This window comes from Flavobacterium sp. TC780 (genome assembly GCF_056783245.1).
Genome location: NZ_JBXBAV010000095.1, coordinates 1 through 40,571, shown reverse-complemented (window position 1 = coordinate 40,571; position 40,571 = coordinate 1). Strand labels below are relative to the sequence as shown.

Genomic DNA, 40,571 nt, shown 5'->3' with positions numbered 1-40,571 from the left:
AAGGTTAATACATGCTCCTGTTGTTAGGGAGGCAGCACCTAGAAAAAAATCGGCTTAATCTGCGAGAAACTAAAAAAAACACACTTTAATATTTTTATCCCAATAGCTATAGGGAGTGGCATAAAAAAGTCCGATTAGAATTTCTAATCGGACTTTATATTTTTTTGTAATTAACAATTCGATAATTAATAATTAAAGCTTTGTCATATTATTGGCAAGAGTTTCAATAAATTTGCCAATAGGCCCTTTTATCATCATTGCCATCATTGGATTGAATTCTCCTTCAAAGTCCAATTTCACAGCACTAGAAGTATCTGAGACTGTTTCGATGTTAGATACCAATGTAAATGGTAATTTGTCGCTTGCAGCACCCAAAACGATTTTGCTTGGAGCTGTTTTTTCTTTCATTTTTAATTTTATTTCTGGCATTCCTTTTAAACCAAAAATAAAAGCGTCTTCGCCAATTACTTCAAATTTAGCAATGTTATCAGGCATTAATTTTTCAAAATTTTTCACATCACTCAATAAATCAAATAATTCTTGAGCCGATTTCTGAACAGTAACTTTTGGACTTTCTAAGTTCATATTTATTTGTGTTTTTATTCTGAAAAATCAGAAAATTTTATTTTAAAAATTTAAAAAATTATTCTTGTTTCCAAGCAGCTGGGTTTATGTTCCATTCCTGTAAAGGTAATTAATTCTTCTGGGAATGTATTTTTTAGCAACAGCAAGGTTTAATAAATTCGAATAGTTACTCAATGTGTATAAGTCGATATTTGCATCTTTAAAGTTTTTTTCAGCAACATCAAAGCCATAAGTAAATATCGCAGCCATTCCTTTAATATTGGCTCCAGCATTACGCAAAGCCTCAACTGCAAGTAAGCTACTATTTCCTGTGCTTATTAAATCTTCAACTACAACAACATTTTGTCCCTTTTGTAAAAAACCTTCAACTTGATTTTGTCTTCCGTGTTTTTTAGGTTCTGGTCTAACATATACAAACGGTAATCCTAAGCTTTCTGCAACAAGGATACCAATTCCTATGGCTCCTGTAGCAACTCCAGCGATTACATCTGGCTTACCAAATTGTTTTTCAATGTTCTTAGCAAACTCATCTCTAACATAATTTCTGATGCTTGGAAATGAGAGGATTAGCCTGTTATCACAATAAATAGGTGATTTCCATCCCGAAGCCCATGTAAAAGGATTTCCTGGATTCAATTTAATTGCATTTATTTGCAAAAGCAATTCGGCTGTTTTTTGGCAGTATCTTTATTAAAAATCATAGTACAAATGTATAAAGTTTTTGTGAACGACAAACCACTTTTTTTGACAAATGAAATCTCAAAAGAGACTAATTTTCAATTGTTCTTGTTGGAAAGTATTGACATAGAGCAAATTATTGTCAAAATGTTCCAAAATAAAATTCAAGCAGCTTATTTATATCATCCTGATGAGAAGGAGATTATGAAAACGTTAAAGTCAAAAATTCCTGTCAATAAAGCAGGAGGAGGACTAGTTTATAATAAAAAAGGTGAGGTGTTATTCATCTTCAGAAATGGAAAATGGGACTTGCCAAAAGGTGGAATTGAAAAAGGAGAATCCATAGAAGAGACTGCCATGCGTGAGGTAGAAGAGGAAACGGGAGTTGGAAAACTAACAATTACCAATAAATTACAGAAGACCTATCACGTTTTTAAGCGTAATGGTAAATACAAATTAAAAATTACGCATTGGTTCGAAATGCATTCTGATTTTAAAGGAACTCCGCAAGGACAATTAGAAGAAGGAATCGAAAAAGTAGCCTGGTTGAATCCGGTTCAAATAAAAGAAGCTCTAAAAAACTCGTACGAAAACATCAAATTATTATTCGAAGAAGAGAATAAGGTTATTGTAAAAGAGTAAAAAAATGTGAGATGCGATATTTTTTTTTGAGAAATTAGAGAATAAATCTTAGCGTCTTAGAACCTTAGTTACTTAGTGCCTTAATGATGGCGTGTCACCATATAAAAAAAGCCCCAATGAGCATTACGTTCATTGGGGCTTTTTTTATGATCAGGAATAAACTAAGAGTGATTTCCTCCGTCGATACGAATTACTTCTCCATTAATAAAATTTCCGTCTGTAGAAGCTAGCATTGCAATTACGCTTGCAATATTTTCTGGCTCTCCAAATTTTCCATCAGGACGTGCTAAATGTGTAAATAGGCTCATATCTACATCTGCAGCTATTTTTCCAAAAGGATTTTTGATCATAGGAGTACTTATTCCTCCAGGGGCTACGGCATTTACTCTTACTCCTTGTTTCAAGTATTCCCATGCTAATGAATGGGTCATTGATACAACTCCTCCTTTGCTTGCTGCATATGGAATCATATAGGGATGCCCAAAAAAAGCAGAAGTAGAAGCAAGATTTACAATATTTCCCTGTGTTTTAATTAAATGAGGTAAAGCTTCACGACAGAACATAAAGACACTTAATAAATTGGTATTAATTATAGTTTGGAATTCTTCAACTGAAGTTTCTGTAGTGTGAGAAGAACGTAAAATACCTGCATTATTAACCAGAACATCTAATTTTCCGTACTTGGCTACGACATCAGAAACAATCTTTATAACTGTTTTTTCATCACTTACTGAACCTACCATATAGCTAACTGATCCGCCATTTCCAGCAGTTTTTAGTGCCAACTGAACAGTTTCTTCAAGCCCTGATTCATTTAAATCAATACCTATGACTGTTCCTCCTTCTGCTACCATTCTAATTACAGTTGCGCGTCCCATTCCTGAAGCTGCTCCAGTAATAATTATTACTTTGTTTGAAAAACGTGATAATTGCGACATTTTTTTTAAGATTTAAGTTACTTTAATTGCTTTGTACAACTAATATTACGAAATTACTAAATATAACTTCCGCATAATTGTCATTTAACTTTCTTTTGACTTTTCTCTGTAAATTCATTTTGTCTATTTTTATATACTCTTGGGGTATTCTGACAACCTTGGTCGTTTCAAGTTTTATTTTTTGTTACTTTCACTAGTGAATAGGTATAATTTTTCATTTTTAACTATTTGATGTCTCAAAAATCGTACTTTTGTTTAACACACAATGAGCAATGCGTTTTTACTAAGCAAATCATTTTGACTGTATCATACATGATAAAATATGTTTTTTATATATTGCTTGTTATTACCCTTAAATATTATCTTTGAATTATGAGCACACTAACGAAACCAAGTCATATAGGACGAAAAATTAGCCGAATTCGTGAACTTCGTGACATGAAACAAGAAGCATTAGCACAAGCTTTAGGAACAAATCAGCAAGCAATTTCCGCTCTTGAAAATAGCGAAACTATAAGTGATGAAAAGCTTATTGATGTAGCAAAAGCTTTGGGAGTAAGTGTTGAAGCACTTAAAAATTTTTCAGAGGAAGTTGCAATTAATTTCTTTAACAATTTCTATGATAATAGTGCAAAAGGACAGATTCTAAACAATTCTTGTAGTAATCTTACATTTAATCCTCTAGATAAGTTAATCGAGGCTTACGATGAAAATAAAAAATTGTACGAGCGTTTGGTTCAAGCTGAAAAAGATAAAGTTGAATTTTTAGAAAAAATATTGAAGGATAAATAATCTTTATTCTTGTCACAATTTAAAAAAAAAGCCTAATAAAATTTATTTTTATTAGGCTTTTATATTTTACAGGGGAATGACTATATTGGAAAGACATAAAAAAAGTCTAGTAAGTTATTAATAAGTTTTTCAGTTTTTTTAATCAGCTTATTATTAGTTCTACATTCTTATATTCTTATAAATTGTATCTCCATTATTATCTTTTATGTATATAATTTTGTAAGTACTATCTGCTTCAAAAATATATTCTGCAAGAATTTTTGCTCCAAATTTATTATTCCCCCTAAATGAGAAGTTCCCTTTAAATTTATATTTGTCTAGAGATGAATAAAAATGAATTTTTCTTTTAAGAAAACTGATTTGTTCTTGAGATATTTTATTATTTTCTTTTTGTAAATTGCGAATGTCTTTTAAAATCGTTTGTATTTCTAGTTTACTTGTAAGGTATTCTACAGAATCTAAATGCATAGAATTGAATTCATAGCTGCTAGGATCATTCAGATTTGGTTTAATGATACTTTCTATTTCATTTTGTAGATTTTCAATTTTGCTTTTTTGACATGAGATTGAAATAATTAAAATTAATAGTAAAAGAATTATTTTATTCATTATAGTTAGGTTTTAAGTTTGTTTTCAAAAATAAAAATTTAAAACATAGTAATATTACGGAAAATCATAATTGGTTGAATGCAAAAAAGGATTCGTCTTTAGTCTAAGTTTGCAATCAAGGGAGTAAGCAACTTTGATAGAAGCTCAAGTTTAAAGTTGGTCTGCGCATTTTGTCATTTCGAGGAACGAGAAGTCTTAGCGAAGCTCGACAATTTAAGAAAAACTGTGAGTTAGTTTCTTGCGGAGATTTCTCGTTCCTCGAAATGACAAGTTTGGGGTTATTTTGTGTAAAACTAAAGTTCTTTTAATCCGTGCTATCGGGTTTATGTTCTTCCCAAGATAGTATATAAAATTTTTGGTTTTCTAAGACTTTAATATCAAACTTATATTTCCCCTCCGTAACGGATTCAATTCCAGTTCCGCAAAGAAGAAATTGAGTAGTGTCAATTTGTTTATTTCTTATGATTCCGTTAGGGACTCCAAAGGGTAATCCATCTTGAATTAAAATTTTTTTACAATCCTTAATCACCAGAGTTTTTCCTTTTTCAATATTATAATATTTATTATCAATTTCAAGAGAGTCTATATTATGATTCGTTTTGTTATAAACTTCTATTTGCAAGTCTTTCAAAAAAGTAAGTAATAAATACAAAAAAATGTAAACAAAACAATTGTGATTAAAAGTATTGAGTTTAGTTTTTTGTTTTTAGTTATTTCTATCATTATAATATTTAGACTTAGTGATTCTTTAAGTGTTTAATGTAATTATCAAGCAAACTTTGAATTTGTTGTGATGCTACAGGATTGGCAGAGTAAACATTAAATTTTAAATTTAGTAAATCAAGCCCAGATTCATAAACTAACCATTTTGCAGCAGCATAACCATCTTCGGCAACATTATTGTTCTCATCTAATCCTAAATCATTATCAAAACTAATTAATTCTGGAAGTCCGTTTTCGATTATTACTTTTTGAAATCATGAAAATTTCTAACTATTAGAAAATCAGCATCAGTTAAGATTTTTGTAAACCATTTTTACATCTCTAATTGGTCAAGAAAAAGTTTGTATGGCATTTATTTAGGGTTTTGTTTGTGAATTAATGTGCTATTTATCTTTGTCAAAGTTGAAAAACTTTGACAAAGATTTGCAAAACAGCTTTGTGACCTTTGAGTTTTCAAGATAATTTGATGCAAAAATCTTTGCTCCCGATAGCTATCAGAATTCAGTAGAAAATCTAATCCCAGTCCGCATTTTTTCTAACAAAAAACATCTCACAGTAATCTGTAAACGGGATACTGCATATGCGCCTTTTCATAATACGCAGAATGTTTGTAAACCCAATCCCAGTTTGCTTGGGATTTTTAGCGAGTTTAGGTCATTGAGTTTTGCATGTTCTAAATCAGCTTTTAATTTTGGATTATCTTTCAGAAGTTTAGCTGCAGTATCTTCAAAAACATTTCCGAATAGCCTTCTTTTTGTTGTAGCATCGTATCGAAGAAATTCCAGTTAAAGACGAGTTCAACACCTTCGGGTTCTAATGTTTCTAATAGGTATTTAATTGCTTTTTGTTGAGTCGAAAATACGTAATCACCTTTGTCAAAGGAACTTTTATTATTTGAGAAGTCACTTTGGTATTTCGATGTAAATAATGTCCTTCGTAAGCAGAATTTGTCGTTTTGAAATCAGCAATTCGGTAGCTCTCAACTTCTATTCTTGTGTCTTTTTTTTAGTTGCGTATAAGTTACACCATTGCTTTTTAGTAAATCGATAACATTCCAAAAACCTTTAGAAATAATATAGGCGGTAGGAACTGTAACATCCTTAACCGATTTGAATTCTTTTATATACGGAATGTCTTTTTTGTATGGTTTTGTTCTGTCTAGAATAATCGGTCTCCAGTTGTGGCTTCACTCTTTTTATGACTTGCTTCATATCCTAAGAATGAAAAGGTTGTCATTTTTGTGCTATCGATTTCCCATTTAATAGTATATGGTTTTTTAGGCGCGTATTGCACTTCGTTTTTCAAACGCATTTCCTTTATTTTCTTGTAATTTGCATCTGTAAAATCAATTGTAGATGTCATGTATTAGTAAGTTGCTTTTACACGATCGGCATAATTTTTAAGCATATGTGTTTCGACCACAAAACCGATGGTATTAAAAAGGGAAGTATAACCGGTTGTGTAACGCGGACTATCCGAAAATTGTATAAATCCATTATCAGGAGTTTCTTCAAATGCATTGACATAAGGAGTTGTTTCCAGATTTTTTTTCTGTAAATCTTTTACCAATGCAGGCATCATTTCGTTATTAAGATAATCGCCTAAAACGGTTCCTAATTTGTTATGTTGCGTCATGATATAGGTTAACTTGTATTGATAATCAGAACCATTACTTACATGATTATCGATAAAAACATCAGGGTTTGTTTTATGGAATATTTCGACAAAACTTTTAGTGTTGCGTGTATCTGATTTAATTAAATCACGGTTTAAGTCATAGTTTCTGGCGTTTCCTCGAAAACCATATTCTTCTGGACCATCCTGATTGGCTCTGGTTGTTGAGTTTCGGTTTAAAGCTCCACCAATATTATAAACAGGAATTGTTACTATTACCGTATTTTTTCGAGCCTTCTATCTTTCCTAAAGCCAGATCTCTAAACAGTTGCATTGTCGCGTCAATTCCGTCAGGTTCGCCAGCGTGAATGCCAGTATTCTGCAGAATTACAGCTTTGCTTTTTTTGATTACATTAAAATCAAATTGCTTATCAGGATTAAAAGTGATCATGTGCAGTGGATAACCACTATCTGTCAGTCCCATTTCCTGCATTTTGATAGTCGGAAAATCATGCGCAAGTAGCGTGTAGTATTTTATGGTTTCTTGATAATTAGCCGATTGGTTTCCGTTTCCTTTTCGAAATAAGTGTCGTATTTATTGCTTTTTTGAGCAAAAAGGGTAAGCGTGAAAAGTGAAATGATAATAGTAAAAAGTCTCATGGTTTGGTTTTTAATAGAAAAACCAAATATAAAGTTTTATTTGTTTCAGGTTTAAAGTTTTAAGTTGAAATGAGAGTAGCGTTACTTTGATATATTTACAGTAAAACATAGTAATTTATTTCTCTGTAATTCGTAAAGTTTAATTTTAGCGCAGTTTTGTGAGATCAAATACAAAAAACGTTGTGGTAGAATAACTTGAGTTAAAATAAAATCAGCATTTTGAAGCTTGTAATGGTATAGCTACTAATAAATTATATAACTTTTTTTATTTTATAATTAAGACTTTTGATATGTTCTAACTATCTAAACCCCAAAAGAAGAATCATGAGAAGTATTAACCAAATTGCTATTGTTTCGAAGTATGCTAATAAGTTTATTAAGCTGCTCTAAAGATATAAGATGTCGAATGTAAATTTAGGTACAACAACAAATCCTGTAGAAGGAAATGCTGCCAATACAACTTACAAACCGGCATTTGAAGGACAAACCCGAATAAGCGGTGCCCAAACCAATACAGCTTATGAGGGGTTGTTATTGCTACAACATTAACAAGCCCGTGGGGGATTACAAGTTATTTTTCCTGATGGTAGATTATTAATCACCCAAAAAACAGGAACAATGCGTGTCGCTACAACTACTGGAGTTGTAAGTAGTCCAATTACAGGTATTCCTGCCGTTAATTCTGCTGGACAGGGTGGTTTATTGGGTTATGTATTTGATCCTGATTTTATGACTAATCGTATGATTTACTCTTGGGTTTTTGCAGAAGCTACAACTGGCGGAAACAATACAGCGGTAGCTAAAGGGAAATTGGCAGCTGATGAAAAAACAATCGAAGGCGCAACCGTTATTTACAAGCTAAACCGGCCAAATGCAAGCACACTTAGTTATGGTGGACGCATTCTTTTTGATAAAACAGGTTTTCTTGTTGTAACTACTGGAGAAAGGTCTGTGCTTGAAACCAGACCATTAGCGCAATCGTTACAACAGGTTTGGGTAAAGTAGTCAGAATTACAAAAGAGGGGCAACCCGCAACTGGAAATCCTATTTTTACACAAGCTGAGACTTTCCGGAATTATATATATTGGTCATAGAAATCCACAGGGTTTACACTTAATCCAGTTACTAATGAATTTGGCTTGCCGAGCACGGCCACGTGGAGGAGATGAAATCAATCGTATAAAAGCAGGTGCAAATTATGGATGGCCAACCATTACATACGGAATAGAATACGCGGCGAAAAAATTGAGACGGGAATTCAGCAGCAAGATGGTTTAAACAGCCAGTTTACTATTGGGATCCTGTGGTTTCACCAAGCGGAATGACTTTTTATACAGGAAATCGTGTTCCAGAATGGCAAAATAATCTTTTCATAGGGGCTTTAAGCGGAATGCATATCGTACGTCTTGCTATAAAAGATAATAAAGTTGTTGGCGAAGAAAGACTTTTTGGCTTCAGAAAACCAACGTTTTAGAGATGTTATTCAAGGAAAAGACGGTGCTTTATATGCTGTTACTGATGGAGGAAGACTTTATAAGATTGATAAGAAATAATAATCAATTTCTATAAATCTTTTACTTTCACAGACCTTTTTAATCACTAAAATATTTATAAAGATTTAACCGCAATTCAACTTGAAACTTGAAACCTGAAACAAACAAAAGCTGAAACAAACAAAAACTTGAAACCTGAAACAAAGATAAAACAAATTCTCAATCACAAATGTTTGGCGAGCTCGATAATCCCTTCTTCGATTTGTTGTTGGGTTAGGGAAGCGTTAGCCAAGTCTGAAACCTGATATGGGTTTATTGAAGCTAAACTTTCGGGTGTCATATGGTTCTGCCTTTTTAAAAGGAGTTTATCTGCAATTTCGAAGATGTTTACGGGTGAATTGGGTACAATCCAAAAAGCTAAACCACCTTCAGGTTATACGAATGTTGTTTTGTCTTTTAGATATTTATTGCAAATGGTTTCAAAATAATCTCTTTTGGCTTTATAAATTATGGTTGTTCTTTTGAGGTGTCTTTTTATTTCACCCTCATTTATTAGTTGTAAAACAGCTTCTTCCATTATATTGTCGCCTTGTACATCGATTATCTTTGAATGCTTGGCCACTTGTTCTACAGTTTCTGGATTGTACCAAATAACCAATTCTCAATGCTGGCGCAACAATTTATAATGTTCCTTATATAAACCGTGTTTTTGGCATTGTTGTAACTCGAAATAGGTAAGATTCGTCTTTGCCCGAAATGGAATTCGTTGTCATAATCATCTTCTATAATTGTAAAACCGTATGTATTGGATAATTCTACGAGCTTTAATCTTCTTTTTAAGCTCAATGTTACAGTCGTAGGAAATTGATGGTGCGGTGTAACGTAAATAGCTCTAATATTTGTTGTATTTCGTTAGGTATTCTTCGGCTTCATCAATTATAACCCATCTTTGTCAACATTTATAGGAAGCAATTGGGCTCCGGCATTTTCAAATGTTTCCCCAAGCAGGTTTGTTTCAAGGGTTTTCGACCATTATATAATCTCCTTTGGTAAACAAACAATGGGAAGCGAGGTACATAGCCATTTGGCTTCCTTGGGTAATACATTATCTAGTCAGGAGTAATATTCATTCCTCTTTTAAAATTTAGCATTTGAACGATGGCTTTTCAAATTCTAATTCCCCAGTTCGTTTGTATGCCCCATTATCTGCCAGCGAGATTTTCGATTAAAAATCTGTCTGTAAGCCCTTGCCAGTTCATTCATTGGTGCAATTCGACTATCGGGAATACCATCGTCAAAAACTAAAAGTGGTTTTACTTCTTTAGTTATAGATTCAGTTTTTCTTTTATGATTTGTAGTTTCGGTAACGATAGGTAAAATATCGGCAACAAAAGTGCCTTTCCTTTCCATTGTAATAAGCCAACCTTACGGCTATGAGAAACATCTATGGCTTCAATAACTGTATTTCTATTCACTTTAAGTAGTCCAGCAAGTTGCCTGCTTCCTGGTAAAGCATTTCCGTTATTGAGAACTCCTGTTTTTATAGCTTCGATAATAGCATCAGCGATTTGTAGATAAATTGCTTTATCTGAATTATTGTTTATCTGAATTTCTAATTGCCAAGGTCTTAACATCTGGACTAGGTATTTGTATTTAAACTGTGTTATATGGGTAGTCCAAAGTTACGGTAATTTTGTAACGCAATAATGCAAAAAACAAATAAATTATATAATTATGGAAACTAAGAAACAATTTTCATCAAAAGACTTTCATGAAACATTTGCACGACCAACTTTTGTGATGCCAGAAAAATTAATACACAAAAATGTTGAGCAGAGGAGAGTCATAACCAATTTTCTACCGAAAGGAAACATCCTGTTTTCTTTATTGATCTTCCTAGTAAAAATGTAAGTATGACAATTGGTGGTTTATTGCCAGACCAAATGACAAACAGACACAGACATACTTATGAAACGGTATTGTATGTAATCGAGGGCACGGTTATACCGAAGTTGAAGATGTAAAAGTAGAGTGGAAGGCAGGTGATGCTGTTTATATTCCGAGTTGGGCTTGGCACAGACATAAGAATTTGAGCAGTGAAGTATCTGCTAAATATATTGCTTGTGAAAACGCACCTCAGCTTCAGAATTTAGGAGTTGCATTACGTGAAGAAGAAGGAAGAGATCTTTAACTAAAAAGAAAAGTAAATGAAAAACACATTGTTTAAAGGTATTATTGCCTATCCGATTACTCCGTTTGGCAAAGACGAAAAAGTAGATATTGTATTGTACAAAAAGCTATTAGAAAGATTGATTGTTTCTGGATCTCATGGTGTTGCTCCGCTAGGAAGTACAGGTGTTATGCCGTATTTGACAGATGAAGAAAAAGAAGCAATTACTGAAGCTACTATAGCACAAGTTAATGGTAGGGTTCCTGTTTTGGTGGGTGTGTCAAACCTAACTACTGAAAAAACAATTTATCATGCTAAGTTTGCTGAAAAAGCAGGTGCAGATGCAGTTATGATCATTCCGATGAGTTATTGGAAACTTACAGATGATGAAATAGTACAGCATTATGATGCTGTTGCCAAGCAAATTTCGATTCCTATAATGGCGTACAATAACCCTGCAACGGGTGGAGTAGATATGTCTCCTGCATTATTAAAAAGACTATTGGAGATTCCGAATGTTACTATGATTAAGGAGAGTAGTGGAGATGTGCAAAGAATGCATTATTTAAAAAGGGAACTTGGCGATGATGTTGCCTTTTTTAATGGATCAAATCCGTTGGCATTAGCAGCGTTTTCTGCTGGGGCAACAGGCTGGTGTACAGCAGCACCAAATTTAATTCCAGAACTGAATGCTGATTTGTACAATGCTATCCAAAAAAATGATTTACAGGAAGCTCAAAAGGTATTTTATAAACAATTAAATCTTTTAAAATTTATTGTAAACAAAGGTTTACCAAGAGCGATTAAAGCTGGTTTGAAAATAAAAGGGATTGATGGAGGTTTTTTAAGAAGCCCGTTGAAACCATTGACTGAAGATGAAATAGCTGAATTGGCGTTAATCTTTAAAGAATTAGAACAGTAGGGTATTGGGATTTTTAAGTTTTTAACCGCAAGGGGCGCAAAGATTTCGCAAAGTCCGCAAGGTTTATAAAACATGCAGCTTTGCGAACTTTGCGGTTAAATTTTCTATTCTCATTTCAAACTTGAAACCTTAAACAAATAAAACTTGAAACAAATTTGTCTACTTTTGCAAAATGAATAAGAAACACCATTCGAATAATATACTTTTGAATTTAGGTATCGAAAGCCTAAACGAAATGCAAGAAGTTGCTCAGGACGCTATCCTGAATGATAATAATGTTTTACTACTTTCTCCAACTGGATCAGGAAAAACACTAGCTTTTTTACTGCCAGTTTTGGAATTATTACAACCCGAAATCCTTTCTGTGCAATGCTTAATCCTTGTTCCTTCAAGAGAATTAGGACTGCAAATAGAACAGGTTTGGAAAAAAATGGGAACCGATTACAAAGTTAATATTTGTTACGGAGGCCATTCAATTGATACAGAAATTAAAAATCTAAGCAATCCGCCAGCAGTTTTAATAGGAACTCCGGGAAGAATTGCCGATCATATCGATAGAGGAACTTTCCGTTTGGATAAAGTTCAGACTTTAATTTTGGATGAATTTGATAAATCATTGCAATTAGGGTTTCATGAGCAAATGTCTTTTATCATTGGCAAATTGCCAAAATTGAATAAACGTGTGTTAGTTTCGGCTACATCTGATATTGAAATTCCAAAATACACAAGAGTAATCAATCCAACGATTTTGGATTTTATCCCTGAGGAAGAGGAGAAATCGAATCTTACGATGAAAATGGTTGTTTCTCCATCTAAAGATAAAATAGGAAGTTTATTTAACCTGATTTGCTCTTTAAAATCTCAATCGGCTATTATTTTTTGTAACCATCGTGATGCTGCTGAACGTATTAGTGATACACTGAACGAAAAAGGAATTTACGCTACCTATTATCATGGCGGAATGGATCAGGATGAGCGGGAACGTGCTTTGATTCAGTTTAGAAACGGTAGTGTGAGTTATTTAATTACAACCGATTTAGCTGCTCGTGGTCTTGATATTCCAGAAATGAATCATGTTATTCATTATCATTTGCCATTAAAGGAAGATGAGTTTACACACCGTAACGGTCGTACTGCTCGTATGCTTGCATCAGGAACAGCTTATATTATCGTTCACGAAAGTGAGAAAAAATTAGACTATATTAATTATGATATGGATGTTTTAAAGGTTGACAATGCTACGACTTTACCTAAACCTCCAGAATTTCAGACAATATATATTAGCGGTGGAAAGAAAACCAAATTAAACAAAATAGATATTGTTGGTTTCTTTTCTCAAAAAGGACAACTTGAAAAAGGTGATTTGGGATTAATTGAGGTAAAGGATTTTATTTCGTTTGCTGCTGTTAAATTCAATAAAGTAAAAGATTTGCTTAAAAACATCAAAGATGAGAAGATGAAAGGCAAAAAATTTAAAATTGAAGTAGCAAGAAAAGTAATTAAGAAGGAAGAGGAGTAATTTATTTAATAACAAATAGTTACTTGTTTATTTTTTGTGGTAAAGGGATAATTTTAAAGATCAATTTGGATTTAATGCCAATAAATTAACTGTGTAAGAAAGGAGTTAAAATTTTTTATTATTATGTTTGCGCCATCAAATAAATAAACCCCAAGAATATTATGAGAAAAATTATTACAATTAGTGTTTTATTTTTAAGTTTTGCATCTTTTGCTCAAATTAAAGTTATTGAAACTGTACCGGTTGAAAAATTAGGTAAAGTAAACAATAATTATATCCAAAAAATAGGAGATGAATACACGGTGTTTTATAACTGTATTCAAAGTGATGATGAAAACAATACTTTAAGAAAGTTTACTTTTTAAAAATATTAGTAATGATTACCTTAATCTTTACAATATCATCGTAAACGGATTTACAGCAACTCCTTTGTATGATATCAAATTAGAATTACCTAACAATTACGTTTGGTTGCATTATACAGCAAGTGTTGATAAACCTACAGTTCAATTTATGGTTTAGAAAATAAGGGAACGCAAACAATGTTTCTGAGGCTTTAGCAAAAGACCAAGTAAGTAAATTGTTTCAAAAATAATTAGATTTTTTTAAATTATATACTAAAAAAGGCTATTCATTTGAATAGCCTTTTTTTAGTTTTAGGGTTGTAAGTTTTTGAGAGGAGGTTACAAGCCTTTGTCCCTTTGCTTCTTTGTCCCTTTGTAACCTTTTAAAAAAATTATATTTTCTTCACGTATTGTGTAATAATTACAATTTGCTGACCATCTACCTTTCCTTCAATATACTCGGCATTTTCATGGTCTAAACGGATGTTACGTACAGCAGTTCCTTGCTTAGCTACCATACTAGATCCTTTTACTTTTAAGTCTTTAATTAAAACTACAGAATCTCCATGTTCTAAAATTACGCCATTGCTATCACGGTGTATTATTTTATTCTCATCATCTTCACCTTCTCCTGTTGCTTGTGCCCACGCCAAAGTGTCTTCGTCTAGGTACATCATGTCTAATAATTCTTGTGGCCATCCAGCTGCACGCATTCTGCTTAACATTCTCCAAGCTACAACTTGTACAGCAACATTCTCGTTCCACATACTGTCATTTAAACATCTCCAATGATTTAAATCTACGTTATCTGGATTCTCTATTTGATCTATACAAGTACTGCAAGCCATTACACTTTCATCAATTCCGCCTTTTTGAGTAGGTAGTACTTGATATACTTTTAGGTTTTCGGTTGACCACAAAGTTCACATTTTGATCCGCTACGTTTGTTTAATTCTCTTTCTATGCTCATTTTTTAATAGTTTATTTGAAAATGCGAATTTACTTATAATTTAGGAGGGAGGCAAATTTATATTTTTTGGTAGTTTTAAACTGTATTATTTCTGAACCCTAACCGCATCAGGAACCAACATTTCGTATTCTCCACCATTTCTAAGTACATCACGAACTATGCTTGAGCTGATATATGATGTGCTGGCAGCGGTAAGCAGAAATACGGTTTTGATTTTAGAAAGTTTTCTGTTAGTATGTGCAATGGCTTTTTCAAACTCGAAATCGGCAGGATTGCGAAGACCTCTTAAAATAAAATGGGCTTTTTGTTTTTTAGCCAAATCAATTGTAAGTCCTTCATAGGTAATTACGGTTACTTTGGGTTCATCTTTGAATGTTTCTTCGATAAAGTGCTTTCTTTCTTCGAGTGAGAACATGTATTTTTTTTCGGCATTTACACCAATAGCAATTACGATTTCATCAAATAGAGAAATTCCTCGTTTAATGATGTCTTCGTGTCCAAGTGTAATTGGATCAATGATCCTGGGAATATAGCTTTTCTCATTTTTTTTTTAAGGTTCAGAGGTTCAGAGAGGCAAAGGTTCAAAGGTTTTTTTAAGGCTCTAAGATTCTGAGTTTCTAAGTTTCTAAGTTTTTTATCTTAGTGCCTTAGCAACTTAGAATCTCAGAACCTTTTTTTGGTTACGCTAAAGCCAACTCTATTGAATTTGTGAATAAATCTTCTAGTGAAATTCCTGCTGCTCTGGCTTGTTGTGGAATCAAACTTTCAGTTGTTAAGCCAGGAATGGTGTTCATTTCGAGCATATATGGTTCGTTGTTTACAATGATGAATTCACTTCTTGAAAATCCTTTCATTTTTAAAACTTCGTAAGCGCGTTTTGCTACTTCACTTACTTTTTGTGTTAATTCGTCAGAGATTCTTGCGGGAGTTATTTCTTGTGATTTTCCTTGGTATTTGGCTTCGTAATCAAAGAAATCATTATCTGAAACTATTTCGGTGATTGGTAGCACGATAACTTTACCTTGGTAGTTAATTACTCCGACAGAAACCTCGGTTCCATCAAGGAAGCTTTCGATGATAATTTCATTATCTTCTTTGTAGGCAACTTCTATTGCGATAGGAAGCTCGGCTGCAGTTTTTACTTTTGAAATTCCGAAGCTTGAACCTGCTTTATTTGGTTTTACAAAACATGGTAAGCCTACTTTCTTTACAATCTCGTCAGTATTGATAATATCTCCTTTGTTTAGGTAGTAAGAAATTGCTGTTTTTATTCCGTATGGCTTTAAAACGGATAGTAAATCACGTTTGTTGAATGTAAGTGCTGCTTGGTAATAATCGCATGATGTTTGCGGAATGTGTAACAACTCAAAATAAGCTTGCATTAATCCATCTTCACCCGGTGTTCCGTGAATGGCATTGAATACGCAATCGAAAGTGATTTTATTTCCGTTTACTGTAACCGAAAAATCATTTTTATCTATCGGAAATTCGGCATTTTTTTCATCTACATAAACCCATTTTTCTTTAAAAATATGAATTTGGAAACCGTTGTATTTAGTTTTATCAAGGTTTTGGTATACTACGTTTCCGCTGATTAGTGATATTTGATATTCGCTAGAATATCCACCCATGATAATGGCAATGTTTTTCATTTTTTTTTATTTTTATGCTGTTGAAAGCTATGTAAGTATGTTTTGTTTCTTGATTTTAAAGTTGTTGTGAAAACGGTTTGTTTTTAGCCCCGATAATAGCGACATCCTTTTTTTATGCTTTTTTGCATAGAAAAAGATAAAGCGAATAGCGGGAATGGCTCCTAAAAAATGTTCCTTTCAATTGTTCTCTGTTTCTACTCCGGTTGACTATCGGGTCGCTTTCTCGTATTAAACAAAATTATCATTTTTTTTGAAACGAAATCTTTATCTTTGCCACAAATAAAAATAAATTTATGAGTTTACGTAAGTATCTAACTAGCCGAGTATTTTTTACGCAAATACTAATTGCTGTTGCAATTATTGCAGTTTTGGGTTATTTGTTTATGCATTGGCTGACATTTACCACTTGATTACGGACATGAAATTGAAGTACCTGATTTGAAAAAATTGACAGAAGAGCAAGTTGAGGCAAAATTGGATGGTCTGGATTTGGATTACGTGCTTTTGGATAGTGTAGATTATAAAAGTGATTTCCCTAAATACAGTGTTGTTGAGCAAGATCCTTTGCCGGGAACGAAAGTAAAAGTGGGAAGAAAGATTTATATTAAAATAAATTCTTCTGGTTTTTATCAGTTTTTAAGATATCCGGATTTGATTGAGAAAACGCTACAGGTGAACTATGCCAACCTTTAAAGGCATTGGGGCTTCAAGAGGGAACAATTACGTATATTCCTAACCTTGGGAAAGACATGGTTTTGGAAATGCGTTATAAAGGAAGAAAGTTAAAAGTGGGGGATCGTGTACTGAAATCATCAAAAATTGATTTGGTTTTGGGCGATGGAAAAGCAAGTTATTTAGATGAAAGTCAACCGGCAGATTCTCTAGCAGTGCCTGAAGATGAAAAAACAGCAAATGAACAATAATAATACCGATAGTTTAGATTTAGAAGAAGAGTTATATGGATTTTTAGATTTGAAGTTCCTAAAGGACAAGCGCCTTTGCGAATCGACAAATATTTAATGGGCTTAATACAAAATGCAACCAGAAATAAGATTCAGAATGCTGCAACAGAGGGTAACATCTTTGTTAATGACGTTATTGTAAAATCAAATTACAAAGTAAAAGCGTTTGATGTAGTTACGGTTATGTTATCACATCCTCCGTATGAAAATCATATTATTCCAGAGGATATTCCGTTAAACATTGTTTACGAAGATGATGCTTTGTTGTTAATCAATAAAGAGCCAGGAATGGTTGTGCATCCGGGACATGGAAATTATACGGGAACTTTGGTTCATGCTTTGGCACATCATTTTGATAACTTGCCAATGAACAGTAGTGAACGTCCAAGGTTTGGTTCATCAATTGATAAGGATACTTCTGGTCTTTTGGTTATTGCCAAAACTGAAGCTGCAATGACACATCTTTTGCCAAACAATTTGAAGCTAAAACTTCTGAAAGAGAATATATTGCTTTGGTTTGGGGAAATGTAACTGAGGAGCAAGGAACTATTGAAGGAAATCTGGCAAGACACTTGAAAGACAGAATGCAAATGGCTGTTTTTGCTGATCCAGAGATTGGAAAGCCTGCTGTGACGCATTATAAAGTTTTGGAGCGTTTTGGTTATGTTACTTTGATTTCATGCCAGCTTGAAACAGGTAGAACACACCAAATTCGTGCACATATGAAACATATTGGTCATCCGCTTTTTAATGATGAGCGTTATGGTGGTCATTTGATTTTAAAAGGAACTACGTTTACGAAGTACAAACAGTTTATCGATAATTGTTTTAAAGCTTTACCTAGACAAGCTTTACATGCCAAAACATTAGGTTTCATTCATCCTACAACGGGTGAGTTGATGCGTTTTGATACTGAGCTTCCACAGGATTTTCAAGATTGTATTGAAAAATGGAGAAATTACTCTAAATCGCACAATACTGATGAAGAAGAGAGTTAAAAATATAAAGCCCCAATTTGGGGCTTTTTTTATGTTTAAAAATTGATTGTTCTTTGTTTTAGCAGTATCAAAAAATGTATAAATGATTGATGTATTTTACCTTATCTCATTAATTTATTTTATAGGAACTGTAATGTTGATTATGTACTGGTGTGCATTTCAAATTAGTTACTTTTGTAGTGCTAATAATTATGGGGGAATATTTATTATAGAAGGCGAAACTGTTTTTTATTAGTTCTTATTTCACCGATTTACATTTAAATAATGAAGTTGTATTTTAACTTATTTGATTTTAGGCAAAAGGTAGATTATAAAACAGAGATCTTAGCTGGTTTTACTGTGGCTATGACTATGATTCCAGAATCACTTTCGTTTGCTATTTTAGCAGGTTTTCCTCCATTGGTTGGTTTATATGCTGCATTTATCATGGGATTGATTACGGCTGTTTTTGGTGGTCGCCCTGGAATGGTTTCGGGTGGAGCTGGAGCTACGGTGATTGTATTGATTGCTTTGATGAAATCGCATGGTTTAGAATATGTTTTTGCTGCTGTGGCTTTGGCTGGTTTTTTGCAAATTTTGGTGGGATTATTTAAATGGGGAAAATTCATTCGATTAGTTCCTCAACCCGTAATGTATGGTTTTGTAAATGGTTTGGCTGTTGTGATTTTTATGTCGCAATTAAAACAATTTAAAACGGTTGTTAAGGGAGAGTCTGTTTGGCTTTCGGGTAGTCCTATGTTTATTATGTTAGGATTGGTTGCTTTAACTATTGCAATTGTAATTTTGTTTCCTAAAATCACTAAGGCTATTCCTGCTTCGTTGGTAGCGATTATTGTTGTTTTTGGTTTGGTTCTTGGTTTTGGAATTGAGACAAAAACAGTCGCTGATATTGCTTCTATAAGCGGTGGTTTTCCTTCTTTTCATTTACCTAATATTAATTGGAATCTGGAAACGCTACAATTAATTTTTCCATATTCTTTGATTATGGCTTCTGTAGGTTTGACTGAAGGTTTGTTAACATTAAATCTAGTTGATGAGTTAACAGGAACTAAGGGAAATGGAAATCGGGAATGCATTGCTCAGGGGAGTGCTAATATTGCAAATGGATTTTTCTTTGGGATGGGTGGTTGTCCTATGATTGCACAAACATTGGTTAATATTTCGGCAGGCTCTAGAGCACGTTTGTCTGGCATTATTGCGTCATTAACTATTCTTGTTATTATCTTGTTTGGAGCTCCTGTAATTGAGAAATTGCCTATGGCAGCTTTGGTTGGTGTCATGTTTATGGTTGCGATAGGAACGTTTGAATGGGCGAGTTTTAGAATTATTAATAAAATGCCTAAGCATGATATTTTTGTTGGAATAGTTGTAGCCGTAATTACTATTTTTATGCATAATTTGGCTTTGGCAGTTTTAATTGGTGTTATTATTTCGGCATTGGTTTTTGCTTGGGAAAGTGCTAAACGTATTCGTGCTCGTAAATATATTGATGATAATGGTGTTAAACATTATGAGATATTTGGGCCTCTCTTTTTTGGTTCTACAATGGCTTTTATGGATAAATTTGATGTCAACGAAGATCCTAATGAAGTAATTATAGATTTTAAAGAAAGTAAGATTGCCGATATGAGTGCTATTGATGCGGTAAATAAAATTACGGAGCGCTATGCTAAAGTAAATAAAAAGGTTCGGTTGTATCATTTAAGCGAAGACTGTAGGTTGTTGCTTAAAAATGCTGCTATTATTGTTGATATCGTAGATGATCCTACTTATAAAATTGTTACTGATTAAAGATTAAAAGCGGTTTTGTCAGTACTAAAAAAAATAAAATAGGGAATCTCATTGTTTTGAGATTCCCTATTTTGATTAAATACTTTTTATAATTAAATCTGTTATTTTTACTTCTCCATTGGTTATGAATCCTAGTTTTCCGTGTTGGCTTAAGTTGCTTTTTTCGATAGAACATTCTAATGTAGTACTATCATCTACAGAAAAGGACAAGTGATTGTTTAATAATCTAATTTTTATCGAATACCAATGGTTGTTTTCAAGTTTAATTGGCTTAGAAAATAAAGTTGGTCCACCTCGGTCATCGTATTTGTTACTATTTTCGACATATTTTCCTCTACCAATAACTATATTTTGATTTATTTGATAAAGATAGGTTCGGATGTATTTTTCATGATCTAAATTTAGCATTATTTCAAATAGGGACTCTTTTGTCATATTTGCTTTAAAACTTATTTCATAATTTTTAGGAAGCTGTTTTTTAGATACTATTGTAGCCCAAGCCATAGGACCTCCTTTGCCAGTTAAAGTGTCATTTTGTAACAACCATTTCTCTAAATCTGGTTTCCAATGTGATTTGAGTTTGTGTTTGGCTAATTGGTATTCTTTTTTTGGTGTTGAAATCGTGGTAGCACAAGAGTGTATTAATAATGGTAATAGAAGTAATAGGGTATATTTAAGTTTCATGTGTAATTTATTTGCTGTTGAGTCATACAGTATTCTTAACCCGTTTTGCGTAATTCAAGACTATATAATTTGACGCATATTAGACAGATTTGTTATCACGAAGACGCAGATTTATACAGATTTTTGAGATTCTATAGTATAAAGCCTTTTTAACGAACGTTTATTTGTAATTATGATTTCGAACTTATTATTTTCCCTATTGATCCAGTTTGTGAAGGAATCAATTCAATTATAGAAGTAGGTGTAAGCCCTGCTTCAATGCGATGTGAAACGTATAAGATGGTCATATTGGTTTCTTTTACTAAAAGGTTAACGAGTTCGATAACTAAGGCTACATTTTCATCATCTAAGCCTTCTACAGGTTCATCTAAAATAACCAAAGGAGGATGTTTTAAAACAGCTCTAACTATTAATGCAACTCGTTGCTGCCCGATAGAAAGTTGTGTAAATGTTTTGTTTTTTAAATGACTCATTTTTATCACCTCTAGCCATTGTGATACAATTTTCCTTTGTAACGAGGTGGGTTCAGTATATAAACCAATCGAATCAAAAAAACCAGATAGAATCATGTGTTCTAAACTGTGTTTTTTCTGAAATAAATCAGTCATAGAAGTCGAAAAATACCCGATTCTCTTTTTGATGTCCCAAATACTTTCTCCACTGCCTTTTTTCTTCCCGAAGAGAAATAACTCTTGTCCGTACCCTTTTGGATTATCACCAGATATTAATGATAGAATAGTGCTTTTTCCTGAACCATTTGGACCAATAAGTTGCCAAAATTCATTTTTTTTGATTGTCCACGTTATAGCATCTACGATTTTTCTTTCTTCATAGCTTACAGAGACTTTGTTCATGTGTATTAATATCTCTTCATCATAATCTGTTGGTTCAGCAGGTTTTGGAATAGTGACTTTTATTGAATTTAATTCTGTTTGAGTTTGTTTTATTTCGTTTAATACAAATGTATTGTCTGTAATTTGAGCTTTGTTATGGATGAAAGGGAATAAATCAGAAGCTCTATTTACCAATTGAATGATTCGAACTGATTTAGCCAATTGTTCCAGCGAATCTGCCAATGTAATTCGTGAGGCATGATCTAAGTGATCGAGCGGGTTATCAAAAATAATATAATCAGGTTTTTGATTTACACAATAATTCAAAAACTCTTTTTTTCGTTCGCCTGAAGAGAAGGTTCTAAGTTTTCGTTCTGAATTTGTTGAAGCTTCTATAACATCATATTGGTATTCTTTTTCAATGAATTTGTCTATGGCAATATCCGAAAACAGAATACCGTTTAAGGAATTAAAAGTAGCTAATTCTCCTTTTGCATTTCCATCAAGTACTGTATCTATAAAAGCTTTTTTATTAACGGTATTGGATAAAAGTATGTCCCAATGTTGTATTGTATTCATTTGTGCAAGTTAAGAAATCTATTTTGTTTGTGCCGTAATCATTGGTCGATTATTTCTGGACCATTCGCTCCAGGAACCTACATAAAGTTTTGGAATTGGTAATCCTGCATAATCGAAGGCAAGTATAGTATGGCAGGCTGTTACGCCTGAACCGCAATGTACAATTACATTTTCGGATTTGGCATTACCTATTGCATCAAGGTATTTTGCTTTTAAAGCTTCTGGCAATAAATAGGTACCATCGTTATTTAAATTACCGCTAAATGGAATATTGGTAGCGCCGGGAATATGTCCTGCGATTAAATCGATTGGTTCAACTAAGCCATTAAAACGATCTTTATCTCTTACATCAATGATTATAGTATCTTGGTTCTTGCTTGCTATGTCAATTTCGGTAATATCTGCTTGAGCTAACTCCCATTTTGTGATTGGATATAATTCTGCTTCCGCAAAAGTTTCAATTCCAGAACTTACAGGAAAACCCGCTTTTACAGCTGTTTGGAATCCACCATTTCACAACTTGTACTTTTTCATGACCAATTGCTCTTAACATCGACCAAAAAGCGAGCAGCAGCATTTGAGCCATTTTTGTCATCATATATAATTACATGACTTGATGGTGTTATGCCAAGTTTTGATAAGACTTCTAAGATTTTTTTGAAAGAAGGTAAAGATGTCTCCCACCTATTGCTGCATCTGGAAGAATAGTGGCTAAGTCATGATTTAAATCAACATCTTCGAGCACCTTTTAAATGTGATGCGATGTAGTTTTCTTTGGCATTAATTCCTGCTCGTGCATCAATAATTACAATTTCTGATCTTTGTAATGTTATTAATTCCTCAGGATTTATAATTGGGAGCAATCGCTTTGACATTTTTTATGGATTAACAATTGGAAATTTAATTCGAAATTTTTTCGATTACTATTTCATTTCCAGATCTGTCATAGTAAGTGCAAGTCATCTCTACAATATCTACTCTCCATTTGGCTATACCGCATTGTCCTGCTTGGTTGCAAAATGTCAGATAGTCGGTTTGTCCATCCTGATGTTGTAAGAGATACTCTAAGAAAAGCTCTTTATTGACAGCTGAAGTTACTTTAATCTCATCGTATTTGTCAGTTGTAGCAACGCTGTAATTGTTAACGCCATAATATTCTACAGTACCATCCTTTACATTGGTGTCGTATCCTTTTACGCCTAGAATTATTAAGTCTTGTATGTAATTTGGAAAATCAGCTCCAGTTTTTACTTTTGAGTGGGCATCTTTAATTTGTTCTATTGTAAACATATTGATTTGTGCTAGGGTTAAAAATATTTATTGTTTCAAAAATACGATTAATGCCTGTATATTTTCTTTTTATGAAAGTAAAAAAATTGAATGCATAAAAAATGTTTTAGAACCCTTTTTAAGGAGAGTAAAATTATAAAAACAATGTAGTTTAACTGGTAATGAGGTATTTAGTAAGTATTTTTTTTATTAATAAGAAAAATGGACTTAAATTTACTATAGAATGTTGTAAGTCAAAACTAGTATTATGAAAAACACATTACTATTACTTCTATTTACAGTCTCTACATTTGCTCAAGAAGTGAATACATTTGATTTTGCTGTTATAAACTCTACATTAATATCTCCAAATATCGATCTTGATAAGGGGAGGAGTGTTGTTGCTGGGAATGAGAATCAATACGCAACTTATTTTCAGTATGCTTTTAAAATAGCTGCTGATGATATTATTCTTGGAGCAGGAGTCAATAAATCTGAAATCGACCGAACTTATATAGGTTATATTGGTAAAATTTGTGAAAATTTCAGAGCAACAATTTCTGTTGGTTATTTAGAATCGCTCAGTGGTTATTATGGAACGTATACAGGATTAAGCGTTTCTTGGCATCTACGTGATAATAATTTTATTGGAGGAAGTTTACAAAATTTGCATTCTGTAGCTGATGCTTACAATACAGATGAAAGTTTTGATTACTATAATAAATTAGCTCCTAAAATATTTGCTAGTTATGAAGTTTTGCCTAGAATAATTGTTTTTGGACAATTGAGCAGCAGGGTTAACGATATTGCGTTAAAATATCAGTTAAACAATTTCTCTCTTGGAGGATTTTATTCTGGACATGGAGTCGAGGGAATTTTTGGCACTTATACTATTGCGAGATTTGCTGTTTCTTGTAGTACAACTTTTGATAAGGTAAATTTTGGATTAAAGTTTCAGTAGTATTTACTCTTCCTTTTTTAGTGTAATGACTTGTTGTGGAAATGGAATTTCTATTCTTTCAATATCAAATCTATTTTTGATACTGTGTAATAAATCACAATACATAATAAAACCATCGGTTGCATCTTTGGCCCAAGCCCAAACCTTTAAATTCACACTAGAGTCTTTAAGTGCTACTACTCTTGCTATAACAAGTGGTGTATTGCTTTTTTTGTTTGCAGCAGTTCGAGTATCAATAAATAAGGGATGCTTGGCAACTTCTTCTTTCATTATTTCTAATGCTTTATCGATATCTGAATCATAACCAATCCCAATTTCGATTATTTTGCAACATTTAGAATCATTCATATTTGTGTTTAGAATAATCTGATTGCTTATAACTGAATTTGGAATAATAATGCGGTTATTCTCCATGTCTTTTAAAACAACTTGCCTTAAATTAATATCTTCGACGACGCCACTAAAATTATTAATTGTGATTTTATCGTTTATTCTAAAAGGTTTAAAAATCACCAAGAAAATCCCGCTCATAATGTTACTTAGTGCTTGTTGAGAAGCAAGACCAGCAATGACTGAAATTACTCCTGCACCAGCAAGTAATGAATGTCCGATAACTTTAAATTCTGGAATCTGAATTAAAGCAAAAGCAATTCCTAAGATATAGATTATGGTAATTACTAAATGTTTTAAGAATTTATATCCTGTACTATCAAAATCATTAATACCTAATCTGCGGCGAATAAAACGCATAAAAAGCTTGTCGACAATAGTGGCTAATACGATCGTTATAATTAGTATTATTATAATAGCAACAATTAATCTAAAGTCTTTTAAAAGGTTTATCATTTTTGAGTGTACTATTGATTTTTGAAATTAAGTTATTTATTAATGGTTTGTATGGTTACGTTATTGTTTATTCTCGCAAAGATGCGGAGACGCAAAGAATACTGATTCTTAACAAAAACTGCGATTTTGCGAGAAAATTTAAAAGCAAAGCTGAAAAATTGCTTTTTCTGATGCAATACTTCAAAATAGTTTTATTCTTGTTCTTCAAAATTGTCGTAATAGGTAAAATCTTTTGTGATCAATCCGTTTTCGATTGTAAAGATGGTACAAATAGGTAATTCGAAAGTAGAATCATCTTCGGCAGTTCCGCTAGAAACGAATTCTACAATTACGTGATTTTCTCCTGATGGATATATTTGAATTACTTTATCTTTTAAATCGGGGAAGATTTGGTTCAACTCGCTGTATTTTTTTTCTATTTCGGCACGCGTTTGTTTTACAATTCCAGGTCCTAAGGAAGGATCTTTAAACTCGGCGGTTGGGATATACATTTCGGACATTTTTTTCCAATCGTGATTGTTGAAATGCGTAAAATACTGTTTGACTAATTCGGTGTTTTTAGAATCCATATTTTGTGGGTTTTGGTTGTTACATGATATTAATGATACAATTGTTATTAGAACGACTATTACTTTTTTCATAATTATGTTTTTTTAAATTGTTACTATTTTACAAAGAACCTTATAATAATTCCACACAAAATATGGACTTACCTATGCATATTGATGAGGTATTACGAGGGTTTATAGCCCTACAAAGTCTTCACTTTTTGGAAAAATACTCAACGCTTCTATTGCAATTGCTGGAGTAGGTGAAGCTAGTTTTCTAGTTTTGTATCCATCCATGCACCATCGACAGTAATGGTTGCACAAAGTTTGCCTTCTTCATTGATAAATTCATGTATGATTGACCAGCGTGATCCGTCAGATTTCATCTTTGATGTTTTGGTATGAATGAATATTTTATCAGAAAGTTTTATTTCTTTTCTAAAAACACATTCTTCTCTAAAGAGCACAGGGCCAAAGTGCTGTTCTTGCATTACTCTTAAAGTCAAACCTAGTTGTTCTAAAATTTCGATACGATGTTGGGCACCAAAATCATAATAAGCGCTATGTCGTAAGTGAAAGTTAGGGTCTAGATCAGACCAACGGAAAGACAATTCTTTACTAAATGAAACCATTTTAATTCTATTTTATTGTTATTTTAGATGCATTCTGTTATAATCAATTGATTATTTAGAGGAAATACATTTTTTTGAGAATCGAAAATACGAATAAAAAACGAAAAGTAATTGATGTGTTAGTCAATATAATATAACTAACATAAATTGATTTAGTGATATTATTTTTTAGTAAAATTCAGTTGTAAATGGTGCGAAATTCTGTAATTTAGGCAATGGGCGTATAAGGATTTTCTTTTGGGTTTTGGTTGGCTTTTCATCGCTATCATCATAACGTTCAGTTGTGCTTACTCGTATTCCGGTTGATAAATTAAAATCAACCATTCCTATTGTTCCCTGACCATCAGAATATGTTTCTGAAAAACCTATTAATTCGAAATTATTATTATGGTAACGAAATTTATGTTCGAAATTTCCTCTTGTGAGTTCATTACTAATAATTAAAATCCCCTTCTCAATTGAGATATCATAAAAAGATTGTCCGTTGTAATAGCCATTTTTTCCTTCTGGATATTGAGCATCTATTGCCTTTGTTGTTGAGACAATTTCTTTGAAAGTGCCGTTGGGTTGCGCAAAGAATACGCTTAGTTTATAAGGTGCTTTTTCGTTTATAGTATCTTGAGTTACTACAACCAAATCGGCTAAATTGTCTTTGTTTAAATCTCCTTTTACTTTTTTAATTTGAACAATAAATTCGTCCGTTTGCTTGTTTTTTTGAGCAATTAAAGAAGAGGTGATAAAAACCAAAAGGAGTGTTATTATTTTAGTCATTTTGATGTAGTTTTTTTGATAGAATAGGAACTTAGTTTACAAGATACTGAAAAAAAATAATATTAATTGCTGTGTTTCTTTTGGGGTTTATATTGAACTGTAAGGCTCGAAAGGGACATAAGGTTTCTTTTTAATTCAGAATTTGAAACATAAAACTAAAACCAACTGTAAAGTTCACAAAGTTTTTAAAAAAGATAATTCACAAATAGTACGGTATTTAAGTGCTATTTGTGAATTATGTTAAGCGTATTATAGTATGTGTTTATTTATGGTTCGTCACACTCAAATGTTACGTTTGTAAAAAGTTTATTGAATTCTTTTTCCGCAGAACCATCATCATATACATTAAAAACTGCTGCATTAGCACAATTCCACCAGCCATATGTCATTATTTCTTGTTTGGCATATGATATTCTATCTTTAGAATTGTATTTTTCTAAATGACGTTGCATGAATTTTTCAGGGCTACCATTATTCTTTTTTTGTTTTTCGGCCAGATTATTCCAGGTTTTCAACAGTAAGATAGTATCATTCGAAATTAATGCTTTTGCATATTCGGTACAGTTTTTAGAGAATCGGTTGTTTAGTAAAACTGAAGGATTGGAATAGGCTTCGATAGCTATCTTTTTTAGTTCATATATGTCTTCTAACTCATGTATTTTGTCTGCTTTTACTTTTTCCCAATACGGACTTGAGATAATCTTATTATTGTAAAAAGCTTTTCTTTCGTTGTATTCCGCAGTTAATTCACGAGTTAATTTCTCAGCATCAGCATCAGAAGTTGGGTTAGTACTCGTGTTTAAATAAGCACTTGAACGCATACCCCATAAATTAGATGTGTTTTTTAGTTCTTCTTCAGTATATTTTTCAGGATCGAATTCGCCTGTATTTGAGCATAATTCAGTATCCCATTTAAAAATGGCAGTTTTACCACTAGTAGTTTTGTTTTCTGTAGTTGAAGTTGTGGTTTCCTTTTCTTCTTCAGTTTGTTTTTTTGTTTGTCGGAGCAAGAAATTAAAAGAATTGAACTTAATAATACAAGTAGGGTTTGTTTCATTGGATAATAATTAAATATAAAACTTGATTTTAACAAATCGAATTTAATACTATTTTTAATATTCTTTGCCATTATAGATATTGAATTTTTCGAACGAAATTTCCCCAAAGTCTTTTACTGTTTTTAGTTTCTCATAATCAACAACTAAAGCTTCAGCATTTTCGTCGGCACTATCATTAAATTTATAATTTATGTAATGATCTTTGTAGAGAAACCAATTGTTTTTGGATTTATTATATTTAAATGTAGTGACATGTTCCCAATGATGTCCTCCTGATACGCCATGTTCTATAGAAAAATAACCCTTTTTTATTGTTATTCCAGTAAAAGGATCTCCAAATAAACCTCTACAATCAATACAATACACCGCATTGTTGTTTTTATAAGCCAGTTTATAAGTGCCCTCTTTTTGTCCTATTAAAAGGAGCATAGGTCTTTTGTCGGGTTTGTTTTCGGCGTAGTTAGATGTTGATTCTTCACTGGTTTTTCGTAAAACTAAAATGGCATCAGTGTATTCATCAAGATTAAGATCTCCAGACTCAATGCTTATCACGCTATACCCTTTTGGTACAAATGCTTTTAAATCTATCAATTGAGTCATTAAAAGTTTGATGTTTTTTTATAGAATCTGTTTTGTTTTTTTCTATTTGAATAGAATCAATGTTCTTTCCTGAATTGTCAGTTTTCTTTACAGCTTGATTACAAGAATAGAGTAGTAATGATAGTAGTAATAGATAGGCAGTATTTTTCATTGGTCATGTCCGTTTCTGTTGCTCTTTGAAATAATTTTAATTATAGTTTTCTAAATTATGCCAGTCATGATAGCAATTACCTTGACAATATGTATTTCTTCTTTCAGTGTCCGAGATTTTAAATATCGAAATTAATGAAATAAAAGTTTTTTTTATTTCATAATCTGGAAGTGATTCAATCTTATCCAAAGCAACTTTTAGGTTTTTATAAGTTTTTAAAAGTACAATAGCAGTTGCCGTTGGTTTTAAAGGTATTAATTGAATTGCTTTATTGAATGTTTCTTCGTTGGGATGAGATTGTACTAAGCACTACCTGCCCATCTAATAATTTTTCTTTGAATTTGAGTTTCAAAATAACCAAACCAATCCAAAATTTGCTCAAGATTAATTTTTTCTTGAGCAAACTTATTAATCATTATGTCTTCTTCAGTTAACAAATTTATCTTTTATAGTATAGATTTATTTTTTCTTGATTTCTTGGGCAATTTTAAGGATATCCATCCAATTTTTTTCGGAGCTTGGTTTTGGATTGTTTAAGATGGTTTCTCCGTTAAAATCCAAAATATATTCATTTGATTCAAAATCAAATAGATGAATGGTGTCATTTTCTATGTTAAATTCGGTTTTACCTTCTTGGTTTACCCAAATATTTCTCCCTCCGAAACTCCATACTATTTCTCCATCTTTGGTTATTCTTTTAATATCGAGTTCTCCATGGATAATAAAATCATCTTGAATTTTATGTATTGAGAAATTAGTTATGAAATCTATTTCTTTTCGCCATACTAAATCCAGATTTGGTATTTCGAAACAATAGACTTTGTTACAAACGCAAATCCAGATCCTGCATCTTCGATTATAAATGATTTTTTGGTTATTGCAGTTGCGACCACTTTGCAAATAATAACACTTGCTATTTGGGTATCAGATTTCTTAACAATAATTCCACATTTACTTGTAGAATAAAACCTGTATTCTTTATCTTTCTTTCCTTGAGGAAAAACAGTATCGTAAACTTTTAAATTATCAATTGAGTTTATCGTGTAATTACTATCGTTAAAGATTTCAATTTGATAATTTTTATAGTTAAGCTTTACCATTTATTATTTTCTTGCTAAAGGTAGTTAATTACAAATTTAAACTCTTTGTCTTAATTAATTAAAATATATGAATTAGAGAAAATACCTAACACTGTCACGAAAGTTATAGGAATGGAAGTATAGCTCCTTATAATGACATCATAGATTGAGTTATGACGCAGATGTCAGGGTGTAAAAATGTCATATTGTCATATTGTATTTAGTGTGCCAGCCCATAAAACTGACAATTTATATAGTTTTTTTGTATTGGCACAAAGATTGACTTATGCACCATGAGTTGTTAAAATAAGTATACATCAAAATTAAATATATAAAAAAATGGGTAAAATAATCGGAATTGATTTAGGGACTACGAACTCTTGTGTTTCTGTAATGGAAGGTAACGAAGCAGTTGTTATTCCTAACGCAGAAGGAAAAAGAACTACACCATCTATCATCGCTTTTGTTGAAGGTGGAGAAATTAAAGAAGGAGATCCTGCAAAAAGACAAGCTGTAACGAATCCTACAAAAACGATTGCTTCTATTAAACGTTTTATGGGACACACTTTTGCTGAAACTACAAATGAAGCAAAAGAGTATCTTACAAAGTAGTAAAAGGTGACAACAATACTCCACGTGTGGATATTGATGGTCGTTTATATACTGCTCAAGAATTGTCTGCAATGACTCTTCAAAAAATGAAAAAAACTGCTGAAGACTATTTAGGTCAAACTGTAACTGAAGCAGTTATTACCTGCTTACTTTAATGATGCGCAATGTTAAGCTACAAAAGAAGCTGGAGAGATTGCAGGTCTTAAAGTTATGCGTATAATCAATGAGCCAACTGCAGCTGCACTTGCTTACGGATTAGACAAAAAGGAACTGATCAAAAAATTGCTGTTTACGATTTAGGTGGAGGTACATTTGATATTTCTGTTCTTGAATTAGGAGATGGAGTTTTCGAAGTATTGTCTACAAACGGTGATACTCACTTAGGTGGAGATGACTTTGACCACGAAATTATTGACTGGTTAGCTGACGAATTCAAAGCTGAAGAAGGTATCGACTTACGTCTTGACCCAATGTCATTACAACGTTTGAAAGAAGCTGCTGAGAAAGCAAAAATTGAATTGTCTTCTTCTTCAGAAACTGAAATCAACTTACCATACGTTACAGCTACGGCTTCTGGACCAAAACACTTAGTGAAAAAATTGTCTAGAGCTCAATTCGAGAAATTAACTGATTCTTTAGTAAAACGTTCTATGGAGCCTGTTGCTAAAGCATTAAAAGATGCTGGTTTAACTACATCTGATATTGACGAAGTTATTCTTGTTGGAGGTTCAACCCGTATGCGAAGAATTGCTGAGGAAGTTGAAAAATTCTTCGGTAAAAAAGCATCTAAAGGAGTTAATCCTGATGAGGTTGTTGCAATTGGAGCAGCTATTCAAGGTGGAGTTTTATCTGGAGATGTAAAAGATGTATTGTTACTTGACGTTACACCTTTATCTTTAGGTATCGAAACTATGGGTGGTGTATTGACTAAATTAATTGAGTCTAATACTACAATTCCAACTAAAAAATCACAAGTTTTCTCAACTGCTGCTGATTCTCAACCATCTGTTGAAATTCACGTATTGCAAGGAGAAAGAGCGATGGCTGCTGATAACAAAACTATCGGTCGTTTCCACTTAGATGGTATTCCACCAGCACCAAGAGGAGTTCCTCAAATCGAGGTTACTTTTGATATTGATGCAAATGGTATCATCAAAGTTTCTGCAACTGATAAAGGAACAGGAAAATCTCACGATATCCGTATCGAAGCTTCTTCTGGATTAACAGCTGAAGAAATCGAAAAAATGAAAAAAGATGCAGAAGCTAATGCTGATGCTGATAAAATAGCAAAAGAAAGAGCTGAGAAATTAAACGAAGCTGACAGCATGATCTTCCAAACTGAAACTCAATTAAAAGAGTTAGGAAGTAAATTAGCTGACGATCATAAAGTTGCTGTTGAGTACGCTTTAACTGAATTGAGAATGGCTCACCAATCTCAAGACATTCCAGCTATTCAAACTGCTCTTGACAACATTAATGCAGCTTGGAAAACAGCTACAGAAGCAATGTACGCTCAAGGTGAACAAGGTCAACAAGCAGCTCCACAACAAGAGCAAGCTCAAGGAGACAATGTTGAAGACGTTGAATTCGAAGAAGTCAAATAATTACTGATTAACATCAGTTAATAGTAAGTGTTAAGCCGCTGTAGACGAAATGTTTACAGCGGTTTTTCTTTTTTTATTATTTTTCGTTTCTGCTGTTTTTTAATCGTTTTTTGCCATATATTTGTACCATATTTGTACCGGCACTTAAAAGGAGACAAAGTGGGACTTATCTACCCTTATGGTACCTTAAAGGGAGACAAAGACTATGAAAAGATCTGATAAACAATGTCTTAATTGTGGGAAAGAATTCCTGCCTAAAACCGTGACTTCTGTTTACTGCTCGCATGTATGCAGTAAAAAAGCATACAAACAGAAGATGATACGGCTTAGAAAGGAAGCGAAGATCAAAGCGCTTACGGATAAAATACCCCAGAACAGGGTATTTATTTCTGTTGCGGAAGCTGGCATGCTTTTTGGCATTCCCAATAAGTCCCTTTACCGGCTTGTCGGTCAGGGAAAAATTCCTTCAGTTAATCTGGGGACTCGCCTTATAAGAATAGACCGCAGAGTTATAGAAGAGATGTTCGGCCCTGCCCGCAGCCTCCCACAGGCTGAAAGCGCACCGAAGAAAAAATTATACAGTCTTGAAAAAGAGGACTGCTATTCCATCGGTGAAATAGCTCAGAGATTTCAAATATCGAAGGTTCTGTCTACAATCATATCAGGAAATATTCAATCCCAACGGGCAAATCGGAAAGCATGTATATGCTCCAAAAAGCGAAATTGATAACTTGTATAACGGAAATGATTTTATATGAAACAATTAGCAAAAACCAAGGTGACTGTGCGTCTTCGAAAAGCAGAAGACCGAAAAGAATGGTATGTTTACATAGAAAGCTATCCTGTTGAGGTTTGTGGAAAGAAAACGCCCCAGAGAATCCGTGAATATTTAAACAGATCCATAACAACAGTGGAGTGGGACAAGAAAAGGACTCCCCGCACAGATGCAGAGGGCATAAAATCCTATAAACCCAGACGCAGCGATAACGGAATTATAATGTGCAGAAGCGAGAGGGACCGTGAAATAATGCTTTATGCTGACGCAGTGCGTAAAATCCGGCAGAAAGAATACGATAATAGAGATCTATACAGTGATGCTGAGAACCTTTTGGCTGAACAGAAAGAAAAAGGAAAAGAGGATTTTATTAAATACATTGCCGCTGTGGCGGCTAAAAGACACGCCCGAAGTTCAAAATCCATTCAGATCATCTGGCAGCGGACCAGAGAATTTTTAAAAAGTTATTCCAAAGGCAGCCTTGTATTTTCACAGATTGACAGCAGAATGGCGGAAGATTTTAAACTGTTTTTATTATCAGCTCCGCGCGGGGGAGGTAAGAAGGGAACTATTTCCTGCAACACTGCGGCAACCTATTTCTCCATATTTAAAGCAGCTTTGAAACAGGCCTTTATCGACGGATATTTAAGCGTTGATTTATCTGCAAAAATTAAGGGCATCCCGGAGCAGGAATCAAGACGCGAATATCTGACTATTGAAGAATTAAATGCATTGGCCGAAACGCCCTGCGGAAAAAGACGTTCTTAAAAGAGCCGCGCTTTTCTCAGCGCTTACAGGTCTGAGGCATTCCGACATTCAGAAGCTCCGCTGGAAAGAGATAAGTCAGGAAGACGGCAGGGCTAAGCTGCATTTTACGCAGAAAAAGACAAAGGGTGTCGAATACATGCCTATTTCCCAGCAGGCTTTAGATCTCTGCGGGGAACCTAGGCTTCCCGGACAGCTTGTTTTCGAGGATCTGCCGGACCCGTCGTGGATTTCACGCCCTCTGAAAAAATGGGTTGAATCGGCAGGGATTAAAAAAAATATTACCTTCCACTGCTTCCGCCATACATTTGCAACATTGCAGCTGTCGAGCGGGACAGACATTTATACGGTCAGCAAAATGCTGGGGCATACCAACGTAAAAACTACTGAAATCTACGCCAAAGTAATAGATGAGAAGAAAAACAGAGCTTCGCAGGCAATACAATTGGAATTTTTTAAAGAAGTAAGCACAATGAAAATTAAATACTTTGAATATATCACAGTTTACCTGTCTGTTTTTTTAGTATGCGTCTTTGTCGGTGTAATCGGAAGACTGGTGCTGCTTGAAAAAGGTGCCGATGAATATACGGCCGGCGTTTTCTTTTGGATCAGCACTGGATTTGGAGTTTTAATGTTTGCAATTCTAAGTTTATTTCTAAACGATTTGGCTGAGAGATTGGTGAATCGTTTTTTGAAGGCAAAAAAAAATGAATCGCCTGAAAGCCGCATTCCAAATGAAAACCTTAAAAAAATAGAAGAGGAGCTGCAGGATGCTTTAATTAAGCCCGAAATGCCTGAAAATAGAAATGCAGCCGTCGATATTCAGAAGTTAAGGGAGCAGCAGCAAAATACAATCAAAAATAAAAACAAGCCAGAATTGATATTGCCATCCGTTATGCACAGCAGGAGTTTGCGCTGTACTTGTCGGATGATGATTTGAAGCAATTGGGCAGGAATATAGTCATATATGCTGAAGGAATAAATTTTGAAAAGATTAAACCGGTAAAAGTTAAAGATCTGTCCAATCTCGATTTGTATCATTTTGGCTGGAATATCGGGAATTGTTTTAAAGTCAGCAGACAGGACGGAGCCGCACAATTTTTAAAACTGACTTTTGCTGACGCTTTAAAAGATGTTGAGCAGAACAGCATTAAAACCCATCTGAAAGATGATGAACAGAAAGGGCTTATAAAGATTATGGAAGATTTTACAGATATCGTAAACACGAATACTTATAAAGCATTGTGTTTTTCAATAATTTTCTGCTGTGAAGAAGGTCACAGCAGAAACACTTTTTTCATTTGCACCATAACTATTAAAAACGATAAGTATGGATGTAAATGAAATCTCTTTTGAGAACCTGCCCAAAGCAGTAGCACATTTAGTGAAAGAAATTGCCGAGATCAAACTGATGATTCAAAATGTACAGGTATATGAATCGAAAGATAAAAGTATTCCTATTGGTATTGAACAAGCCAGCCGACTCATAGGAAAAGCAAAGCCTACAATTTACGCTCTTGTAAGGCAGAGAAAAATTCCGTGCTATAAATACGGTAAAAAGCTGTACTTTTTTGAAGAAGAACTTTTGGAGTGGATCTCTAAAGGGAAAAAAGAAAACAATACAGGAAATCGAATCAGAAGTATTGAAGTATAATGATAATCGAAAAAAATAGAGGGATAATAGAGCGCAAGAATACTTATGTCACTCCATTATATTATCAAAAAAGATTTAGTACAAGTGATAAGTTACATAAAGAAAAATACAACATCCTTTCAATATTCATTTCTTTGACACGATTTCAACTGTTTCAAAGTAGAGCAGGATTCGAACTTTAGGCTCGGATTTGGCATATATTCTGCGTTTTTAAGTATTTTCAACCTAGTGTGCTACGATTTTGCCATAAATCTTGTAATGGTTTAACTTGTTTAAAATGAATGTTATAAGTCGTTTCGTTAAACTCAAAATTAAATAATTTTATTATCAATTGAAAATTTTTATTCTTTATATTTCAAATGTAACTAGTTGTTTATAGGTATTATAAGTAGTTAAGAGTGTTAATGCTAATAATGCTTTAAAATAAAGCTTTAATTGATATAATTGTCTTGATCAATATGATTTGATAGTGTAGCCTAACCATTTTGCAGTATGAATGAGTTTGTCCTTAAAAGGGGCATCAATTTTTTTTCTTAAAAAACTAATGTAAACTTCTACACTATTAATATTCTTTGAACAATCAATATCCCAAACATTGTCCAAAATTTGCCATCTTGATACAATAGTTTCCTTATTTCTGGCAAGAAAATAGAGTAACTTATATTCTTTGGCTGTTAAAACTATTGATTTTTCAGCCCTCTTTACTGTTTTAGTATTTCCGTTAATTTCTAGATCGTTTATTGTTATTATATCATTTTCATTGTTTTTATAATTTGATCTTCTATTCAAAGTATTTATCCTGTCTGAAATAACAACATCAAAGTAATTATTGTTAATGATTTTCAAAGTTTCTTTCCCAACAATAGCGATATTTATGGCATTATTATTTTTGGGAAATTTTTTTTGAGGAGTGGATAAAAGATTAAATTTATTTTCGACCATGAGTAATTTCTTTTTGAGATTTTTGAAATAGTTCAGTTTTCTATATAAAGAGTTGTTTCTAGTTTAGAATGTGGTTGATTTATTATTGCTAATGAAAAATATATGGGGAGTTCCATATTCTTAATATATATTACAAACCTAATTAACTTATATTAAAAAGGTTTTTTAAGTTCTTTGAAATATTGTAGTTTAAAAAGAAACTGGTACTTGTATCCAGTTTCAGATGCTTCTATTTTTTGACCTTGATTTTAAAACCAAGGAACTTAATAGAGAACTTTCTGTACTTATAGATGGCAAGTGCCAGAATAATCAATAGAATAAATTCCATTTTAAGGGGATTATTTTTCAGTACAAAAAACAGATGTTCAATGCACCACCATACACAGTCGTGCCGTATATAGTTCGTAATAAGCTACAATGTTTCAATTAACTTATTTATTCTTCATCAATTACTTTAGATAATAATGCGTCTATTTTTATATTTAGTGCATCAGCTAATGAGAATAGTAAACTGATTGTAATATTTTGTTTTCCTTTTTCGATTCTTTTGAATAGTCCTTACATCAACTTCACACAAAGTTGATAAATGTTCTTGTGTAAATTTTTCTTTTAGTCTTAGTTCTTTTATAATCAAACCAAGCTGAATAATTTCTGATTCATACTTTTTACTTTCCACAATTCAAAACTATCAAACTGTTAATAGGATTAACACGACATTTATGTCGTGTTTTGTATTTAATACTATATTTGCTTTACTAAACCATTAAATAAATAATAATATGGAAATTAAAATCAACAATAGTTTGAATGTTAAAAGCTTTATATCAGGTTCTGTCGCATCTGGGAATAACTTTTATCTTTAGAATTTTAAACCGATCAAAAGATGAATACTAAAGGGCATTGTTATCCAAAATACGTAATTCTTCAGGGGAGTATATTTCAAATTAAGATTTAGACTTAGTTACCGTGATGTGGAGGAAATAATGAAAATTAGAGGAGTGCTTGTGGATCATGCTACGATTCAGCCTCGGTTTTAGAAGTTTGCACCTTTGCTTGAATCATAGATGAAGAAGAGAAAAGGTAGCGTGGGTGGGAGCTGGGGATTAGATGGGACCTATATCAAAGTAAAAGGTATTTGGTGTTATTTACATAGGGCAGTTGATAAATTAGGCAATACGGTTGACTTTCTTTTGACCAGGATGAGACAGAGAATGAGCGCTCAGTCTTTTCTAATTAAAGCAATTAGTAACAACTCTGCATACCAAGAGTAATAAACATTGATAAAAGCGGTTCTAATACTGCAGCGATCTAAGTATATAATAAACGTTCTTTCTCAAAGATTAAAATCCGACAGTGTAAATATCTCAACAATATTGTCGAGCAGGACCATCGTTCCATCAAGTGACACATACAAAACGGATTAGGTTTTAAAAATTTTGAATCGACCAAACGAACCTTGAGTGGAATTAAAGTTGTGCATATGCTGAGAAAAAATCAGATGGTTAGCCTAGGGATAACTATGTTTAAATCATTTTGTAAATTAGCAGGCTAACTTTTAAATTACTTAAATTCTTGTATTTGATTCTGACAGATGCGACAGAACCACGTAATTAAAGATGCTGTATTAGCATCTTTTTTTTGCCGAATAAAAACTGAAAAACAGGTATTTATACGGTAGACTTTTTATTATTAAAATAATTATTTTGCAACTTTAATGATAAGGTTATGGAAAATCGTAAAATAATAAAACAATGGTTTTGGGTTCTGTCGCATCTGGAGTTAAGTTTTAGCTTTGCCTTTTTTTTAAACTCAAAAAAATAATGAATATCAAAGGTTATTGTTATCCAAAATCTATTATTCTTGAGGCGGTATATTTCAAACTTAGGTTTTCGTTAAGTTACCGAGATGTTGAAGAGATAATGAAAATTAGAGGATTTCAAGTTGAGCATGCTACAATTCAACGTTGGGTATATAAATTTAGCCCATTTATTGAAGCGCAAATGAATAAACGAAAGAAAGAAGTGGGTGCACTAGCTGGAGTATGGACGGGACTTATATAAAAGTTAAAGGGGAGTGGTGTTATCTCTATAGAGCTGTTGATAAGTCTGGCAATACATTTGATTTCCTGTTGACTAGACGAAGACAGAGGATGAGTTCTTTGTTATTTTTAATAATGGCAATTGCTAACAATTGTAAACAAGATATAATAAATATTGATAAAAATGGAGCAAAGATAAATGCTGTTAGAGTTTATAATAAACGTTCGTTTTCCAAAATAGCAATCCGGCAATGTAAATATCTCAAAAATATTGTTGAACAAGATCATCGATTTATAAAATGGAGGATACAAAATAGTTTAGCTTTAAAAACTTTGAATCTGCAAAGAGAATTCTTAGTAGAATTGAGGTTGTGCACATGCTAAGAAAAAAAATCAGTAATCCAGAGGATAACTATGATTAAATCATTTTGTTCTTTAGTAGCATAATTTTATACTGCTAACAATTAATCATGTTTTAATAAAATAAATACGATAGAACCATTAAGTTTATTTTTGTCAGATTTTTTAAAATAACTTTCTTTCTTCTTTTGTGTGTTTAAAATAAAATATTGTTTTTTTTCTAATTTTATAATATATTGTTTGTTTTTTGTAAGTTTGTTTTTTTTTTGTGCTTTTTTTTTAATTGCTAATTTTTTAATTTGTAAGTTTTTGATATAATTTTTTTTTTTTTTTGTAATTTTTTTTTTAATAAAATAAAATTATCTCATATATTATTTAATGGTCTATTTTTAATTAAAATTTCTATAGTATGAATAATTTTACACTCATTAATTCTGTAATTAAAATTTTATTATTGACTTTGTATTTTCTATTTGACGAAGTACTAATAAGCTTGAAGAAAAATCTACAATTTAATTACTTATCTTATTTTATAATAGTATTTTTTCTTTTTAATGTGTCAGCTTCAATGTATGCTCAAGCTACCATTACAACAAATCCATCAAATTTGCAGATAAATAGTGCTTTAAATGGTCCTGGAATAGTAATTGTTGGAGGAACATTGTCTGGAGCAGCAAATACAGCAAAATTGCGGGCAGATCAAGTAGCTATCTTTTCGAATGGGGTTAGTGGTGCAGGTTTGGAGATACCGAGTGGTGCGTATTTTAGTACAGGAAATGCACCTTTCGAATTAACAAATAGAAATACGGATCCTTAAAAAAGTTTTAACCCTGCTGGACCTACGACTCTATCAGATCCCAACTTATCTACAGTTGATCCTGATGCAAAATACGACTTAGTGACGTATTCTTTTACAATTACTTTAGCACCAAATGTTTCAGGGCTACTTTTTAGCTATCAATTTGGTTCAAGAGTATCCAAATTATGTAGGTACTCAATATAATGATGCTTTTGGCTTTTTTGTTTCAGGGCCAGGTATTTCTGGAGTTCAGAATTTCGCAACATTGCCAAATGGTAATGCCACAGCAATAAATAAGATAAACTCTGGTGTTCCTGGATTCGATTCGCCGCCAACGCCTGCTCCTGGATATGATGGTTCTCAATCTGCTTTTTATATTAATAATGGTCATGTTACAACTATTGTTGGAGGTAAATACATTGCGAATGTAGCGCCTCAACCAAGACGACCTTTTCCGATTTTTACAGAACATAATGGTATAACAAAGTCGATAAAGAAATCCATTACCGGTTTAACTCCTGGCGGCACTTATACTTTTAAAAATATCCGTAATTGCTGACACTGGTGATTCGGGATATGATTCGGGTGTTTTTTTAGATATTATAGAGGGTATAATTTCTGCTGATCTATCTATTTCTAAAACTGTAAATAACCGAAGTCCAAACGTGGGAAGTAATGTTGTTTTTACACTCACAGCAGGCAATACTGGTCCTGTAATGCACCAAATACCAAGGTTACTGATTTGTTGCCAGCGGGTTATACTTTTGTGTCAGCTACACCAAGTGTTGGTACATACGATTCCTCGTCAGGAGTTTGGAATATTGGTTTATTAAATATAGGTTCTTCTCCAACTTTGCAAATTACTGCCACGGTAAATGCTACTGGTCCTTATTTAAATAGTGCTTCTATAGCATCTCCAGATATTGCAGATCCTACTCCTGAAATAACA

The 40,571-nt window shown here is 32.8% G+C and carries 41 protein-coding genes and 11 pseudogenes; 24 read left to right on the top strand and 28 right to left on the bottom strand.

From position 1 onward, the window contains the following. Positions 1 to 192 precede the first annotated feature (192 nt). Complete coding sequence (locus AC1RYN_RS10345) at positions 193 to 585, bottom strand: SRPBCC family protein (protein ID WP_039112984.1); 393 nt, start codon at positions 583 to 585, stop codon at positions 193 to 195. Between the two features lie 58 nt (positions 586 to 643). Further along, positions 644 to 1,286: pseudogene (pyrE, locus tag AC1RYN_RS10340) on the bottom strand (orotate phosphoribosyltransferase). A gap of 7 nt (positions 1,287 to 1,293) precedes the next feature. Between pyrE and AC1RYN_RS10335 the strand changes: the two are divergent. Then, the gene (locus AC1RYN_RS10335) at positions 1,294 to 1,905 is read left to right on the top strand and encodes an NUDIX hydrolase (protein WP_129538072.1); all 612 of its coding nucleotides are present in this window, start codon (positions 1,294 to 1,296) and stop codon (positions 1,903 to 1,905) included. Positions 1,906 to 2,066: 161 nt separating this feature from the next. Here AC1RYN_RS10335 and AC1RYN_RS10330 read toward each other — a convergent pair whose 3' ends face one another. Beyond that, on the bottom strand, positions 2,067 to 2,843 hold the full coding sequence (locus tag AC1RYN_RS10330; protein WP_481806910.1) for an SDR family NAD(P)-dependent oxidoreductase: 777 nt from the start codon (positions 2,841 to 2,843) through the stop codon (positions 2,067 to 2,069). Between the two features lie 372 nt (positions 2,844 to 3,215). Here AC1RYN_RS10330 and AC1RYN_RS10325 point away from each other — a divergent pair, with 372 nt between their 5' ends. Further along, positions 3,216 to 3,635 carry a helix-turn-helix domain-containing protein gene (locus AC1RYN_RS10325; RefSeq protein ID WP_481806909.1) on the top strand — a complete coding sequence of 140 codons (420 nt, stop codon included), beginning with the start codon at positions 3,216 to 3,218 and terminating at the stop codon, positions 3,633 to 3,635. Positions 3,636 to 3,794: 159 nt separating this feature from the next. On the opposite strand, the gene AC1RYN_RS10320 is transcribed toward AC1RYN_RS10325, so the two are convergent. The 4 genes and pseudogenes from AC1RYN_RS10320 to AC1RYN_RS10305 form a co-directional block, all read right to left on the bottom strand. Beyond that, positions 3,795 to 4,244, bottom strand: coding sequence for a hypothetical protein (locus AC1RYN_RS10320; RefSeq protein ID WP_481806908.1), 450 nt, complete (start codon positions 4,242 to 4,244; stop codon positions 3,795 to 3,797). 304 nt (positions 4,245 to 4,548) lie between these two features. After that, positions 4,549 to 4,896: a hypothetical protein gene (locus tag AC1RYN_RS10315; RefSeq protein ID WP_481806907.1), complete on the bottom strand. Its 348-nt coding sequence runs from the start codon at positions 4,894 to 4,896 to the stop codon at positions 4,549 to 4,551. An 85-nt stretch (positions 4,897 to 4,981) separates the two neighbouring features. Beyond that, positions 4,982 to 5,182, bottom strand: coding sequence for a cyclic-phosphate processing receiver domain-containing protein (locus AC1RYN_RS10310; RefSeq protein WP_481806915.1), 201 nt, complete (start codon positions 5,180 to 5,182; stop codon positions 4,982 to 4,984). Between the two features lie 335 nt (positions 5,183 to 5,517). Then, a pseudogene (locus AC1RYN_RS10305) lies at positions 5,518 to 7,241 on the bottom strand (M14 family metallopeptidase). Positions 7,242 to 7,640: 399 nt separating this feature from the next. Here AC1RYN_RS10305 and AC1RYN_RS10300 point away from each other — a divergent pair. The 3 genes and pseudogenes from AC1RYN_RS10300 to AC1RYN_RS10290 all read left to right on the top strand — a co-directional run bounded on the left by AC1RYN_RS10300 (position 7,641) and on the right by AC1RYN_RS10290 (position 8,715). Further along, positions 7,641 to 7,790, top strand: a complete 150-nt coding sequence (locus AC1RYN_RS10300; protein WP_481806906.1) for a hypothetical protein — start codon at positions 7,641 to 7,643, stop codon at positions 7,788 to 7,790. Positions 7,791 to 7,859: 69 nt separating this feature from the next. Next, positions 7,860 to 8,519, top strand: a pseudogene (locus AC1RYN_RS10295) (PQQ-dependent sugar dehydrogenase). Positions 8,520 to 8,544: 25 nt separating this feature from the next. Next, positions 8,545 to 8,715, top strand: a complete 171-nt coding sequence (locus AC1RYN_RS10290; protein WP_481806905.1) for a PQQ-dependent sugar dehydrogenase — start codon at positions 8,545 to 8,547, stop codon at positions 8,713 to 8,715. Between the two features lie 452 nt (positions 8,716 to 9,167). Here AC1RYN_RS10290 and AC1RYN_RS10285 read toward each other — a convergent pair whose 3' ends face one another. Continuing rightward, on the bottom strand, positions 9,168 to 9,392 hold the full coding sequence (locus AC1RYN_RS10285) for a hypothetical protein (RefSeq protein WP_481806904.1): 225 nt from the start codon (positions 9,390 to 9,392) through the stop codon (positions 9,168 to 9,170). A gap of 667 nt (positions 9,393 to 10,059) precedes the next feature. Next, positions 10,060 to 10,368 carry a GntR family transcriptional regulator gene (locus AC1RYN_RS10280; RefSeq protein WP_481806903.1) on the bottom strand — a complete coding sequence of 103 codons (309 nt, stop codon included), beginning with the start codon at positions 10,366 to 10,368 and terminating at the stop codon, positions 10,060 to 10,062. A gap of 573 nt (positions 10,369 to 10,941) precedes the next feature. On the opposite strand from AC1RYN_RS10280, the gene AC1RYN_RS10275 reads away from it, so the two are divergent. From AC1RYN_RS10275 to AC1RYN_RS10265, 3 genes are all read left to right on the top strand, one after another. Continuing rightward, entirely contained in the window at positions 10,942 to 11,826 is an 885-nt protein-coding gene (locus AC1RYN_RS10275; protein WP_481806902.1) for a dihydrodipicolinate synthase family protein, read from the top strand. A 172-nt stretch (positions 11,827 to 11,998) separates the two neighbouring features. Then, positions 11,999 to 13,345 carry a DEAD/DEAH box helicase gene (locus AC1RYN_RS10270; protein WP_481806901.1) on the top strand — a complete coding sequence of 449 codons (1,347 nt, stop codon included), beginning with the start codon at positions 11,999 to 12,001 and terminating at the stop codon, positions 13,343 to 13,345. 161 nt (positions 13,346 to 13,506) lie between these two features. Beyond that, positions 13,507 to 13,710, top strand: coding sequence for a hypothetical protein (locus AC1RYN_RS10265; protein WP_481806900.1), 204 nt, complete (start codon positions 13,507 to 13,509; stop codon positions 13,708 to 13,710). Positions 13,711 to 14,081: 371 nt separating this feature from the next. Here the strand turns inward: AC1RYN_RS10265 and AC1RYN_RS10260 are convergent. The 3 genes and pseudogenes from AC1RYN_RS10260 to AC1RYN_RS10250 all read right to left on the bottom strand — a co-directional run bounded on the left by AC1RYN_RS10260 (position 14,082) and on the right by AC1RYN_RS10250 (position 16,311). Beyond that, positions 14,082 to 14,659: pseudogene (locus AC1RYN_RS10260) on the bottom strand (PhnA domain-containing protein). A gap of 85 nt (positions 14,660 to 14,744) precedes the next feature. After that, positions 14,745 to 15,202, bottom strand: a pseudogene (coaD, locus tag AC1RYN_RS10255) (pantetheine-phosphate adenylyltransferase). 137 nt (positions 15,203 to 15,339) lie between these two features. Beyond that, the gene (locus tag AC1RYN_RS10250; protein WP_481806899.1) at positions 15,340 to 16,311 is read right to left on the bottom strand and encodes a D-alanine--D-alanine ligase; all 972 of its coding nucleotides are present in this window, start codon (positions 16,309 to 16,311) and stop codon (positions 15,340 to 15,342) included. Positions 16,312 to 16,604: 293 nt separating this feature from the next. Here AC1RYN_RS10250 and AC1RYN_RS10245 point away from each other — a divergent pair. The 3 genes and pseudogenes from AC1RYN_RS10245 to AC1RYN_RS10235 all read left to right on the top strand — a co-directional run bounded on the left by AC1RYN_RS10245 (position 16,605) and on the right by AC1RYN_RS10235 (position 20,062). After that, positions 16,605 to 17,234: pseudogene (locus tag AC1RYN_RS10245) on the top strand (PASTA domain-containing protein). Then, a pseudogene (locus tag AC1RYN_RS10240) lies at positions 17,224 to 18,271 on the top strand (RluA family pseudouridine synthase). Before AC1RYN_RS10245 ends, AC1RYN_RS10240 begins: the two co-directional pseudogenes overlap by 11 nt. Positions 18,272 to 18,535: 264 nt before the next feature. Beyond that, positions 18,536 to 20,062 (top strand): SulP family inorganic anion transporter, encoded by a 1,527-nt coding sequence (locus AC1RYN_RS10235; protein WP_481806898.1) that lies wholly within the window; start codon positions 18,536 to 18,538, stop codon positions 20,060 to 20,062. Between the two features lie 75 nt (positions 20,063 to 20,137). On the opposite strand, the gene AC1RYN_RS10230 is transcribed toward AC1RYN_RS10235, so the two are convergent. The 5 genes from AC1RYN_RS10230 to AC1RYN_RS10210 form a co-directional block, all read right to left on the bottom strand. Continuing rightward, positions 20,138 to 20,746 carry a hypothetical protein gene (locus AC1RYN_RS10230; protein ID WP_481806897.1) on the bottom strand — a complete coding sequence of 203 codons (609 nt, stop codon included), beginning with the start codon at positions 20,744 to 20,746 and terminating at the stop codon, positions 20,138 to 20,140. 170 nt (positions 20,747 to 20,916) lie between these two features. Further along, complete coding sequence (locus AC1RYN_RS10225) at positions 20,917 to 22,158, bottom strand: ABC transporter ATP-binding protein (protein WP_481806896.1); 1,242 nt, start codon at positions 22,156 to 22,158, stop codon at positions 20,917 to 20,919. 18 nt (positions 22,159 to 22,176) lie between these two features. Beyond that, the gene (locus AC1RYN_RS10220; RefSeq protein ID WP_481806914.1) at positions 22,177 to 22,512 is read right to left on the bottom strand and encodes a sulfurtransferase; all 336 of its coding nucleotides are present in this window, start codon (positions 22,510 to 22,512) and stop codon (positions 22,177 to 22,179) included. 374 nt (positions 22,513 to 22,886) lie between these two features. Then, entirely contained in the window at positions 22,887 to 23,033 is a 147-nt protein-coding gene (locus AC1RYN_RS10215) for a hypothetical protein (RefSeq protein ID WP_481806895.1), read from the bottom strand. Between the two features lie 25 nt (positions 23,034 to 23,058). Further along, the gene (locus AC1RYN_RS10210; protein ID WP_481806894.1) at positions 23,059 to 23,448 is read right to left on the bottom strand and encodes a DUF1398 domain-containing protein; all 390 of its coding nucleotides are present in this window, start codon (positions 23,446 to 23,448) and stop codon (positions 23,059 to 23,061) included. A 247-nt stretch (positions 23,449 to 23,695) separates the two neighbouring features. Here AC1RYN_RS10210 and AC1RYN_RS10205 point away from each other — a divergent pair, with 247 nt between their 5' ends. Then, the gene (locus AC1RYN_RS10205) at positions 23,696 to 24,388 is read left to right on the top strand and encodes a hypothetical protein (protein ID WP_481806893.1); all 693 of its coding nucleotides are present in this window, start codon (positions 23,696 to 23,698) and stop codon (positions 24,386 to 24,388) included. Positions 24,389 to 24,391: 3 nt separating this feature from the next. On the opposite strand, the gene AC1RYN_RS10200 is transcribed toward AC1RYN_RS10205, so the two are convergent. The 9 genes and pseudogenes from AC1RYN_RS10200 to AC1RYN_RS10160 form a co-directional block, all read right to left on the bottom strand. Beyond that, a complete protein-coding gene (locus AC1RYN_RS10200) occupies positions 24,392 to 25,234 on the bottom strand; it encodes a mechanosensitive ion channel family protein (RefSeq protein WP_481806892.1) in 843 nt (280 codons plus the stop codon). A gap of 191 nt (positions 25,235 to 25,425) precedes the next feature. Then, positions 25,426 to 25,875, bottom strand: coding sequence for a nuclear transport factor 2 family protein (locus AC1RYN_RS10195; RefSeq protein WP_129538092.1), 450 nt, complete (start codon positions 25,873 to 25,875; stop codon positions 25,426 to 25,428). A gap of 102 nt (positions 25,876 to 25,977) precedes the next feature. Beyond that, positions 25,978 to 26,414: pseudogene (locus AC1RYN_RS10190) on the bottom strand (acyl-CoA thioesterase). Between the two features lie 168 nt (positions 26,415 to 26,582). Beyond that, on the bottom strand, positions 26,583 to 27,185 hold the full coding sequence (locus AC1RYN_RS10185; protein ID WP_481806891.1) for a hypothetical protein: 603 nt from the start codon (positions 27,183 to 27,185) through the stop codon (positions 26,583 to 26,585). A gap of 266 nt (positions 27,186 to 27,451) precedes the next feature. Continuing rightward, positions 27,452 to 28,195, bottom strand: a complete 744-nt coding sequence (locus AC1RYN_RS10180; RefSeq protein ID WP_481806890.1) for a hypothetical protein — start codon at positions 28,193 to 28,195, stop codon at positions 27,452 to 27,454. Positions 28,196 to 28,297: 102 nt separating this feature from the next. Further along, positions 28,298 to 28,843, bottom strand: a complete 546-nt coding sequence (locus tag AC1RYN_RS10175; RefSeq protein WP_481806889.1) for a hypothetical protein — start codon at positions 28,841 to 28,843, stop codon at positions 28,298 to 28,300. A gap of 187 nt (positions 28,844 to 29,030) precedes the next feature. After that, on the bottom strand, positions 29,031 to 29,249 hold the full coding sequence (locus tag AC1RYN_RS10170) for a DUF5958 family protein (RefSeq protein WP_481806913.1): 219 nt from the start codon (positions 29,247 to 29,249) through the stop codon (positions 29,031 to 29,033). 47 nt (positions 29,250 to 29,296) lie between these two features. After that, positions 29,297 to 29,431 carry a DUF5958 family protein gene (locus tag AC1RYN_RS10165; RefSeq protein WP_481806888.1) on the bottom strand — a complete coding sequence of 45 codons (135 nt, stop codon included), beginning with the start codon at positions 29,429 to 29,431 and terminating at the stop codon, positions 29,297 to 29,299. Between the two features lie 22 nt (positions 29,432 to 29,453). Then, positions 29,454 to 29,894, bottom strand: a complete 441-nt coding sequence (locus AC1RYN_RS10160; RefSeq protein ID WP_481806887.1) for a hypothetical protein — start codon at positions 29,892 to 29,894, stop codon at positions 29,454 to 29,456. A 518-nt stretch (positions 29,895 to 30,412) separates the two neighbouring features. On the opposite strand from AC1RYN_RS10160, the pseudogene dnaK reads away from it, so the two are divergent. The 6 genes and pseudogenes from dnaK (at position 30,413) to AC1RYN_RS10130 (ending at position 35,483) form a co-directional block, all read left to right on the top strand. After that, positions 30,413 to 32,289 (top strand): annotated as a pseudogene (dnaK, locus tag AC1RYN_RS10155) (molecular chaperone DnaK). Between the two features lie 205 nt (positions 32,290 to 32,494). Next, positions 32,495 to 33,016, top strand: a complete 522-nt coding sequence (locus AC1RYN_RS10150; RefSeq protein WP_481806886.1) for a helix-turn-helix domain-containing protein — start codon at positions 32,495 to 32,497, stop codon at positions 33,014 to 33,016. 27 nt (positions 33,017 to 33,043) lie between these two features. After that, on the top strand, positions 33,044 to 33,832 hold the full coding sequence (locus tag AC1RYN_RS10145) for a phage integrase SAM-like domain and Arm DNA-binding domain-containing protein (RefSeq protein WP_481806885.1): 789 nt from the start codon (positions 33,044 to 33,046) through the stop codon (positions 33,830 to 33,832). Further along, a complete protein-coding gene (locus AC1RYN_RS10140) occupies positions 33,792 to 34,769 on the top strand; it encodes a site-specific integrase (protein WP_481806884.1) in 978 nt (325 codons plus the stop codon). The genes AC1RYN_RS10145 and AC1RYN_RS10140 overlap by 41 nt, the downstream gene beginning before the upstream one ends. Before the next feature lie 5 nt (positions 34,770 to 34,774). Next, positions 34,775 to 35,173, top strand: coding sequence for a hypothetical protein (locus tag AC1RYN_RS10135; RefSeq protein ID WP_481806883.1), 399 nt, complete (start codon positions 34,775 to 34,777; stop codon positions 35,171 to 35,173). Next, positions 35,160 to 35,483, top strand: a complete 324-nt coding sequence (locus AC1RYN_RS10130) for a helix-turn-helix domain-containing protein (RefSeq protein ID WP_481806882.1) — start codon at positions 35,160 to 35,162, stop codon at positions 35,481 to 35,483. The genes AC1RYN_RS10135 and AC1RYN_RS10130 overlap by 14 nt, the downstream gene beginning before the upstream one ends. Before the next feature lie 453 nt (positions 35,484 to 35,936). Here AC1RYN_RS10130 and AC1RYN_RS10125 read toward each other — a convergent pair whose 3' ends face one another. Both AC1RYN_RS10125 and AC1RYN_RS10120 read right to left on the bottom strand, forming a co-directional pair. After that, the gene (locus AC1RYN_RS10125; RefSeq protein ID WP_481806881.1) at positions 35,937 to 36,425 is read right to left on the bottom strand and encodes a winged helix-turn-helix domain-containing protein; all 489 of its coding nucleotides are present in this window, start codon (positions 36,423 to 36,425) and stop codon (positions 35,937 to 35,939) included. A gap of 435 nt (positions 36,426 to 36,860) precedes the next feature. Then, positions 36,861 to 36,968 carry a hypothetical protein gene (locus AC1RYN_RS10120; RefSeq protein ID WP_481806912.1) on the bottom strand — a complete coding sequence of 36 codons (108 nt, stop codon included), beginning with the start codon at positions 36,966 to 36,968 and terminating at the stop codon, positions 36,861 to 36,863. Between the two features lie 521 nt (positions 36,969 to 37,489). Between AC1RYN_RS10120 and AC1RYN_RS10115 the strand changes: the two genes are divergently transcribed. The 6 genes and pseudogenes from AC1RYN_RS10115 to AC1RYN_RS10090 all read left to right on the top strand — a co-directional run. Next, on the top strand, positions 37,490 to 37,696 hold the full coding sequence (locus AC1RYN_RS10115; RefSeq protein WP_481806880.1) for a DDE-type integrase/transposase/recombinase: 207 nt from the start codon (positions 37,490 to 37,492) through the stop codon (positions 37,694 to 37,696). A 546-nt stretch (positions 37,697 to 38,242) separates the two neighbouring features. After that, positions 38,243 to 38,885: pseudogene (locus tag AC1RYN_RS10110) on the top strand (IS6 family transposase). A 347-nt stretch (positions 38,886 to 39,232) separates the two neighbouring features. Further along, a complete protein-coding gene (locus AC1RYN_RS10105; RefSeq protein ID WP_481806879.1) occupies positions 39,233 to 39,640 on the top strand; it encodes a hypothetical protein in 408 nt (135 codons plus the stop codon). Between the two features lie 115 nt (positions 39,641 to 39,755). Beyond that, on the top strand, positions 39,756 to 40,181 hold the full coding sequence (locus AC1RYN_RS10100; protein WP_481806878.1) for a choice-of-anchor L domain-containing protein: 426 nt from the start codon (positions 39,756 to 39,758) through the stop codon (positions 40,179 to 40,181). Further along, the gene (locus tag AC1RYN_RS10095) at positions 40,141 to 40,455 is read left to right on the top strand and encodes a hypothetical protein (RefSeq protein WP_481806911.1); all 315 of its coding nucleotides are present in this window, start codon (positions 40,141 to 40,143) and stop codon (positions 40,453 to 40,455) included. The genes AC1RYN_RS10100 and AC1RYN_RS10095 overlap by 41 nt, the downstream gene beginning before the upstream one ends. After that, positions 40,350 to 40,571: pseudogene (locus tag AC1RYN_RS10090) on the top strand (DUF11 domain-containing protein); the annotation flags it as partial. The gene AC1RYN_RS10095 and the pseudogene AC1RYN_RS10090, both read left to right, overlap by 106 nt.

Bases quoted from the DNA above. Each gene is read 5' to 3' on its own strand.
- AC1RYN_RS10345 (WP_039112984.1), bottom strand. From the start codon at position 585: ATGAACTTAGAAAGTCCAAAAGTTACTGTTCAGAAATCGGCTCAAGAA.
- AC1RYN_RS10335 (WP_129538072.1), top strand. From the start codon at position 1,294: ATGTATAAAGTTTTTGTGAACGACAAACCACTTTTTTTGACAAATGAA.
- AC1RYN_RS10330 (WP_481806910.1), bottom strand. From the start codon at position 2,843: ATGTCGCAATTATCACGTTTTTCAAACAAAGTAATAATTATTACTGGA.
- AC1RYN_RS10325 (WP_481806909.1), top strand. From the start codon at position 3,216: ATGAGCACACTAACGAAACCAAGTCATATAGGACGAAAAATTAGCCGA.
- AC1RYN_RS10320 (WP_481806908.1), bottom strand. From the start codon at position 4,244: ATGAATAAAATAATTCTTTTACTATTAATTTTAATTATTTCAATCTCA.
- AC1RYN_RS10300 (WP_481806906.1), top strand. From the start codon at position 7,641: ATGTCGAATGTAAATTTAGGTACAACAACAAATCCTGTAGAAGGAAAT.
- AC1RYN_RS10280 (WP_481806903.1), bottom strand. From the start codon at position 10,368: ATGTTAAGACCTTGGCAATTAGAAATTCAGATAAACAATAATTCAGAT.
- AC1RYN_RS10275 (WP_481806902.1), top strand. From the start codon at position 10,942: ATGAAAAACACATTGTTTAAAGGTATTATTGCCTATCCGATTACTCCG.
- AC1RYN_RS10270 (WP_481806901.1), top strand. From the start codon at position 11,999: ATGAATAAGAAACACCATTCGAATAATATACTTTTGAATTTAGGTATC.
- AC1RYN_RS10265 (WP_481806900.1), top strand. From the start codon at position 13,507: ATGAGAAAAATTATTACAATTAGTGTTTTATTTTTAAGTTTTGCATCT.
- AC1RYN_RS10250 (WP_481806899.1), bottom strand. From the start codon at position 16,311: ATGAAAAACATTGCCATTATCATGGGTGGATATTCTAGCGAATATCAA.
- AC1RYN_RS10235 (WP_481806898.1), top strand. From the start codon at position 18,536: ATGAAGTTGTATTTTAACTTATTTGATTTTAGGCAAAAGGTAGATTAT.
- AC1RYN_RS10230 (WP_481806897.1), bottom strand. From the start codon at position 20,746: ATGAAACTTAAATATACCCTATTACTTCTATTACCATTATTAATACAC.
- AC1RYN_RS10225 (WP_481806896.1), bottom strand. From the start codon at position 22,158: ATGAATACAATACAACATTGGGACATACTTTTATCCAATACCGTTAAT.
- AC1RYN_RS10215 (WP_481806895.1), bottom strand. From the start codon at position 23,033: ATGTCAAAGCGATTGCTCCCAATTATAAATCCTGAGGAATTAATAACA.
- AC1RYN_RS10210 (WP_481806894.1), bottom strand. From the start codon at position 23,448: ATGTTTACAATAGAACAAATTAAAGATGCCCACTCAAAAGTAAAAACT.
- AC1RYN_RS10205 (WP_481806893.1), top strand. From the start codon at position 23,696: ATGAAAAACACATTACTATTACTTCTATTTACAGTCTCTACATTTGCT.
- AC1RYN_RS10200 (WP_481806892.1), bottom strand. From the start codon at position 25,234: ATGATAAACCTTTTAAAAGACTTTAGATTAATTGTTGCTATTATAATA.
- AC1RYN_RS10195 (WP_129538092.1), bottom strand. From the start codon at position 25,875: ATGAAAAAAGTAATAGTCGTTCTAATAACAATTGTATCATTAATATCA.
- AC1RYN_RS10185 (WP_481806891.1), bottom strand. From the start codon at position 27,185: ATGACTAAAATAATAACACTCCTTTTGGTTTTTATCACCTCTTCTTTA.
- AC1RYN_RS10175 (WP_481806889.1), bottom strand. From the start codon at position 28,843: ATGACTCAATTGATAGATTTAAAAGCATTTGTACCAAAAGGGTATAGC.
- AC1RYN_RS10150 (WP_481806886.1), top strand. From the start codon at position 32,495: ATGAAAAGATCTGATAAACAATGTCTTAATTGTGGGAAAGAATTCCTG.
- AC1RYN_RS10145 (WP_481806885.1), top strand. From the start codon at position 33,044: ATGAAACAATTAGCAAAAACCAAGGTGACTGTGCGTCTTCGAAAAGCA.
- AC1RYN_RS10140 (WP_481806884.1), top strand. From the start codon at position 33,792: ATGCATTGGCCGAAACGCCCTGCGGAAAAAGACGTTCTTAAAAGAGCC.
- AC1RYN_RS10130 (WP_481806882.1), top strand. From the start codon at position 35,160: ATGGATGTAAATGAAATCTCTTTTGAGAACCTGCCCAAAGCAGTAGCA.
- AC1RYN_RS10125 (WP_481806881.1), bottom strand. From the start codon at position 36,425: ATGGTCGAAAATAAATTTAATCTTTTATCCACTCCTCAAAAAAAATTT.
- AC1RYN_RS10115 (WP_481806880.1), top strand. From the start codon at position 37,490: ATGAAGAAGAGAAAAGGTAGCGTGGGTGGGAGCTGGGGATTAGATGGG.
- AC1RYN_RS10105 (WP_481806879.1), top strand. From the start codon at position 39,233: ATGAATAATTTTACACTCATTAATTCTGTAATTAAAATTTTATTATTG.
- AC1RYN_RS10100 (WP_481806878.1), top strand. From the start codon at position 39,756: ATGTTTCAGGGCTACTTTTTAGCTATCAATTTGGTTCAAGAGTATCCA.